The 57,671-nt window shown below is 43.9% G+C and carries 59 protein-coding genes (1 of these 59 only partly in view); 45 read left to right on the forward strand and 14 right to left on the reverse strand.

Annotated features, from left to right (window positions below; genetic code table 11):
* Positions 1–127, reverse strand: the 5' portion of a protein-coding gene (locus AC3Y23_RS07495) for a LysR family transcriptional regulator (protein WP_379197284.1). Its footprint begins 797 nt before the window's first position; the window shows 127 of its 924 coding nt (coding positions 1–127); it begins with the start codon at positions 125–127; the stop codon falls past the left edge of the window.
* 117 nt (positions 128–244) lie between these two features.
* Between AC3Y23_RS07495 and AC3Y23_RS07500 the strand changes: the two genes are divergently transcribed.
* A complete protein-coding gene (locus tag AC3Y23_RS07500) occupies positions 245–868 on the forward strand; it encodes a histidine phosphatase family protein (RefSeq protein WP_379197286.1) in 624 nt (207 codons plus the stop codon).
* 36 nt (positions 869–904) lie between these two features.
* Here the strand turns inward: AC3Y23_RS07500 and AC3Y23_RS07505 are convergent, their stop codons facing one another.
* The 3 genes from AC3Y23_RS07505 to AC3Y23_RS07515 all read right to left on the reverse strand — a co-directional run bounded on the left by AC3Y23_RS07505 (position 905) and on the right by AC3Y23_RS07515 (position 2,752).
* Positions 905–1,882 (reverse strand): phosphotransferase enzyme family protein, encoded by a 978-nt coding sequence (locus tag AC3Y23_RS07505; protein WP_379197288.1) that lies wholly within the window; start codon positions 1,880–1,882, stop codon positions 905–907.
* 215 nt (positions 1,883–2,097) lie between these two features.
* Entirely contained in the window at positions 2,098–2,349 is a 252-nt protein-coding gene (locus AC3Y23_RS07510; RefSeq protein WP_379197290.1) for a hypothetical protein, read from the reverse strand.
* Complete coding sequence (locus tag AC3Y23_RS07515; protein ID WP_379197292.1) at positions 2,336–2,752, reverse strand: hypothetical protein; 417 nt, start codon at positions 2,750–2,752, stop codon at positions 2,336–2,338. The genes AC3Y23_RS07510 and AC3Y23_RS07515 overlap by 14 nt, the downstream gene beginning before the upstream one ends.
* A 242-nt stretch (positions 2,753–2,994) precedes the next feature.
* On the opposite strand from AC3Y23_RS07515, the gene AC3Y23_RS07520 reads away from it, so the two are divergent.
* The 7 genes from AC3Y23_RS07520 to AC3Y23_RS07550 all read left to right on the forward strand — a co-directional run bounded on the left by AC3Y23_RS07520 (position 2,995) and on the right by AC3Y23_RS07550 (position 9,714).
* Positions 2,995–3,123: a YjcZ family sporulation protein gene (locus tag AC3Y23_RS07520; protein ID WP_379197294.1), complete on the forward strand. Its 129-nt coding sequence runs from the start codon at positions 2,995–2,997 to the stop codon at positions 3,121–3,123.
* Between the two features lie 190 nt (positions 3,124–3,313).
* Positions 3,314–3,421 carry a YjcZ family sporulation protein gene (locus tag AC3Y23_RS07525; protein ID WP_379197296.1) on the forward strand — a complete coding sequence of 36 codons (108 nt, stop codon included), beginning with the start codon at positions 3,314–3,316 and terminating at the stop codon, positions 3,419–3,421.
* A 204-nt stretch (positions 3,422–3,625) separates the two neighbouring features.
* Entirely contained in the window at positions 3,626–5,443 is a 1,818-nt protein-coding gene (locus AC3Y23_RS07530) for a sensor histidine kinase (RefSeq protein ID WP_379197298.1), read from the forward strand.
* Positions 5,433–6,518 (forward strand): response regulator transcription factor, encoded by a 1,086-nt coding sequence (locus tag AC3Y23_RS07535; RefSeq protein WP_379198540.1) that lies wholly within the window; start codon positions 5,433–5,435, stop codon positions 6,516–6,518. The genes AC3Y23_RS07530 and AC3Y23_RS07535 overlap by 11 nt, the downstream gene beginning before the upstream one ends.
* Positions 6,519–6,609: 91 nt before the next feature.
* A complete protein-coding gene (locus tag AC3Y23_RS07540) occupies positions 6,610–7,905 on the forward strand; it encodes an ABC transporter substrate-binding protein (RefSeq protein ID WP_379197300.1) in 1,296 nt (431 codons plus the stop codon).
* Between the two features lie 100 nt (positions 7,906–8,005).
* Positions 8,006–8,887, forward strand: coding sequence for a carbohydrate ABC transporter permease (locus tag AC3Y23_RS07545; RefSeq protein WP_379197302.1), 882 nt, complete (start codon positions 8,006–8,008; stop codon positions 8,885–8,887).
* Complete coding sequence (locus tag AC3Y23_RS07550; RefSeq protein WP_379197304.1) at positions 8,887–9,714, forward strand: carbohydrate ABC transporter permease; 828 nt, start codon at positions 8,887–8,889, stop codon at positions 9,712–9,714. Before AC3Y23_RS07545 ends, AC3Y23_RS07550 begins: the two co-directional genes overlap by 1 nt.
* Before the next feature lie 642 nt (positions 9,715–10,356).
* Here AC3Y23_RS07550 and AC3Y23_RS07555 read toward each other — a convergent pair.
* The 4 genes from AC3Y23_RS07555 to AC3Y23_RS07570 form a co-directional block, all read right to left on the reverse strand.
* A complete protein-coding gene (locus AC3Y23_RS07555; RefSeq protein WP_379197306.1) occupies positions 10,357–12,006 on the reverse strand; it encodes a DUF4179 domain-containing protein in 1,650 nt (549 codons plus the stop codon).
* Positions 11,975–12,556: an RNA polymerase sigma factor gene (locus AC3Y23_RS07560; RefSeq protein WP_379197308.1), complete on the reverse strand. Its 582-nt coding sequence runs from the start codon at positions 12,554–12,556 to the stop codon at positions 11,975–11,977. Before AC3Y23_RS07560 ends, AC3Y23_RS07555 begins: the two co-directional genes overlap by 32 nt.
* 488 nt (positions 12,557–13,044) lie before the next feature.
* Positions 13,045–13,467 carry a GNAT family N-acetyltransferase gene (locus AC3Y23_RS07565; RefSeq protein ID WP_379197310.1) on the reverse strand — a complete coding sequence of 141 codons (423 nt, stop codon included), beginning with the start codon at positions 13,465–13,467 and terminating at the stop codon, positions 13,045–13,047.
* Between the two features lie 871 nt (positions 13,468–14,338).
* Positions 14,339–14,917: a hypothetical protein gene (locus tag AC3Y23_RS07570; RefSeq protein ID WP_379197312.1), complete on the reverse strand. Its 579-nt coding sequence runs from the start codon at positions 14,915–14,917 to the stop codon at positions 14,339–14,341.
* An 849-nt stretch (positions 14,918–15,766) separates the two neighbouring features.
* Here AC3Y23_RS07570 and AC3Y23_RS07575 point away from each other — a divergent pair.
* The 24 genes from AC3Y23_RS07575 to AC3Y23_RS07690 all read left to right on the forward strand — a co-directional run bounded on the left by AC3Y23_RS07575 (position 15,767) and on the right by AC3Y23_RS07690 (position 37,152).
* Positions 15,767–16,027 carry a hypothetical protein gene (locus AC3Y23_RS07575; protein ID WP_379197314.1) on the forward strand — a complete coding sequence of 87 codons (261 nt, stop codon included), beginning with the start codon at positions 15,767–15,769 and terminating at the stop codon, positions 16,025–16,027.
* Between the two features lie 123 nt (positions 16,028–16,150).
* Positions 16,151–16,540 (forward strand): hypothetical protein, encoded by a 390-nt coding sequence (locus AC3Y23_RS07580; protein WP_379197316.1) that lies wholly within the window; start codon positions 16,151–16,153, stop codon positions 16,538–16,540.
* Between the two features lie 505 nt (positions 16,541–17,045).
* Positions 17,046–18,416 carry a DUF8370 family protein gene (locus AC3Y23_RS07585; protein WP_379197318.1) on the forward strand — a complete coding sequence of 457 codons (1,371 nt, stop codon included), beginning with the start codon at positions 17,046–17,048 and terminating at the stop codon, positions 18,414–18,416.
* Between the two features lie 22 nt (positions 18,417–18,438).
* A complete protein-coding gene (locus AC3Y23_RS07590; RefSeq protein ID WP_379197320.1) occupies positions 18,439–18,813 on the forward strand; it encodes a hypothetical protein in 375 nt (124 codons plus the stop codon).
* Positions 18,814–18,838: 25 nt separating this feature from the next.
* A complete protein-coding gene (locus AC3Y23_RS07595) occupies positions 18,839–19,204 on the forward strand; it encodes a hypothetical protein (protein ID WP_379197322.1) in 366 nt (121 codons plus the stop codon).
* A 75-nt stretch (positions 19,205–19,279) separates the two neighbouring features.
* Entirely contained in the window at positions 19,280–19,954 is a 675-nt protein-coding gene (locus AC3Y23_RS07600; protein ID WP_379197324.1) for a hypothetical protein, read from the forward strand.
* Positions 19,955–20,371: 417 nt separating this feature from the next.
* Positions 20,372–21,379 carry an ABC transporter substrate-binding protein gene (locus tag AC3Y23_RS07605; protein WP_379197326.1) on the forward strand — a complete coding sequence of 336 codons (1,008 nt, stop codon included), beginning with the start codon at positions 20,372–20,374 and terminating at the stop codon, positions 21,377–21,379.
* Between the two features lie 25 nt (positions 21,380–21,404).
* Entirely contained in the window at positions 21,405–22,328 is a 924-nt protein-coding gene (locus AC3Y23_RS07610) for an ABC transporter substrate-binding protein (protein WP_379197328.1), read from the forward strand.
* Positions 22,325–23,485, forward strand: coding sequence for a phosphotransferase enzyme family protein (locus AC3Y23_RS07615; RefSeq protein WP_379197330.1), 1,161 nt, complete (start codon positions 22,325–22,327; stop codon positions 23,483–23,485). Before AC3Y23_RS07610 ends, AC3Y23_RS07615 begins: the two co-directional genes overlap by 4 nt.
* 534 nt (positions 23,486–24,019) lie before the next feature.
* Positions 24,020–24,772, forward strand: a complete 753-nt coding sequence (locus AC3Y23_RS07620) for an ABC transporter permease (protein ID WP_379197333.1) — start codon at positions 24,020–24,022, stop codon at positions 24,770–24,772.
* Positions 24,773–24,783: 11 nt separating this feature from the next.
* Entirely contained in the window at positions 24,784–25,545 is a 762-nt protein-coding gene (locus tag AC3Y23_RS07625; protein ID WP_379197335.1) for an ABC transporter ATP-binding protein, read from the forward strand.
* Positions 25,546–25,574: 29 nt separating this feature from the next.
* Positions 25,575–26,423: a MerR family transcriptional regulator gene (locus tag AC3Y23_RS07630; protein WP_379197337.1), complete on the forward strand. Its 849-nt coding sequence runs from the start codon at positions 25,575–25,577 to the stop codon at positions 26,421–26,423.
* A complete protein-coding gene (locus AC3Y23_RS07635; protein ID WP_379197339.1) occupies positions 26,416–27,249 on the forward strand; it encodes a sulfurtransferase in 834 nt (277 codons plus the stop codon). The genes AC3Y23_RS07630 and AC3Y23_RS07635 overlap by 8 nt, the downstream gene beginning before the upstream one ends.
* A 195-nt stretch (positions 27,250–27,444) precedes the next feature.
* Entirely contained in the window at positions 27,445–27,522 is a 78-nt protein-coding gene (locus tag AC3Y23_RS07640) for a VOC family protein (protein WP_379198542.1), read from the forward strand.
* Between the two features lie 114 nt (positions 27,523–27,636).
* A complete protein-coding gene (locus AC3Y23_RS07645) occupies positions 27,637–29,913 on the forward strand; it encodes a preprotein translocase subunit SecA (RefSeq protein WP_379197341.1) in 2,277 nt (758 codons plus the stop codon).
* Positions 29,914–30,145: 232 nt separating this feature from the next.
* On the forward strand, positions 30,146–31,006 hold the full coding sequence (locus AC3Y23_RS07650; protein WP_379197343.1) for a CPBP family glutamic-type intramembrane protease: 861 nt from the start codon (positions 30,146–30,148) through the stop codon (positions 31,004–31,006).
* Between the two features lie 199 nt (positions 31,007–31,205).
* Positions 31,206–32,228, forward strand: a complete 1,023-nt coding sequence (locus AC3Y23_RS07655) for an ABC transporter ATP-binding protein (RefSeq protein ID WP_379197345.1) — start codon at positions 31,206–31,208, stop codon at positions 32,226–32,228.
* Entirely contained in the window at positions 32,225–33,034 is an 810-nt protein-coding gene (locus tag AC3Y23_RS07660) for an ABC transporter permease (protein WP_379197347.1), read from the forward strand. The genes AC3Y23_RS07655 and AC3Y23_RS07660 overlap by 4 nt, the downstream gene beginning before the upstream one ends.
* Position 33,035: 1 nt before the next feature.
* The gene (locus tag AC3Y23_RS07665; RefSeq protein WP_379197349.1) at positions 33,036–33,839 is read left to right on the forward strand and encodes an ABC transporter permease; all 804 of its coding nucleotides are present in this window, start codon (positions 33,036–33,038) and stop codon (positions 33,837–33,839) included.
* Positions 33,840–33,941: 102 nt separating this feature from the next.
* A complete protein-coding gene (locus AC3Y23_RS07670) occupies positions 33,942–34,391 on the forward strand; it encodes a GyrI-like domain-containing protein (protein ID WP_379197351.1) in 450 nt (149 codons plus the stop codon).
* A gap of 16 nt (positions 34,392–34,407) precedes the next feature.
* Positions 34,408–34,776 carry a VOC family protein gene (locus AC3Y23_RS07675; protein WP_379197353.1) on the forward strand — a complete coding sequence of 123 codons (369 nt, stop codon included), beginning with the start codon at positions 34,408–34,410 and terminating at the stop codon, positions 34,774–34,776.
* A 480-nt stretch (positions 34,777–35,256) separates the two neighbouring features.
* On the forward strand, positions 35,257–35,451 hold the full coding sequence (locus AC3Y23_RS07680; RefSeq protein WP_379197355.1) for a hypothetical protein: 195 nt from the start codon (positions 35,257–35,259) through the stop codon (positions 35,449–35,451).
* 129 nt (positions 35,452–35,580) lie between these two features.
* Positions 35,581–36,483 carry a metallophosphoesterase gene (locus tag AC3Y23_RS07685; RefSeq protein ID WP_379197357.1) on the forward strand — a complete coding sequence of 301 codons (903 nt, stop codon included), beginning with the start codon at positions 35,581–35,583 and terminating at the stop codon, positions 36,481–36,483.
* A 45-nt stretch (positions 36,484–36,528) separates the two neighbouring features.
* Complete coding sequence (locus AC3Y23_RS07690) at positions 36,529–37,152, forward strand: C39 family peptidase (protein WP_379197359.1); 624 nt, start codon at positions 36,529–36,531, stop codon at positions 37,150–37,152.
* A gap of 97 nt (positions 37,153–37,249) precedes the next feature.
* On the opposite strand, the gene AC3Y23_RS07695 is transcribed toward AC3Y23_RS07690, so the two are convergent.
* Together AC3Y23_RS07695 and AC3Y23_RS07700 are read right to left on the reverse strand one after the other, a co-directional pair.
* On the reverse strand, positions 37,250–37,771 hold the full coding sequence (locus AC3Y23_RS07695; RefSeq protein ID WP_379197361.1) for a dihydrofolate reductase family protein: 522 nt from the start codon (positions 37,769–37,771) through the stop codon (positions 37,250–37,252).
* Positions 37,772–37,864: 93 nt separating this feature from the next.
* Entirely contained in the window at positions 37,865–38,890 is a 1,026-nt protein-coding gene (locus tag AC3Y23_RS07700) for a LacI family DNA-binding transcriptional regulator (protein ID WP_379197363.1), read from the reverse strand.
* A 289-nt stretch (positions 38,891–39,179) separates the two neighbouring features.
* On the opposite strand from AC3Y23_RS07700, the gene AC3Y23_RS07705 reads away from it, so the two are divergent.
* The 9 genes from AC3Y23_RS07705 to AC3Y23_RS07745 all read left to right on the forward strand — a co-directional run bounded on the left by AC3Y23_RS07705 (position 39,180) and on the right by AC3Y23_RS07745 (position 50,497).
* Positions 39,180–40,232: a 2,3-butanediol dehydrogenase gene (locus AC3Y23_RS07705; RefSeq protein ID WP_379197365.1), complete on the forward strand. Its 1,053-nt coding sequence runs from the start codon at positions 39,180–39,182 to the stop codon at positions 40,230–40,232.
* A gap of 270 nt (positions 40,233–40,502) precedes the next feature.
* Positions 40,503–40,976, forward strand: a complete 474-nt coding sequence (locus AC3Y23_RS07710; RefSeq protein WP_379197367.1) for a MarR family transcriptional regulator — start codon at positions 40,503–40,505, stop codon at positions 40,974–40,976.
* Positions 40,977–41,133: 157 nt separating this feature from the next.
* On the forward strand, positions 41,134–42,369 hold the full coding sequence (locus tag AC3Y23_RS07715) for an MFS transporter (protein ID WP_379197369.1): 1,236 nt from the start codon (positions 41,134–41,136) through the stop codon (positions 42,367–42,369).
* A 115-nt stretch (positions 42,370–42,484) separates the two neighbouring features.
* Complete coding sequence (locus tag AC3Y23_RS07720; RefSeq protein ID WP_379197371.1) at positions 42,485–43,018, forward strand: CueP family metal-binding protein; 534 nt, start codon at positions 42,485–42,487, stop codon at positions 43,016–43,018.
* A 274-nt stretch (positions 43,019–43,292) separates the two neighbouring features.
* Positions 43,293–45,518 carry a methyl-accepting chemotaxis protein gene (locus AC3Y23_RS07725; RefSeq protein WP_379197373.1) on the forward strand — a complete coding sequence of 742 codons (2,226 nt, stop codon included), beginning with the start codon at positions 43,293–43,295 and terminating at the stop codon, positions 45,516–45,518.
* Positions 45,519–45,600: 82 nt separating this feature from the next.
* Positions 45,601–46,275: a response regulator transcription factor gene (locus AC3Y23_RS07730; protein WP_379197375.1), complete on the forward strand. Its 675-nt coding sequence runs from the start codon at positions 45,601–45,603 to the stop codon at positions 46,273–46,275.
* Positions 46,272–47,639 carry a sensor histidine kinase gene (locus AC3Y23_RS07735; protein WP_379197377.1) on the forward strand — a complete coding sequence of 456 codons (1,368 nt, stop codon included), beginning with the start codon at positions 46,272–46,274 and terminating at the stop codon, positions 47,637–47,639. Before AC3Y23_RS07730 ends, AC3Y23_RS07735 begins: the two co-directional genes overlap by 4 nt.
* Positions 47,640–47,840: 201 nt before the next feature.
* The gene (locus tag AC3Y23_RS07740; RefSeq protein WP_379197379.1) at positions 47,841–48,797 is read left to right on the forward strand and encodes an alpha/beta fold hydrolase; all 957 of its coding nucleotides are present in this window, start codon (positions 47,841–47,843) and stop codon (positions 48,795–48,797) included.
* A 281-nt stretch (positions 48,798–49,078) separates the two neighbouring features.
* Positions 49,079–50,497, forward strand: coding sequence for a GNAT family N-acetyltransferase (locus AC3Y23_RS07745; RefSeq protein WP_379197381.1), 1,419 nt, complete (start codon positions 49,079–49,081; stop codon positions 50,495–50,497).
* 107 nt (positions 50,498–50,604) lie between these two features.
* On the opposite strand, the gene AC3Y23_RS07750 is transcribed toward AC3Y23_RS07745, so the two are convergent.
* Both AC3Y23_RS07750 and AC3Y23_RS07755 read right to left on the reverse strand, forming a co-directional pair.
* Entirely contained in the window at positions 50,605–50,877 is a 273-nt protein-coding gene (locus tag AC3Y23_RS07750; RefSeq protein WP_379197383.1) for a barstar family protein, read from the reverse strand.
* Entirely contained in the window at positions 50,874–51,455 is a 582-nt protein-coding gene (locus tag AC3Y23_RS07755) for a ribonuclease domain-containing protein (protein ID WP_379197385.1), read from the reverse strand. Before AC3Y23_RS07755 ends, AC3Y23_RS07750 begins: the two co-directional genes overlap by 4 nt.
* Before the next feature lie 206 nt (positions 51,456–51,661).
* Between AC3Y23_RS07755 and AC3Y23_RS07760 the strand changes: the two genes are divergently transcribed.
* A complete protein-coding gene (locus tag AC3Y23_RS07760) occupies positions 51,662–52,258 on the forward strand; it encodes a TetR/AcrR family transcriptional regulator (protein WP_379197387.1) in 597 nt (198 codons plus the stop codon).
* A gap of 183 nt (positions 52,259–52,441) precedes the next feature.
* Positions 52,442–53,263, forward strand: a complete 822-nt coding sequence (locus AC3Y23_RS07765) for an SDR family oxidoreductase (RefSeq protein WP_379197389.1) — start codon at positions 52,442–52,444, stop codon at positions 53,261–53,263.
* Between the two features lie 205 nt (positions 53,264–53,468).
* Here the strand turns inward: AC3Y23_RS07765 and AC3Y23_RS07770 are convergent, their stop codons facing one another.
* Positions 53,469–54,248 carry a glucose 1-dehydrogenase gene (locus tag AC3Y23_RS07770; RefSeq protein ID WP_379197391.1) on the reverse strand — a complete coding sequence of 260 codons (780 nt, stop codon included), beginning with the start codon at positions 54,246–54,248 and terminating at the stop codon, positions 53,469–53,471.
* A gap of 48 nt (positions 54,249–54,296) precedes the next feature.
* The gene (locus AC3Y23_RS07775; protein WP_379197393.1) at positions 54,297–55,547 is read right to left on the reverse strand and encodes an MFS transporter; all 1,251 of its coding nucleotides are present in this window, start codon (positions 55,545–55,547) and stop codon (positions 54,297–54,299) included.
* A gap of 386 nt (positions 55,548–55,933) precedes the next feature.
* Here AC3Y23_RS07775 and rpe point away from each other — a divergent pair, with 386 nt between their 5' ends.
* Entirely contained in the window at positions 55,934–56,608 is a 675-nt protein-coding gene (rpe, locus tag AC3Y23_RS07780) for a ribulose-phosphate 3-epimerase (protein WP_379197395.1), read from the forward strand.
* 16 nt (positions 56,609–56,624) lie between these two features.
* Entirely contained in the window at positions 56,625–57,569 is a 945-nt protein-coding gene (gene rbsK / locus AC3Y23_RS07785; protein WP_379197397.1) for a ribokinase, read from the forward strand.
* Positions 57,570–57,671: the final 102 nt, after the last annotated feature.

The raw sequence follows: 57,671 nt of genomic DNA on the forward strand, positions 1-57,671 counted from the left end.
CCTTCTCGAACTTGTGAATTTGGGCCGAAATAGCAGGCTGACTGATATTCAGCATCTGTGAAGCCCGAGTTACACTGCCTGTAGTGGCTACGGTGTAGAACAGCCTCAAGATATGAAGATTTAACATAGAGTACGCTGCACCTCTTTATAAACTGAAGTTATATATTATAGATATTATATAATTTTAATCTATAGATATACATAGTATACTCCAGTTACATTCACAGCGAAGGAGATATACAACATGATTGAGACTACATTGTATTTGACAAGACACGGTCAGACAGAGTGGAATTTACAGGGACGGATGCAGGGCCATCAGGATTCTCCGCTAACCGCTACAGGAAAGCAGCAGGCCGAATGGCTTCAGGAGCGGCTGGAGAACGTGTCATTCGAGGCGATCTACAGCAGCACTAGTCCAAGAGCGATGAGCACGGCCCATCTTATTCAGGGTGACAAACCTGGGGAATTGCTTACCAAAGCTGAGTTAAGAGAGATAAACATGGGACACTGGGAAGGACAGTTCATTGAAGATATCCGGGAGCAAGACGGTGAACAGTTTCATAATTTCTGGGAAGCTCCCCACCTGTATCAGCCATCCGGCAAAGGAGAGACCTACGATGCACTGCTGGAACGGGTGATTCCTGCTGTGGAGGAGATCATGAGCAAGCATGCCGGAGGTAATGTACTTCTTGTGACGCACCGTATTACCTTGAAGGTTATTATGGGGCACTATCTGGGACGAGAGCTACAGGAGCTAAAAAAGCTGCCCGACATTCTGTCGACCAGCCTTAGCAAAATCGTATGGCGCAATGGTAGCGCACACGTAGAACTCTATGGTGATACCTCGCATTACAAAGAAGAATAGGGAATGGGGATCTGGGGTCTTTTCAAAGCAGAGGAATTATTCCCAGTAAGGTGTCCCGGTAAACAGGAAGGACTCTTCACGGATATAGTGTCTGAATTCTCTTTGTGCCAGCTTGCCAATATGATCGGGGAGCCATTCCATAACGTCAGGCAGTCCAAGCCAGAAATTCATCGTTTCAAGCTGTGTGGCTACGAAGAAGCCTTCCAATAGTGTGATGTGATCCTGAGGCAGTGGAAAGTGCTGCGCATAGGCCGCAATCATTGACTGTCTGAACGCCGGATGAATATAAGAGAACGCCCAGCCGAGATCGCCCAGGAAATATCCAAACCCACATGCTCCGAAGTCGATCGGGCAGGCCTCTCCGTTGTTGAAGATAAAATTACTGGGGATCAGGTCGGCATGAATCACACCCCAGCTGTCCCTATTTCTGTCTAGGCAATCGTTCATCAGGATTGCTTTGTTGCCGGCTTCAATCAATACAGCCGAGTCTGCTGGATCGAGTGTACCATTTGCCGCCAAGGCTTTGATTTTTTCCAGAGCTTGTGAAATACGATTTTGGTCAAAAGATGGACGGGTGAATGAGGCGGGAACGTCCCAGGCTGCCGACTGCTTATGCAGCTTGCCAATCATATCCCCAACCAGCTCAGCATCTTCCACGGTCGGGACAAACGGCTTTTGTTCGCCTTCTACCCAACTGATTAATGTACAACTGACACCATTTACATTGGTTATGAACTGCCCCTGTTTATTTCTGTATGGTTTTGGAGTGATGATATCTGTTCCTTCTGCTAAAGCCTCCAGCCATACCATTTCAGAAGCAATCACAGCCGTATCTGACCAGATGTTCTCCATAGTGGCACTATTAGACTGGTGAAATCGCAGACTATAGTTATTTTTATGAATATCAGTAACCTTATAAATCAAATTTGCACTTTGACCAACAAGCTGTACGGAATCCACCTGAATCTTATATTGCTGTAGTGCTGAAGCGGCTTTACCTAAGATTTGCTCCAAAATCATGCCCCCATCAATAAATTATTATTTGTTCCATTGTATCAAGGCAGGATAGGGGATGTTGAGGGAAAAATTGGTTATAAGTGAATTATGCCAGGTTGAAAAATTGTTTTAATCATTAGCCAGACAATATAAAATTACCGCCTGCTGCAGAAACAATAGATTCTTCTTGAATTCGTATCCGACGAAATAGCTAGAGGAAAGTACATCTTCGCTCAGCTCTTCATTTCTACGGCTTCCAGATCAGTATGAAAAGTATAATTCAGGGAGGCTTCACACAGTTCATTGCCGCCAGTACAAACATGATAGAAAGTAAGATTCATAATCTTGGCTATGGAGGCCCACGATCTGGAGATGTTCGTCGCGGGGCCTACGAAGGTATAGACCAAATCTCGATAATTCTCTCTTAAGTTCTTGATAGAATACAAGTCGGCCAAAATCTCGCAAGGATGGTTATCCGCCGTCATAGCATTGATGACTGGAATTGAGGCGTGTGCCTAGGTATTGAATGACGTCCGATAATGCTTCCGGTCGATCCAGGGTTTCAGGAGGAAAAAGCAGGCTTTGGCCACCGAGCCTATGTATACCTTTTTCAAAGGTAATTCGAGTGCGCAGGCTGGTTTCCGGAAAAAACAAAGCAAAGGTTTTGCCATGCAACGGAAGTCCAGGCTGTTCCAGCCGCAGTTGATCGGTCAATGTAAAAATATCGTTGATTTGCTCTGATGTCAGGCTTTCAAGGTCAAGTAGATGCACCACATGCACCGCCTCTCGGTAATTAATAATCCCTGCTATAGCCATTGCCGCTGAACTCAGGAGCAATATACAAACAGGCAAGCCAAGGGAATAAACCCTGACGGCTAATAAGATCATTCCTGAGTAAAGCGTATGTACCTACGATCGAAGAATCTTTTTGCAGCGTCAAATAAAATCTCGGCAGATTCTGATCACGCTGACAGGAGTGCTTCATGCAATAATAATAAAATGGTTAATTAGTCTCGCTTCTCCATTCATAAACTATTGTACTTCCGCGCATGCCCAAGCAAGAGGCGAATGAACTACATATGTTGTGGTGTATTCAATTATAAGGGTCTATGACGAAGGAGGAAAAAATAATGAGTGACAAAGTCGCAGGAGCAGCGTGGGGCCACCATCATCACCCTCACGTGGGTTTTACATCGACAACTGCTATTCTTGTTCTGTATATCTTGCTGGTCATTATTCTTAGTGCAGGCATTTTCTAAATGATACTTTATTTTGGAAAAGAACGTAAGTATTTCAGTAATGACCTCTGAATGATAGGGGTCATTTTTTTTCATTGATAAGATCCATATATTTAATTTAATTTTTATTTATTTTTTCTCATTCACCCAAGCGGAAAGGTCAGATATGCCATATTCTAAGCTGTACTCACAAATAAAGGAGGAATAACAAATGGGTGAAGTTGCTGGAGTTGGCGGATACGGTGGTTTTACTTCTACAACAGCGATTCTTGTCTTGTTTATCTTGCTGGTCATCATCTCTAAAGCATTCGTTATCTAATTCTTTCTCATCATAAGTTTGCGCTCATGTGAAAAATCGCCAGTATTCATACTGGCGATTTTTGATGTACATATTGTATATACAACTCTTGATGTAATCAAATGCTCCGAAGAAGAAGACGGATTGACAATCTGGCGAAGCTTGATGTAACCTACCTAAACCCATACAGCTAAAGGCTGAGGTGTTGAAGTATCATATGAACTTATGAATAACAGTGGAGACAGAGGGGAAGAGATGCTTTTGAATTGGCCAGGCCGTATCTATCGATGGTTGTCAGAGCCGTTTAAACGAACCATCCGCAGCAAGCTTATCTTGATTATGCTTTGTATTTCTGTCATTCCAATTATTGTGGTGACCCTGCTCGCGACAGATAATACTCGCAAGGTGATGGAGCAAGAAGTTATTCAGTCCAATCTGACACGGATTGCCTGGTCCGGAGAGGCTGTCGACAAAAATTTAACACAAATCAATAATCTAATCTATACCATTTTAATCAGCCCGGCGTTCAATGAATATGTGAATGAAGATGAAGGTAATCTATCGGATAGCTTTATCCTCCAGCGCAACGTGATTAATACGATGACTTCAATTTTTTATTCTGGTTATTACAGTCTGGTGGAGATTCAGCTCTATTTCAAGGATAAGAACAAGCTGTTTACCCTCAACGATATGCGTAACACCATTCAGACTCCGATACCGGAGGCACCAATGTGGCGTGACCTCGTGGATCAAAAAGCGGATTTTATTATCAAGGACAGTCCAGGTTCTGAGTCTGATTTTCGCCTAATCCGCAGCATTAATCGGTTCGAGAATAAAGAGAAGATCGGCAGCATTCAGTTTGATGCAAAGTGGAGAATGATGGACAACGCCCTGGAACTGCTGAACTCCGAGCAGGAATCGGGTGTGTATATTGTCGGTGCCGGTGACAAAGTGATGTACCAGTTAAAAGAAGGCACTCCGCCAGCAATGAAGGGAATCGACCCGTCAAAGCAGGAAACAGGTTATGTACGCACATCCGATCATTACGTTTTCTATCACTATCTGGAGCCCTGGGGTCTAACCTTGATTAAGGTGCTTCCGGCGAGTTATGTGAACCATAGCGCTTCAGTTACGCAAAAGTATGGCCTGATTGTCGGCGTGCTGTCTGCATTGTTATCGGCGGTTATTGCCGCATTTGTGGCTTATAGAGTGTCGGGGCCAATCATCCGTCTGGCCAGATCCATGAGCGGGTTGAACTGGCTGAAGGGGGAGGGATTGCCTAACTCCAATCGTGAAGACGAAATCGGGATGCTGGAGAAGAGGTTCAAGACCATGTCCAGCCGAATCCGTGAGCATATTCACAATGAATACATCATTAATCTAGAGAAGCAGACAGCCCAATTGAAAGCGCTACAAGCACAGATCAATCCGCATTTTCTGCAAAATACACTGCAACTGATCGGGAGTATGGCTTACTCCAAAAAACCAAGCGATATCTACAGCGTCATTCAATCGCTCAGCGATATGTTCCGTTATACGATCCGTGATCCGGGAGAGCTGACTACTCTTGGCAAGGAAATCAAGCATTTGAACAACTATATGCATATTCAACAGCAGCGCTATGCCGATAAGCTGAATTATGAAGTGGAGATTCCACCCATGTGGCAGGATATCCTGGTTCCGAAGCTGACGCTTCATCCCTTGGTGGAGAATGCGTTCATGCATGGTTTTGATCGTAAAAAAGGGGCATGGAATTTGAGCCTTCGCCTGCATCCATACAAAAACGGCCTTCTGCTTCAGGTCGAGGATAACGGAATGGGCATCCCGCCAGCCCGATTGGAAGAGGTTCGTGCCCGCTTGGCCGAGCCGCTTGATCCTTACTGGACCAGCGGGAATTCGATAGGGCTGTATAATGTGAGTGCCCGGATTAAGCTTTATTTTGGCGAAAATTACGGACTGATGATTGATAATCACCCTGCTGGCGGTGCCCGGGTGAGCATGTATATTCCTATAGTGAAGGTTGGTGATCAGCATGAATATTAACGCTATGATCGTGGATGACGAGCAATGGAATCGAGAAATTATTAAAACCTTTGGAAACTGGGAACAGTATGGTATACACCTTGCAGCAGAAGCAGAGGATGGGGATGAAGCGATCAAGGCAATAGAGGCGGGTGATATTCATATCGTCATCACAGACATGAACATGCCGGGTGTGGATGGGGTTGGATTGTTGCAATATTTGAATGACCATCATCCAGAGATTCGGATTATTGTGATCAGTGGATATGAAGATTTCATGTACACACGGCAAGCTATCCGCTGCAGGGCGGACGAATATTTATTGAAGCCTGTCGATCCCCAGGAGCTGAATCAGGTGCTGCTGCAGTGCCGGCAAAAGGCAGAAGAAACGTTGCTTAAGAAGTCTGGTGATGGCATGGGTCTAAGATTGGATCTGCTTCAGGCCATACTAACCTTTAAGCCAGCATTGGCTGCTCATTATAATGACTTGAATGCGGATAGCTTGCAGGACAGTCTGAGTGAGTTGCAGGACAAGCTGATCCTGCTTGGGGTCACCCCTTCAACGCTCCCGCGAATTGGAGAAGAACTGGTGCTGCTGCTCCGGGACTTGATGCACAGTAATTCTCAAGATATTCCGAGTGAATACGCAGAAGAGAACTTGACTCACCTCTCAACAGTGGATGAACTGATGGAGCAGATCTCGGGAATGTATATGTCTGCGTTGAAACAGCTTGTACAGCATAGAAAAAACAAGAACCGATTGAATTTGGAAGAAATTAAGCGTTTTGTAGATCAGAATTTTACAGAGAATATAAAACTGGAAGCCCTGGCGAAATCCTTTTTTGTCAGCAAGGAGTATTTGAGTAAGGTGTTTAAGCAGGAATTTGGGCTAAATCTGACGGATTATATGACCAAATTACGAATGGAGCGAGCGCGGCATCTGCTGCTTCATGACCATCTCTCCATCAAGTCTGTGGCTGAGATGTGCGGCTATGAGGAGCTGGGGTATTTTTACAGAGTCTTCAAGAAGCAATTTGGCGTGGCGCCCGGTGAAATGCGAAAAGGAGAAGGTGAGGTTCAAAATAGTACAAGCTAAGAGACTAATTTTGTCTAATTAACCGCTTTCATTTTGGATGTACAATGAAAGCGTAAACAAGAACAAGACAACATTTGAGGGGGTTTACAGAATGAAGAAGTCATGGAAAGTAACGGCAAGCGCAATGATGACAGTATTGCTTCTAGCTGGTTGTGGTTCTAACAGTGGTGCGAACAGCGGAAGTGGTAATGCCGAAACTAGTGGAAAAGGCTCGGAAAAGACAGTGACGCTTAAAATGTTCATCGGATTACCGCGCTTTAAGGATCAGTTTGATCAATACATCGATAAATTTGTTGCCAAAGAAAAAGCAGAGAAAAACATAGATGTGAAAGTCCAGTTGGAAATGCCTAACTCGGACAACGCATCCCAGATCCTTAAAACAAGACTTGCATCCAACGACGCGCCGGACATTTTCTCCATTCACGCGATCAACGAAATTCCATCGTTCTACAAAGCAGGATATCTTGAAGACCTCACCAGCCAGCCATTTGTAGGCAAACTGCTGGAAAGCGTGAAACCTTCGGTAACCATCGATAACAAAGTCGTAGCAGTTCCGCTGGAGAGCGTATCTTGGGGTTACTTGTACAACAAGAAAATTTTCTCTGACCTTAAGCTAACACCACCAAATACACTGTCTGAAATGAAGACGCTTGTAGAGACACTGAAGAAAAACAACATTACACCGTTTGAACTTGCTTATAAAGAATCATGGATTCCACAGTTGTTCCTGCCATTGTCTGTAGGGGCACAAATTGAAACAGGAAATAAAGATTTCATCGAACGGATGAACAAAGATCAAGGTTCCTTCTCAGAAATGAAATCCATGTTCGATATCATTGACCTGGTTAACGCAAACGGCACGAACAAGGCGCTTGAAGTCGGCGGTGACGACGGCGCGGCTGCCTTTGCTAACGGCAAAGCGGCAATGTGGGTACAAGGTCCTTGGTATGCTGAAACCATTCAAAAAGCTAACCCGGACATCGACTTTGGCGTAGCACCACTGCCACTCAGCGACAACCCTGCTCAGACATTGATTAACCTCGGTGCTTCTACTTCCCTGGTTGCATCGCCAACAAGCAAGAACAAAGATGTTGCTCTGGATTTCCTCAACTTCGTACTGGATGACAAAGAGTCCAGCGGTTTCTACGAAAGCATGAAGTTTAACCCTGTAGCAAGTATTCATAACTATAAGAGCTACCCATGGGTTGACGACGCTACTGTGTATGTAAAAGAAGGAAAAGCTTACCGCGATCCATCCATCCCGCAAGCTGTAAAAGATGAAGTGGGTAAGGGACTGCAAAGCTACTTCTCGAAACAATTGTCGCAGGATGATGTGATTAAGGCGCTCGACAAAGCTTGGAAAGATTACAACAAAGTAAATAAATAAATTAGAGTAAATAATAATGGATAGGGAGGGCAGAAAGGCCGTTTCACCCGAAATTGCCTTTCTCCCTCTGGATTTTAAATCTAAAGAGGTGAGTGCCATCATGTTAAAGAAATCCCGCAACCTGCGCTCGATGTTATACTTCGTGGGCCCAGCCTTACTGTTCTACACTTTGTTTATGCTCATTCCAACGATTGGCGGGATGTTCTACAGTATTACAGACTGGAACGGGCTGAACCGCAATTATAGTTTTGTCGGCCTTGCCAACTTTGTGGAAGCATTGACCGATGACCCGGATTTTATCAATGCCTTGCTGTTTACCCTTAAGTACGTTGTAGTAATGGTAGTTCTGCAAAATGTGCTGGCTTTGCTGCTAGCTGTGTTTATTGAATCACGGACACGCTTCAAAGGTTTCTTCCGAACCATCTTTTTCATGCCAAACATGATCAGTTTGATCATTAGTGCATTCATGTGGACGTTCGTCTTCACCCAAGTGCTCCCACAACTTGCTGAAAAAACAGCCTTGCTGTTCCTGGATCAATCCTGGATCGGCGATCCTAAATATTCCTTCTTCTCGATTGTCATTGTGTCATTATGGAATGGTGTAGGATACATGATGATCATTTACTTAGCCGGCCTGCAAGGTGTTCCACAAAGCTTGAAGGAAGCGGCAGTTATTGACGGTGCCAATCCGGTGCAAACCTTTAGACATATTACACTGCCAATGATTTCTCATGCGATTACAATCTGTTTCTTCCTCACCCTAAACGGTGCGTTTAAAGTATTTGAAGTAGTATTTGGTTTGACAGGCGGCGGCCCTGGTCGCAGCACACAGGTTATTACGATGAATATCTATGAAGAAGCGTTCTCCAATAACTTCCGTTATGGATATGCGAGCGCCAAATCAGTCATCCTGTTCATCATTATCCTGCTTGTTACCCTGATCCAAATTCGCGTAACGAAAAGAAATGAGGTGGAGGCATAATGAAAAGCAGCAAACTGTCCTCTACAATCATCCTGATTGTCCTGATCATCGGAGCTGCGCTAGCGTTTTTCCCGATCTATATGGCGATCATCAACTCCTTCAAGACACAAGGAGAGATCTTTAAAAACATTCTGTCCTTGCCTACCCAGCTTCATTTTGAGAACTACAGTCAGGCCTTCGCGAAGATTCACCTGTTCAATAGCGTTAAGAACTCTGTCATCGTCTCGGTTGTAGGCATCGGAGGTATCCTGTTGTTCGCTTCCATGGCCGGCTACAAGCTGTCCAGAACACCAGGCAAACTGAGCAGTGCGTTGTTCTTCCTGTTCATCGCTTCGATGCTGGTGCCATTCCATTCCATCATGATCTCGTTGTCACGTGTTACCAGAACTTTGGATGTACAAGGCAGCGTGATTGGTCTGGGCCTGATCTATATCGGACTAGGTGTGAATATGGCCGTGTTCCTCTATCATGGATTTGTAAAAGGGATTCCTAAGGAGCTTGAAGAATCGGCTCACATGGACGGATGTGGTGAGTTCCAGACCTTCTTCCGAATCATTCTGCCGCTGCTGCTTCCGATCACTGTTACGATTGGTATTCTTGACTTCCTGTGGATCTGGAACGACTTCCTGCTTCCGCTGCTGATGCTGACAGACGTGAACAAGTACACCCTGATCTTGTCCACGAACATGCTGTTCGGTGAATACAACAAAGAATGGTCGCTGATTCTGGCCGCTCTGGTGCTGACCGCAATCCCGGTTGTCATCATCTACGCTTTCTTCCAACGCTTCATTATGGAAGGAATCACAGAAGGTGCGGTTAAGGGCTAAGTCAAAACGCAACTGAAATGACCACTGCAAAGTGGTAACTATACTTAATGGAAACAAGCCGGCAATCCTCGAAGAAGAGGTTGCCGGCTTGTTTTATTTTTGAATAAGGTATCATTAATTGAACAATTTACAGAAGTGGATAGTCGCTTGGTTCAGCCCCGGTTTGCTTCCATCCGCGCGGATACGTAAATAAGCGCATTTTTGTACCTTAATTCGGCGACAACGAAGGAGAAATGGTAATTAAGAGCATTTTTGCATGTTAATTCTTTGGGGAGGCCGTCTTTTTAAGGATATATAGGAAAATAAGGTATAATAATGCTCTTAATTCCCTTTTTTACGCTAAAATAATCAATTTAAGGTACAAAATGCCTTTATTTATGCACTGAGCACATTTTGAAATAATATGAAAAAGAAGCTTTTCACACAGTAAAAGTTACAAGCAGGAAAACTATGGGATAGTAACTTTAGCAGTACAGGGAATGAAGTGAAAGCTTGGGTGTTCAGATTGACTAAACTTGTACTCGGTTAATCCCAGAAAGGGTTGCGATTTCTTGACATGAACTTTTCACTGTCCAATATATTATCAAGAAACAAAAACAGACCGCAGTTTCTAAGTGAAAGAGCAACGGTCTGTTATCTTAGTTAATGGTCAGAAGCATTCTGTGGAACAGGAATGGATTTCAGCGCTTCGTTACGTTCGATTTTAGGCAGATCAAAGCTCCAATTCACATCGGTATATCGTTTGTCCGTAACGGTGCGTACAAGTGTAAGCTCCTCTGGCAAGGTAGTGAGTCCTTTGGCGATAAGATAATTAGAGTTATCGTCACTACTCTCTCTACTAATGACGGACTTCTCTCCACGACTAAATGCGCCCCTGAAGATAGTTGGATATTCCGCTCCGTTTTGATCATAAGTGACCCACTGGTCGGCCAAGAACTGATTGGTGAAGCTGCCACTGACCGTCATCCACCCGGAAATACCGGGTTCATCTTTTATTTCAGTTATTTTCATGTAATGGATTTCCAAATGATCGCCTTGTTTATCGAAAATGGCTGGCTGCTGCTTAAGCTCCTCTGGTCGGAACGTCAATCGATCATTGGATTTTACGGGAAGCGTATAGCCATCCAGCACAAAACGAATGTTCATGCTGTCATACGGAAGGTAAGAGAAATAGTAGGTCCAATGCAGTGCAGCGGCATTTTCTTCCTCTTTCAATGTGTAGCCTAAGAATCTCTCTCCACTTCCTACATCCCTGAAACCGTCAATTTGAGACAACATCTGTCCGTTTTTATCTTCCAAATGGAACCTCAGCTTGAGCTTATTCCTCAGCTCCATTGGAGCGAGGGCAGCCGTAGCATCAGAGAGCGAGGTCGTGAACTTTAGCTGTACACCTGCAGGCGTGTGGACGAGCTGATTCATCTTCACATGAAGTCCTTCCGGGGTGGTGTAGGACTCGTTAAGGTCTGATGTCACGACCAGGCTATTGGCTTTTGTCATATCAGCGGTGTAGCTGAAGCTCCAGTTCCCCTTAAGTGATTTATCGCGGCTTCTTTGAGACTTGAGTTCGTTCACATCGCTCTGAATGAGTACTTTGTCTTGGGGCTGCTTATCTGGGAAAATGTAGGTTAGTTTAATATACTTCTGTATGGAATTGTCCGAACCATTGCGGGTTTCCAAGGGGCTGCTTCCCCTGAGCTGTCCAATTTCTTCACCTTGCTGATCCATGATATGCAATTGCGTGAAATCAAAACGATCCAGCGCCTGTTCTGCAGGCTGCCCGTTCTGGTCAATAATCTGAATAAACAAAACCATTCGGGTAGGATCTGCCACAATATCACGTAGCATAAGGGTATAGCCTTTGTCAGTTGCCTGAACATCGGCCTGTTGTACCACCCCGAGCGCATGAGCCTCCATCAGACCGGCATCGATATCCTGTGTATCACCACCAAACATCAAGCTGGGCAGTGGTGCTGAGTAAGTGTAAGTCTGAATGATTTGTGGAGAATTTCGTACATAAGCAGAGTAAGATGCATTGAGTAAAATGGCTGTAGCGACCGTTCCAATGGCGACAGCACTGCCCCATTGTAGCCGTTTAATGACTCTGTTTCTGCGCATACCGGATAATTTTCTTAGGTTGATTCCGTTTGGTGCGTCCATCTCTGTATGACGTACTTGTTCCATGACCTGCTCTGTGAAAAAATCAGGAAGCGTTGCCGGGATCACCTGCATTTGGTGTGATATCATCTCATCTGCATCACGATCATCGCGTTTGATAAAGCTCCATTTGCTCACTGGAATCCTCCTTTGCTTGTGACCATTGTTTCTTCAACTTCTGCCGGGAACGATGGAGACGATTCTTGACCTGATGCATGGACAGTCCTGTAATCTCGCAAATTTCCTCGTAGGTTAACTCATTGGCATAACGCAACAGCAGGACGATGCGATATCGCTCTGGCAGCTTAACTAATCTTTTCTGCCATTCTAGTTCCTCTTCCTTACGCATGTACTGCTCCTCCGGTGTAAGAGGCGGACTTGTCTCTGCCAGCAAGGGGAGGGCTGCAAGGCTGACTTTTTTACGTCGTTTCAAATCTCTTAAACGATTGATGGCAATGGCGTATAACCAGGCGGCAAAGCTGCTCTGGCTGTTGTGATCCGGGAGCTTCTGGTACGCTTTAATAAAAGATTCCTGTGCCAGATCCTGTGCATCCTGGGCATTCGCGCCCATGCCAAGCAGCAGGCGGTATAAACCGGACTTGTATTTGTCCACCAGTAGCGCAAAGGCTTCCACATTTCCTCCCAGTATCTCCCGTATCACCAGCTTGTCGTCTATCTCTTCATTCACTTGGATGCCTCCAGACAAAATCGATTTATATATAAGACGTTGCAGACCTGGAAACTTCTCACTTTATGGGAAATAATAAAAGCCTGCGACACGCGCAGACCAAGAGAGGGAAGAGTATTCAAAGTATTCACTTGAAAAATCTCTTTATGTATATTTCTTTCGGCTCAAAACCAAAACCAGCGGTTGACGCTCACGCATGGGGCTAACGGACCGTATGGTCGTTATTTGCACATGAATCTGCTTCTGCGACATGAAGTGGACTCAGGTGACGTTATTTCCACCTAAATGGTGGGTTTTGAGCACAATTTCTGATCATAGCGTCACTGGAGTCCGTTATCTTCCTGAATGGTTAAAATGATACGCGATAAAGCCCCTGTAGTCCGTTACTTGGCAATGCACGAAGCAAGCACTGATTTGGAGGGGAGATCCGTTTCTTTCTATATAAAAGTATAAATTCAGGTCTGTATAGCACTACACCTTAAGCCTGCTCACTGCTGTCTGCCTTGAGCTGGTCTTCTCATGAATCTGTCGTTTTCGATCTCGAATCCGTACTGGTTATACAGCCCGTGAGCGTCTTTGGTAGCAAGGACTCCGGACATCCATTCAAAATCAGGTGAATTCGTGATGACTTCGATCAGTTTTTTCGAGAAGCCTTGCCCGCGGTAATCTTCCAGCACAAACACATCACACAAATAGTAGGTTGTGGCGCCATCCGTGATCAGCCTTGCGAAAGCAATCATTTTGTCCTCATCATACACACCGTAGCAGAAAGAGTTCTGAATTGATTTCTTGATCTTCTCGGGAGATCGTTTATTGCCCCAGTAGCTGGTAGTCACAAAATCGATCACTGTGGGGACGTGAATTCGCTGTTGATCATCGCTAATCACATACTCTTTAAATGGATACTCCATAACGCACCTCCGGCACTCTATCTGCAGTTCTTTTTGTATTATTACGGCATCTGTTTTGAAAATCAATATCTGATTGAGAAGGATAATATAGTTATTCTCTTTTTCCTTTACGGTGAAGATTACCAAGGTAGTCGGAAACAAGACGATATCGATTCTTCAGCCGTTCGCCGGAGGAATCTACGCTTGGGGAAATAAAGGCGGCAGAGGCGGAGAGATTCCTTAGTTTAAAGCTCCAGAGGCGATCCAGAAAGTGCTCATTGACGGTCCTGAATTTGGAACGGATTTATCGCTTGAATTACTGCCTTAACATGCTGGATTCTACATCTTTATAAGCAATTGGGGATGGGACGACGGTAATGCGAATGTTGTGTAAGACAGCGAGCTGTTGAAATCTCTCCCTGCGGTGAAGAATAACCAAGTATATTTAACTAGTGAAAAGGGTTCCTATTACAATGATCCGATCTCATTGGAAACACAGATGGATTTGATTGTTAAGAGCTTTTGGGGAAAATAAGGGAGGGGCGGTAGTTTTACCGTTCTTCAATTGAAAGGTTAGATAAAATAGCCAACTTGAGCAGGTAGCTGTTTTTGTATGCTTGGAAAGAGTATGGATTTCCTGGTGTCAAAGCTCTATCGTTTATTTACTCTTGTTCAGTTTTTAAAATGATCACTTTAAAAGTTGTATTGTTTGATATTTCTTCAAGACTCATTACAGAATATAAGGTTCTACCCAATCGCGTTAAAATTACCTTATTTGGGATTGTTTCATCCCATGAGTTTATTGTTTTAATTTCTCCTTCCGAGGTTTTTGTAAATCACCGCCAGGTGCAAAGCCATTCTCATCGGGATCTGGGCTCAGTATTTGAACCAGTCAATGTTGATATAACCCGTTTATTTCTTGTAGTACTTTAGCTATTTCTTTAGAATAATAAGTTCGCTCCATATTACTTAAGTTTTCTTCCTTGGAATATAGAATAGAAAGTAAACAAATTTGCCGATATGTGAGTTGTTTAGCAAGTTTAATATAAAAGTTTAAATCGGATATGGAGTGGCTATCAAAAGTAGCATTTGCATATATGTACCCTAAATGTTTTATTTTCTTATCTTCATGTTCGAATCTACTTTTGATTAATATGCCCTCAAGTGTCTCTTCAGATGAAGAACAATAATTCTCATTATTTGCAAAGAAGTAGTCATCCGTCCTTAAATGTTCGCTATTATCTAGTCGATTCTTAATCTTCTCCGCAGCAAGAAGAAAAACGGCGCCTACCTTCTCCTTCACTTTGGTAGATAACACTCTATCGGAATAGTCTGCTAAAAAAATTTCCGAAACAGTTCCTGAAATTTCTCCTAATAGTGTTATGAAATTTCCGCCAGATATTGATTGGACTAAAGATTTTGTAGCAGTGCCGGCCAACTGCACAGCGGATTTCAAAATTGTATTGTTCATTTCAAACCCTTATTTTTTAAATTATGTTTGGTTATCAAGTATCGACTTGTAAGAGAACAAGAACATAGTTCGAATGGAATCCGCGCTGGGCGTGGTTATTTTATCGGTATAAGTTCTTGTCCTTTTCTCAGAACAAGAACTTGTACCGATTGCCGATTATGGACAAGAAGATGGTCCGATTACCGATTCAATGTTAGTCTAAGTTATCGACCAGCTCAAAGGCACCTTAATTCCCTTCCAGTATTTAAAACACATTTTCTAGAAACAGGGAAAGCATGTGCAAATTATTCAATGGAAACTTACTCTGTAGAGGATATTTAATATAATATTAGTTTAGTTAATTCGATCCTAATCTTAGTTATGCCACATAATTCGACAAAATAAATTGTATTTAGTTGTTATAATAAATCTATATAGCGATAAAAACTTTTACAAACTTGGATAATGTGGTCGATTAAATAAATGTGAATTGTATATTCGCTTAATTACCTCGGACAACTATTAAATCAACAAAATTACTACTATCAAGAACTAGCACTATTAGAATCTTACTTTTACGCCACGAGTTAATTGAAGAGAATGAACAGGTTATTACGAGTTGATATTTGAGGATTATCTCTTTTGGTATTTCTTGTGTGGTAGCGGTACTTCTAGTACCAATTTTAGAATCAGTGCAACCATAGCATTGGCAAGGACGATGCTTTTGAATACTCGTTTACAACTTTGTGGTATTACAGAAATAAACAGCTGTACATTTTTTTGGAATGATTTGGCCAAAATTTTCAATAATTATGGACCCAGCTTACAAGAGAAAGCTGGGTTTGAAACTCAAATTATTACATCTATGGAATGATAAATTGTGAAGTTTGTCACCAGAAGATCACTAGAAATGACGAGTATTACATCGTAACAGTCGATGATAGTGATTTGCAAGAAGTAGTAATTAAGATTACAACAGATATTGGTGGTTGTGAACATTGCGAAGGAGATGAAAGAGCGTATCTAGTATATAAATTTAATAAAGAATTAGATCCAGATGAAATGGATATGGTTGTATCTGGAGAATTATTGAGTAGTTATTTAAGTGATCATGGTGTAACAGACAAATAAATTGCGCTTTTTGCCGGTTATGCTAATTGTCCTCGTTGCAGAAGTGGAAGAAATGACAATCCACACGATGATTTTAGTGAGCAAGGGCTTGATGAAAATTCGGAAATCTATATACTGCGTGATATGATCACTTTTTGGGAGGGTAATTTCTATGATGAAGCAGTCTTATATCAATACTGTAACTTCACAAGAAGCTACAGTATTGATGTGGATCATGTGGATTTAACAAGTTTAAGTGAATTCCTAATTAAACATCCTAATATGGGCACGAAGCATCCTGTTGGTGATATGCTTATTCAAGCAATTGAGCGCCATAAACAAGAAGAGCAAGGAACAAGGCTAAAACCTACAGCAGATACAGGGATGCTGCTATATCGCGGACGAAATCGTAAAGAGGAATCTAAGGATAAATATCCTTTTGCAAAAATGTGGGCACCGCCTAAAGGACATGCCAATTATGGACGGTACAATGCAATTGGTGTGCCGGTATCATATCTTTTACCGATGACCTAGGGGCTGTTCCCTATGAAATCCATACCACAGATGACGAAGTAATCGATATAGTAACCTTCGAGATAAAAAAAATCTTGCTTTTTGATATTGGAGTTTTCGATGAGAGATTTGAAGGTTTCTTTGAAGATAGTGGAGCAGATTCCGGTTGTTAAAGCATCCGATATTTACTACCCAACTTTATTGGTGCATGCTACAGTCTAATCGAATATGATGGAGTATTGTATACCGGCGTACGAGGATCTGATAAATATTTTAACTATGCGCTTTCACTTATGAAGAGAAATATGAAGTAGGTATCACCCAAGAAATTAAAACATATAAACAGACGGTCCTAAGGGTGATCAATGTTCTTGAATCTCTGCCTGAACAAAAAGACCAAGACGTTGTGGAACCACAAGATTCGGAACTACCTTTCTGACGATCATTCAAGGTAACTACGCTTGGGTTTAACGAGAATCGACAGAGAACTAATAATGCATACTTGGTTGTGATGGAGGAACTAATCATGTTAATAAGGCCGAGACTAAATGATTTTCATAACCTTGCATTTACGCAGGAGGAAGTGGACTTTGCAATTCCTTTTCTTAATGAAGACATTCCATTATATTTAGACCCGTTTTTGTTATGGAAATCACCATCAATGCAAGATAACTCTTTACATACGGCCATTTCGAATTCATTTAACCATTTAGGACATCTAATTAAGAAAGGTGATGAAAAAGATGCCATTGCTATATTAATGAGATCATCTGAATGTGCTGAAGTTGGGCTGGGTTCCTCCTCCAACAGAATTGGGGTGAGAATTGGCGAAAAAACAGCAACTTCAATATTAAATCTTTTCTCAACTGTACCTCAAATCTCAGAAAATGGATTTACTCATTTTGAAGAAATACAACTTTACATCGATCAAATTTCTAAGGATCGAGTTAGTGATATTGCGTGCAACTTTTTAAAGTCGTTCTTAATTGATTTTACAATCCAACAAAGTGAAAGGCATCAGATACCTATAGAAAAGGTGAGGATTTATGATTTGTATGACTACAAGACAAATCAGTTTGTTGAAGAAACTACGTATTTGCCTATAAACCCCGAAACAAAGAAACCGATACTATTTGTTCCAAAGCGTTGGCTAAGGTATATCCCTTGGATTAATTATGAAGACTACTTTAATGGTTATTTTGTTAAAGAAATTTTACAGGGAAAAGATAACAAACCTTCGAGAGTTGAGATTCTAGAATATAATCGAAAAAACTATGATGTAGTTCAGAGCTACCTCAAGCAGAAAGAAAAAACCTCAGACGATTGTAAAAATGACCCCTTGTTTAAGCAAATACCCGTAGTTTCGGCTAAGAGAAAATTAGATTCTATTATCAAATTACCATCTGGAAAAACAGATAATGCTGACAAAAAATATGAGGATTCTGTCTGTCAGCTTATGGCATCGGTACTTTACCCCCACTTGGATTTTGCTGAAACACAAAGCAGAACGGACTCAGGAACTCAAATTAGAGATTTGATTTTTTACAATAATCGCTCTTACGATTTTTTAAAAGATATTTATGATGATTATCAAACTAGACAAATTGTAATGGAATTAAAGAATGTCGCAAAGGTAGAAAGAGAACATGTCAATCAACTTAATCGTTATTTATCTGAATCGTTCGGTAGATTTGGTGTTCTTATTACAAGAAATCCTTTGCCAAAGCCAATTTTCAAAAACACCATTGATCTGTGGTCCGGTCAAAGAAAATGTATTATCGCACTAACGGATGAGGATTTAAAATTGATGATATCGGTGTATGAAAGTAAACAGCGTCATCCGGTCGAAGTAATTAAAAAGAAATACTTAGAGTTTAGGCGCAGTTGTCCATCCTAATATTACTAAGGAGAATGAGAACATGAATATAGATGTTAGCTTTTTTGAAAAAACACAAGCTCAACTTCAAGGTTTATTTGATGAAATTGGAATCCTATCTAAGAAAAAACCTGATGACGCTATCAACAGGTTTAAGCTTAAAATCATTAATCCAATTTTGTCGCAAGCAAATGAGTTGTTGGACGAAGATTATAAACCGTTTTCCGATTTCGAGATATTTGATGATGAAAGCCTTCCTACTAATAGTGATATTTTATTAATTTTGTCGCAATATATAAATTGTTTAGAAAAACTCAGAGCTGATAATATTGTTCAAAGCAATTTACGATGGTTTTGGAAAAAGAATGGGGTTAGAACAGATATACCTACGGCTCCGCCAAAGAAAATATCTTGGTAACTTTTAACGAGGAGAATTAATTCACATGTCATATAAAAATAGCAAGGCTAACTTACCTACTACCGAATTTGTAGCTAAATTTGAAATGTTTGCACCTATGTTAGATTCAGCTTTATTAGAAATGCGTGAGTTCTCAAAGAAGAAACAAGACGGTGTTTTGAATCCATTGAAGGTAAAAGTAATTAATCGACTATTAGTGGACATCAAAGAGTTATTGAGCTCAGATATAAGTACAACCTACCTTGATTTGTTGGATGATGAATTATTGCCACAAAATAGTGATGCTGTTCTAATTCTTGGTCAATTTAAAGCAGCTATGGAACAATTTAAGACGAAAAACTTTGGCTATCATAATGGCACATATCGTTGGCGTACTGCTGAAAACCCATGACCCATGTCAAAGCTATAAGAACTTATACCTGGGACGTGAAATCATTAGATAGAGAAGGGAATATGAATCTCTAGAATGAAAACTAGAAATCCAAGTGCTGTTAAGTTTGAAGAGATAGATACTGCGAGTCGTTATATAAGAAAAAAATATCATGTTGGTTCAATGGGAATAGGCTTTTTTAAACTTGATGAAATAAATAAATTGAAAGATAGAATGGTTGACGATCACTCAGAATCAGAGATAGTTACTATTAAAACTAGCATCGATGCTCAGTTTGAACATTATAAACAGCTTACTTCAATAATAGCTATCTTGGCCTTAATATTTACAATGATTTTCACAACTATAAATGCTCAGATTAGTTATACGATGAAGCCAATTGATTGGATTTACAATCTTAATCAAGCCGTAAATACTGAATCATTAAAAGGCTTGAAATTGGATGAGATAACGACTAAATTAACTGAACAGACTAACCAAATGACTACAGAATACTTAGGTGTTATTAAAGCGGCATCACAAGCACTACAAATGAATATTTTTACGATAGGAATATTCCTTTTTGTATTAATTTATATTTATTTTGGTAGATTTCGTTGGATAGTCTTAGTGAAGAATGTTACTGAAGAGGCTCTAAAGGAGAAAAAACGACAAGCTGAAGAAATAACAAAGATCCAAATAAAAAGAGAAGTAAGCAAAAAATTGAGGATTGAAGTAAGAAATCAACGATTAGCTAGAAAAATCAAATAATTGACAAACAAAGAAGAACATTCGAAAAGAAAAGCTATTGGCCCCAAATGAAAGTTTCCGATAGAAGACGTAAAAGTCGCAGGAGTTGTTCGCTTACTTATTGTCTAAAAGGAGAAGATAGATCAACCACAAAGAAAGTTATGATGGTTGAAAAGGCTGTTCCGAGCGGAAGCAAACAATAGCTTTATCAGAGGTTGTAGATTTACTCATATCATCACCTCAGGAATTTCCCTGAATTATACATTATGAGCTATAATTTAGTCATCGGTAAAAGAAAATAAAATGAAATGCTAAAGAAGTTTAGAAAACACTTGACCCTCCAGTTACATGGAGGGTTATTATTTTGTCTATAACATTGTAAATACATCGGAATAGAATTTATTTACTTGAGAGAGTTTTGGAGAGGGATGATATGATATGAAATCACGTTTATTCACTGTATTAGGGATTACAGCTTTGTCGGCTATGCTCCTGTCCGGATGTGCAGGTAGTGGGAAAGAGCAAGCGCAAGGTACGAACTTGGAACCTACCAGCGTTATTCTGGACTGGACGCCCAATACGAATCATACCGGTCTATATGTTGCTTTAGAGAAGGGCTATTACAAGGATGAAGGATTGGATGTACAAATTGTGCAGCCGTCAGAAGGAACGACATCGACTTTGATCGCCGCTGGAAAAGGGGACTTTGGCGTCAGCTACCAGGAGGATGTAACTTATGCGCTAACCGGCAAGGAACCGCTGCCGATCAAGGCGGTCGCTACAATCATCCAGCATAATACTTCAGGGTTTGCTGCACCCAAAAGCAAGAACATTCAAAGTGTGAAGGACTTTGAGGGTAAGGTATATGGCGGCTGGGGTTCTCCTTCGGAGGAAGCGATCCTGCAAGCGGTTATGGAAAAGAACGGAGGCGACTTCAACAAGCTGAAGCGAGTAGATATCGGTAATGATGATTTCTTCGCCGCTACCCAGAAAAACGTTGATTTTGCCTGGATTTTTGAAGGCTGGACCGGCATACAAGCTAAGCTTAAGGGTATTGAACTGAACTATATTCCAGCACGGGAACTTGACCCGGCTTTGGATTACTACACACCGATTCTGATTACTGGAACCAAGACGATTGCAGAGAATCCCGATAAAGTACGCAAGTTCCTCAAGGCAACCGAAGAGGGCTACCAATACGCCATTGATCACCCGGAGGAAAGTGCGGAACTATTGTTGAAGCATGCACCGGAGATTGATAAAACGCTCGCCGTGGAAAGTCAGAAGTTTTTGGCGACACAATATATTGCCGATGCACCGGCATGGGGGCAGATGAAGACCGAGGTATGGAGCGGTTATGCGAAATTCCTCAAGGATAAAGGGCTAATTCCAACGGATTTGAAACCGGAAGAGGCTTTTACAAATGAATTCCTCCCGAAAAAATAAACCTAACGAAAAGGATGTTATCTCGATGAAACACTTGAAGGTTATGCTTGAATATTTCTACCCTTGGACCAATTCAGCCGGATTCTATTATGCGCGTGAGCAGGGCTGGTATAAAGATGCGGGACTTGATGTAGAGTTTACGGTGTACGATCCACAAAGGGGCGACACATTAGCCTATCTAGCCAGAGGGGAAGCGGATTTCGGCATTTTCCCTAGTAATCGGTTATTGGTACAAAGAGAGAAGCAGCCAGTGGTCGTGGGCGTAGCAGCCATTAACCACAGGGGAATGGAAACCGTGCAGACTGTGAGAAGTACCGGGATTCGTCGCCCGGCTGACCTCAGCGGTAAGCGGGTGGCTTTGAATCCGACTCCACGGGGTATGGCCATGATCCGGCAACTGGTTAGCGCGGATGGCGGGGACCCGGATGGGATTATCGTTGTAGACAGTGGTACAAGAGAGTTGACCCCGGATGATATTGCCGCAGGTGTGGCGGATGCAACCTTCGGAAGCTATTGGGCCTGGGAAATTCTCATGGACACTGCGGTTCCTGAAGAAGAGAGAATCGTATGGCCTGTGGATGAGATTGGTGCGCCGCCCTATCATAGCTATCTTATAGGGACACAAGAAGAAAAAACTATTCAAGATCCTGAGACTGTTCGCGCGTTTTTGGCGGCTACGGAGAGAGGTTACCAGGCCTTGGCCGCTGATCCGCTACTGGCTGCACCAATTTATGAACGGATTATTCCATTTTTCCCTTCCCAGCTTGTGGAGCGCTCATTGCCACTAATAGCCAGCACCTGGCTGCATAACGGAATCTGGGGTGTACAGCGTACGGAATTGATCGAACCTTATTCCGAGTGGCTTGTAGACCATGGTATTTTGCAGGATCGGAATGGCTGGAAGACTGCTTATAGCAATGCCTTTTTGCCTAAGGGGAATGAACGATGAGCCCAGAAACTAACAGTCCGGATCTACTGTCACATGGCATGGGAACGACCCTTGTTCGGCCGGATTGGGCACCAATTACGCTTGAGGAAGTCAATCAGCTATTTAGCTATTATCCTGATTTAGAAGAAGCTTCGGAACTGGCTTGGCATAGCCCTAGGCCATTCTCCAGTGCAACGATTGTGAACACCGCTACGGAGCGCCTGTTCGTTAAGCGACATCATCATACAGTGCGTGATGTACCAGGGCTGCTGGAGGAGCATCGTTTTATCCGCCACTTACGAACCCAGGGAATTCCGGTGAGCAATATTGTTGCCGGGAGAGATGATTTGACGGCCTTTGCGCTTGAAGAATGGACGTATGAGGTGCACCGCTTGGCACAAGGGGAGGATTTGTACCGGGATGCTGTTTCGTGGAGTCCTTTTCTGACATCCGGTCACGCCTATGCGGCTGGCGAAGCGCTGGCTCGTCTGCATCATGCGGCGGAGAGCTTTGAAGCCCCGGCAAGACCTGTCCGTGCCTTGGTATCAAGCTTCTCGATCTTTGCTTCAGCCGACCCGCGTAAGGAAATGGCGGCCTATATTGCGCCACGCGAAGCCTTGGGCAAGTATCTAGAGAGCCGATCTTGGGAGCAGGATTTGGAAACGGTCTTTATGCCTTTCTACGCTAAGCTTGCGCCTTTACTCGACGTGTTGAAGCCACTCTGGACACATAATGACTGGCATGCCTCTAATTTACTGTGGAGTGATAGAGATGAACTGTCGCATGTTGAAACAATTCTGGATTTCGGTCTCGCAGACCGTACGAGTGCTATTTATGATCTGGCTACGGCAATTGAACGCAATATCATAGAATGGCTGGCCTTAGATGATCAAAAACAGGACGACATTGTGCATTACGCTCAACTTGAGGCCTTGTTGTTAGGATACGAGTCGATTCGACCCTTGAACAGTAAGGAGACAGCTGCACTTGTGGCGATCCTTCCCCTGGTCCATGCAGAATTTGCACTGAGCGAGATGGATTACTTTATGGGGATTGTTAAGTCCAAGTCCAACACGGATTTGGCCTACGACAGCTTCTGGCTTGGTCATGCCAAGTGGTTTCAAGGACAGCAGGGTCAAGACTTACTGACCTATCTGGAACAGAGGGCTACTGAGTGACCAGGCGGTACTATATATAGAAGGATAGAAGTGAAATTAGTGGCATTTTTGTACCTTAAATTCTCTGCAACTAGGGGTTATTGGAGATTAAGTGCAAAAATGCTGTTAGTTGAGGAGAAGGTCCCTCTTGCTCACTGTTAAGATGACTGGTGAAGGGGAATATACCGATTCTAGTGAGATGCTGGTTTTGAACAGCCATCGATTATAGGTCTTGTTGTCGAGAGTCTATGTTCCGGTGAAAGCTTTGCGCCTACAAAGCTCAAACTTCCCGTTCGCTCAGCTTCGCTTTTTGTTACAGTGGCCGAAAGTCCAAACATTCCACTGTAGTGACGATCAAGTCTTACGTTTGTATCTTAAGTTCGTCTTATACAGTTAAAGATTAACATTGACAGATTGTTATGAGGTTGTTAATTTATAATAAACCCATAGGATTTATATGAAATATAAAAAAGCGATGAAGGACCATACTTCCCATGATCCCGGGATATGGTCTCTTTATTAATCGCGGGAGACAATTGCAAAGGCGTGACTACCATGGACAAACTTAAAAAGATAGATGAACGGATCTATCCGATAGCTACACTTCTCATTGCCGTCATTGTGTGGCAGCTAATCGTGACGTTGAACCACGTACCACTTTATATTTTGCCTTCGCCGGTGGCTACGATCAGTGCTTTGATTAGTGACTTCGGCACCATTGCGGGTCATGTCGGCACGACGTTGTATGAATCTGTCCTCGGCTTTGCATTATCGATTGCATTAGCTTTCGTTCTCGGTATATTGATGGACAGCTTTGTCGTTATCAAGAAGTCGCTATATCCTATCTTGATCGTCTCACAGACCATTCCGACCATTGCGCTTACACCGCTACTAATCGTCTGGTTTGGTTTTGGCATTTTGCCGAAAATCCTCATTATTGTGATGGTCTGCTTTTTCCCGATATGTATTAGTCTGGTGGACGGGTTTGAGAAGGTGGACAAAGACTACTTGAAGCTTTTCCACTCCTATAAAGCATCCAAGCTGCAAACATTCATCCATTTGAAGCTGCCGTATGCCATGGTGAATTTTTTCTCCGGACTCAAAATTGCGGCAACGTATATGATTATGGCGGCGATTATCGGGGAATGGCAAGGCGGAACCAAGGGAATCGGGGTATATATGGTTCGGACCAAGAATGCTTATGCGCTGGATAAAGTGTTTGCCTCGATTTTGGTCATCGTGATCATCAGTGTAGGCTTTATTTACCTTATCAATTATATATCCAAAAAAACGACTCATTGGAAATAGTGGAGGTTACGATGCAAGATAAAGCACTGTTGGAGAAGACTGTCCCTAGTTCCGGCGAGAACAACGCCTTGATTACACTTGATGGTATCAGCAAATCGTATGGTTCTGCGGAGATCTTGAAAGATGTTTCTCTGCATATCCGAAAAGGTGAATTCGTATCCATCCTGGGTCCGAGCGGTTCTGGAAAAAGCACCCTGTTTAACATCATTACCGGCCTATTGCCGGCAGATAGGGGCACGTTGGACGTTCATGGGGAGATCGGCTATATGCAGCAGAAGGATCTGCTTTTGCCGTGGAAGACGGTTCTGGACAATATTGTTTTGCCGCTGGATTTGAAAGGTTCTAACAAGGAAGCTTCACGATCAAAGGCGGTATCATTGATGGACCGGATCGGGTTAAAAGGCTATGAGCAGCGCTATCCTAGTGAGCTGTCCGGGGGTATGAAGCAGCGCGCCAGCTTTCTTCGTACGTTCCTGGCCTCTGGAGAGATTATGCTGCTGGATGAGCCCTTTGGTGCGCTGGATTCCATTACGAAAGGCAGCATGCAAGCCTGGTTGCTGGAGGTCCAAGAAGCTTTTGACGTGACCATCCTATTCATTACCCATGACATCGAAGAAGCAATCTTTCTGTCTGACCGGATCTATGTGCTGTCTTCGAGACCAGGAGTAGTGAAGGAAGAGCTTACCGTTGGTTTTGACCAGAAGAATAAGAGAGAGCGGCTCGTAAATCCTGAGTTATTAGTATTGAAGGAAACCATTAAAGGTCTTTTGTAATAGCAAGGCACTGAAAAGGGGGAGACGAATTGGAATGGTACACCATTGGAGAAGTGGCAAAGACATGCAATGTTCCGATTCGGACACTTCGTTATTATGACGACATCGGCTTGCTGACACCTGACCGCATCGCTCCTGAAAGCAACTATCGGTATTATTCTGTGGAAAGTATGCGAAAGATTCCGCTGATTAAATATTACAAACAACTAGGCTTTAAGCTTGATGATATTCGTCAGATGCTGGAGCGTTCTAACTTTGAAGTGCTGGAAGACTATATGAATAAAGAACTGTTGATCGTTGAGCAGCAGATGGCGGAGCTGCAGAAGAAACATTTTGCCATTCAGGAATGGCAGCGGCTGCTGAAGCAAGGGGAGACGTTGCTGGCGAAACCACGGAAGGAGAAGGATATCGAGATTGCACCTTTTCCACAATACCGTACGATGAAGTTCCGTTATGAGATTCAGGACCCTCAAGCCGCTAATATCGAAGTACTTTATAGCAACGTGCTCGTCGCGCTCTGCAACCGGCATAATGTATTTGCATATGGTCCGTTTATGCTGTTCTTCGAAGATTTTGGCCAGCGCATCAATCATACCTTCACATCCGTAGATTGCTACACGGCAGTGATTGAGGATGAAGCAAATGCTGAGCTGACTACAGAGGTGGGAGGGTTTCAGGCCTTAAGTGTAGTTCACAAAGGAGATTATAGTACCCTCTCTGAGACGTACCAAAAGGTACAGCATTGGGCTGAAGAGCAAGACATTCCGCTACAGGGGGCTTCCTACGAAAGATACATTATCGATCCATGGAGCACCGCGGTCAGCGATAACTATGTAACCGAACTGATTTTGCCTATTGGAGGAACTGATTATGTCTAATTTGATTCATTCAACAGAAGCTGTATTGCGGCTGAATGATCCTAACACAGTATTTGCGGACGTTCGTTTTATATTAGGCGAACCATTAGCGGGCAACGCGGCTTATTTGCAGGGTCATATTCCCGGTGCTGTTTTTTTTGACCTGAATACCGATCTCTCGGGCCCAAAAGAGATTCATGGAGGCGGTCACCCATTACCCGATCCTGCTGTGTTCGCGGAGAAGCTGGGACAAGCCGGGATTGATGAGGGGAAGGAAGTCATTGTGTATGACGATCAGGGAGGCAGTATTGCGTCACGGCTGTGGTGGATGCTGAAGCATGCCGGCCATGAAAATGTGAAGCTGCTGTCAGATGGTTTTTCCGGCTGGAGTCAAGCAGGTTATCCAGTAACGGATGAGCCTTCGCAGCCTGTGCATACAACATTCTCCCCCCGGATTAACGACAGTCTACAGGCTACGATCACTGAGGTTAAAGCTGGTATCGGTCAGGAAAATAAAGTATTAATCGATTCACGGATACATGATCGCTATACGGGTGAGGATACATCGAAATATCAGAAGGCAGGTCATATTCCTGGTGCTATTAATCATTACTGGGAAGATGGTTCTCCCAGCGGCGTATTCCTTGATGGCATTCAGCAGCGGGAACGCTTTAAGGCCATTCCGGTCGATCGGGAAATTATCGTGTACTGTGGCGCTGGAGTCACGGCTTGTCCCAACGTGCTGGCCTTAACGGAAGCAGGATATAACAATGTGAAGCTGTATGTGGGAAGCTGGAGCGATTGGGTTAGCTATGACGAGAACCCGGTGGCTACTGGAGAAGAGTAAGTGCTGAGAGCCGCGGCGGACGCGGGTTGGAGGGATGCGACAGGTTGCCAGCAGGCAGGCTGTCACATCCCTTTTTGTGCTTTTCGTTCAACTTTGGAAGCGATTCGCTTGGCTTTCCTCGGTTGTTCCCGGTATCCCCCAGTTTGGCGGCAACAGATAGGTTCATATATAATAATTACATGATATGGAAGTACAATTAGAAGATCGGTTGAGTGGTACAAGAATGCATTGGGTTTTCAGGTTATTTGGGAAGAGGAGCACTCTTTTCCCTAATTGCATTTAATAGAATTTTTTGGTAGATTGAACAAAATGACAGAGACTCCGACAGATCAGCGCAATTATTGTTGGGCACTAAGCATTTTTCTAGCGAGGGGAGATCAAATTCCTATGAATATCGCCGTCAAGTTGATGCAAAAATTCAAAGACCACGATAACCAGAATAAGCTGAAAGCCTATCAGGACAAAACGGAGCTCATCAGGAAACGAAATTTGGTAGCATGGGATGATGGGCAGCTGCAAGCGGAATCCCTCCGACTGCAACAAGAAGCAAAATCGGGCACTCCTTTGGATGAGCTGCTTGTCGATGCGTATGCATTAGTCTGCGAGACAGCGAAGAGAAAGCTCGGATTACAGCCTTACGACGTCCAGATCATGGCTGCTATCGCTCTCCACGAGAGATTTTTGATCGAGCAGCATACCGGTGAGGGAAAAACGCTCTCTGCTGTTATGCCTGCTTATCTAAATGCGCTGACTGGCAAAGGCGTTCATGTGCTGACTTTTAACGATTATTTGGCAAATCGAGATGCGGAGTGGATGGGCCCGATCTATCGTTTCCTCGGGTTAACGGTAAACTCGGTTCAAGCGGGCATGAGCCTGTTCGAGAAACGGGAAGCGTACGCCAAGGATATAACTTATGTTACGGCTAAAGAAGCGGGCTTCGATTATTTGCGCGACACGATCGCACTAACCGAAGCAGATACCGTGCATCGCCCTTTCCACTACGTCATCGTCGACGAAGCCGATTCACTCCTTCTCGACGAAGCACGGGTGCCGCTAGTCATCAGCGGCGAGTTGGGTTCTTCCAAGAGCGACGGTATTCTTTTTGCAGAAGTGGCTCGGCAGCTACAGCCAGTGGAGCATTATGACTTCGACGAGTTCCAGCGGAACGTTTACTTGAATGAAGCAGGTGCTGCGAAAGCGGAATCGCTGCTGGGATGCGGTAGTTTGTACGATATCCATAATACTCATTTGTTAACATCATTAAATTGTGCGCTGCATGTGGAATCGTTATTAAAAAAAGACGTCGATTATATCGTCCGGGACGGTAAAATCGAGCTGATCGAAGAATATACCGGCCGCGTGGCCGAGAACAGGTATTTGCCGGACGGTCTGCAAGCCGCGCTTGCGGCTAAAGAAGCGCTGCAGTGGAAAGCCGGTGGGAAAATTCTCGGGACGATCACCCTGCAACACTTCATTAGCCTGTATCCGAGGATTTGCGGAATGACGGCTACAGCGCATGCTTCCGCAATGGAATTCGAAGCTATCTATGTGCTGCAGGTCGTGCAAATCCCCCCGAACCGGCCAAACATACGGATCGACCATCCGCACCGAATTTATACCCATAAAGAAGCCAAACTTAAGGCGCTTGTACAAGAAATCTCGTCCGTCCATACGACGGGACGTCCAATTCTCATTGGTACGTCAAGCGTCGAGGAGTCTGACATGCTTGCGGAGGCGCTAGCGGTTGCCGACGTACCTTGCCATGTTTTGAATGCGAAAAACGACGTAGAAGAAGCCGAGATCATCGCCAAAGCGGGAGAAATCGGCGCCGTGACGGTGTCTACGAATATGGCGGGACGCGGCGTCGACATTCGGCTCGGCGGCGGCAACCCCGCGCAAGCAGAAGTTGTCGCCAAGTTGGGTGGGTTGTACGTAATGGGTACACATGTAAACGAAAGCGTGCGGATCGACGACCAGCTTCGCGGTCGTGCTGGCCGCCAAGGCGACCCGGGGTCTTCCATATTTTTCGTAAGCTTGGAGGACGAGATGCTGCTTCGGTTCGGTATCCATAAATCGATTCGCGCTCCTAGGCAGGAGGAGGCTCTCGAAGAGCCGGTGCTCCGCAGCAAAATCGCGCATATTCAGCGCGTTATTATGGGCCAAAACTTCGATATCCATCAGGAACTGAACTGTTATTCGGATATGGTGGAGGATCAGAGGCGAATTCTATATGAGGAGCGGCTCGAAATTTTGAAACGCGAGAAGCCGATGAGCCCTTCGGAGCAGCGGGTACGGCTTTTTTATATCGACGAGTTCTGGGCCGACCATCTGGCTTACGTTTCTTATCTTCGCGAAGGCATTCACTTGGAGAGCCTTGCCAGCCGCAATCCGATCGACGAATTTCATACGCAAATCACCCAAGCATACGAGGAAATTCCGGATAAAATCAACAGTGCGTCGGCGAATATGCTTGTAAGGCTCGGAGGTTCGAATGATCCGGCGCTGTGGGAACAGTTCGGTCTGAAGAGCCCTACTTCCACTCGGACTTATATTATCAATGATCAATATATCCAGAATAAGCGCAGCTCATGGACCGGAACGACCGTATTTTCTTATTGGCTTCGCACGATTGCGAGGCCGATATTCAGGCTATCAAAATATTGATGCAGCGTACTGTTCAAGGATAACCGTGTTCTACTGCGCGAAATAACAGCTGCTCTGAACTATTGCTCCAAAGGCAGTTTAGTTGCCTATAAATGCCTGTACTTAAGTCTTATAGCTACTAGGCTTAAGTCTGGGAAAAAGACTAGGCTTGAGTTTATTCTGATAAAGGCCTCTTCATTGATATACTTCTAAATGTTATTAATACATACTAATCAATGAAGGGACTACAACCATGAGAACTGACTTCACCAATCCTCCAGCCACAGGGGCAATAGGAGAACAGGAACGCATTCGTCGTGCGAGACGGGGGCTCCTCGTATTCTTTGCAGGATTGATCCCGCTGTCCATCCTCGGATATGTATTGGCACTACAATCAGAGCTTTTTGTTTTACTATTAATGTGGGCACCAGGGCTTGCATCTATTATTGCCCGTTTAGTGCTTCGTGAAGGAATAGCAGATATTTCTCTTAAAATTGGATTCAAGAAGCTTTTAAAGACGTTGCCTATGGTGTTATTGTTTCCTGTAATTATTGGTTTCTTAGGTTACGGTATCGCTTGGACAACAGGACTTGTTCAGTTTGTTGCACCAGACGGTACTAAAGGTTCACCAGAAGTTGCATTTCTAGTTGCAGTGCTAATGCAAATGACCGTTGGAACACTAATTGGTTTAATTACTAGTTCGGGAGAAGAGCTTGGCTGGAGAGGGTATATGACTACACGACTCGTCGATGCCCGGATTCCACGTCCTTTGCTGGTCGGCGGAATCATCTGGGGTGTATGGCATCTTCCAATTATTATACTTGGTAATTATAATTCAGGTTCTAACCTTGCAGTTTCGATCCTTCTCTTTATGGTCTCTGTGAGCTCATTTGCTTATATTCTTGGACGTCTACGCTTAACAAGCGGAAGCCTATGGCCTGCAGTTCTTTTACATGCTTCATGGAATGCAATCATTCAGGATGCCTTTGATGCATACACTGGTGGTACAAATGCGATGTTATGGACAGGAGAGTCTGGAATCCTAGTTGCGTTATTCTTACTGTTAGCAGCCTGGATGATGTCGAGAAGACCGATTCGTGTGCACCAATTATAAGCAACAGTCATTATGATTTGAGTACATCGCCACTAAGGTTACTTACCTGGGGCGATGTATTTTTATATCCAACCATATCTGAACTTATATCAGGTTATCAATTTGAGTAATACCACACTGGAAAAGATTACATTACCCTCTATACATTTCTTTTTCTACCTTTTATGATGGGAAAAGACTGTATGAAGGAGGGTCGGCCATGCCACTGATTCAAGTCGAGCATCTGCGTAAAGAATTCAAAAGACAGAAGCGCAAGGACGGATTCTGGCCATTGATGAAAAGCCTTGTGTACCGGGAATATGAACAGAAGGTTGCGGTGGAGGACATTTCGTTTACGATCGATCAGGGTGAGATTGTCGGTTATATCGGGCCTAACGGAGCTGGGAAATCGACAACGATCAAAATGATGGTAGGCATCCTCGTCCCGACCAGCGGTGATGTACGTGTGAATGGACTCGTGCCATTTCAGAACCGCATCGAAAATGCTCGGAGAATTGGTGCCGTATTCGGCCAGAAAAGCCAGCTATGGTGGGATACCCCGGTGATCGAATCACTCCGGCTGACGAAGTATATGTATGAAATTCCTGAGGATCGTTTTCTGCAGAATATGGCGCTGTTCAGTGATATTTTAGGACTGGATGAATTTAAAAATGTTGCCGTACGCTCGTTAAGTCTCGGCCAGCGGATGCGTGCAGATCTGTGTGCGGCGCTGCTGCATGATCCGCAGATTGTTTATCTCGACGAACCCACGATCGGACTCGATGTTGTTGTAAAAGAACGCATTCGCGAGTTCATCCGCCAAATTAATCGAGAGCGAGGTACCACAGTCATCTTGACGACCCATGACATGGCCGACATTGAGAAGCTGTGCAGTCGCGTGATGGTCGTCGATCACGGTCGACTGATGTATGACGGCAATCTGCATACGCTCAAGAACGATTACGGCAATATGGAGAGCATGGAGCTGGATACAGAAGAGGATTTTGTCATGGATGATGCGCTCTTACGAATGGGGATTTCGTTCAATCGGACAGAAGAAGCCAGAACCCAGCTACTCTACGATAAGAATAAAATCAACTCGTCTGCGGTTATCAAGTGGATTATGGATCACTATTCCGTTCGTGATTTCAAGGTCAAGGAGACAGAGATCGAAGAAATTATCCGGAATTTGTACTCCGGCTTTAGTCAGGAAGAGCACAAGCGGCAGGAAGTGAGCGTATGAGAATCGCGCTTTATCGGGAAATGACGCTGAACGCCTTCCGATCACTGCTTGCTTTTCGTGCTGAGGTTTTGCTCTATCTGTTCGGTCAGCTATTCAAGGTCCTCGTGCAGATCTATATTTGGTACGCTTTGTTTGAAGATAATAATCTTTTAAGCTCACAAGCCGGTACGGTTAGTTTACAGGAAATGATTACATATGTTGTGATCAGCTCGGTAATCTCGGTGTTCGCTACGAATGACGTGATTTTCAGCGTAAGCTCCAAAGTATCCTCAGGAGAAATCGCCATGGATCTCATAAAGCCGATGAGCTTTCGCTCCGTCATTTTCTGTCAGACTTTAGGCGCGAACATGTACCGTATATTATTCGAATTAATTCCGTTAGTACTCGTCAGCATGTCCTTCTTCCACGTACAGCTCCCCTCGCTGGCTAACGGCCTCATCTTTCTTATTCTTGTCTTCAATGGCTTAATTCTTAATTTCCTGATTACGTATACGATCGGTCTGATCGCCTTCTGGTACATTCTCGTCTGGCAAGTAAATACGGTGTTGAATGGACTGGTCCGGCTATTTTCGGGCGCATTTATTCCCATTTGGTTTTTCTCCGATTCGCTGATACAGATCTCCTACGTCCTGCCGTTTCGTCTTATCTATTATGAACCAATCTCCGTTTACTTGGGGAAAGTAACAGGCTGGTACGATCTGCTTGCCATCGTTCTCCAGCAATTAGCGTGGATGGCCGGTTTTTTATTGCTGCAAAAATGGATGTGGTCGCGAGCCGTTCACAAGCTTGTCGTCCAGGGAGGCTAAGATGAGATACCTTAAACTCTACGCGCGTTTTATCCCTATTTACTTCAAAAGCAAAACAGAGCACGGCTTCGGATTTTATATGGACTTTATCGGATTTGCCCTTACGCATGTGGTTAGCTATACCGTGATTTGGGCACTGATGAGCCGGTTTCAGAGTATCAATGGCTGGAATATGTATGAGGTCATGCTGCTGTATACCCTCAATATGCTCACCTATGCGGTGGCAGCTATCTTTTTCTTTTTTCAAATGAATGATGTTGAAGAGGATGTGCATAAAGGCTCTTTCGATAGCCTGCTCGTCAAACCGATCAATCCTTTTATTCATATGATCATTCGCAGCTTTGGTCATTTCTTTCTTGGCGACATTGCCATCGCGGTGATTATGCTGGGCGTTTGCTTCAGCCAGCTGGATTTACATCTTGCGTGGAGCGATTATATCAGCTTTGTTGTTGTGCTGCTGGGAGCGGTGCTGGTTCAAGCTTCTTTTATTATCATCACCGGTTCCATGTGCTTCTGGCTTGTTCGCGCAAGGTCGGTGAAGAATATTGTGATTTTTGGCATCCGCGGCTTCGCCGATTATCCGATTTCAATCTATAGTAAAATATTGCGGATCGTCCTGACGTTCGTCATCCCTTACGGTTTTGTCAATTTCTATCCATCATATGTCATTCTGGATAAGCAAGAAGGGGTGCTGTTCGCATCATGGCTGCCTTATATGACTCCGCTTATCGGTCTTCTCCTATTCTTCATCGCTTATCGGGTATGGAATGCGGGACTGAACCAATATCAGGGTACGGGGAGTTAAGCGTTAAAATATCGGCGACCGATCTGCAATGAGTCCACCAACAAGTTGCACATAGCTCACATGGATCTAGGCAGACTATTATAAGTACGAGGAGTGAGGTTCATGCAGAACAATCAAGTAGAGATTGTAACGCTTGAAGAGAAGCATTTTGTTGGAGTAGCGGTGACCAATGTTTTTCAAAGGTTTGATGACAATAGCATGAAAGAAGCCAATCAAGTATTTCTCGATAGAAAGAGCGAGATTATAGGGGTTATAAATGAGCACGAATATGTATGTCCGCATTTTGCCAGCGATGTACTCTTTACATACATCTACTGTATGGAAGTAACGAGAATTGAGAAGGTTCCCAGAGGCATGATCGGATTCAGTGTGCCCAGTCAACGGTATGCCAAGGTAAGATCATTAGATCAAGATCCGTATGCGCTAATCAAATCTTTCTTGGAAGAAAATAGTCTGCATAATAATCCAAGGTCGCTTGCACTTGAAGTATTCAAATTTGGAGAAGAACAACACTTTAATAACGCTAGTATTTTTGTGCCTATATTCAGTTAAGAGAGGAGAATGCAACATGTTAACGTCATTAGAGCATGTTCAGATTCCAGTTCACCAGTTGGAGCGGGCCATCTCATGGTACACTGAGCAGTTAGGATTTCAATTGAGCAGCCGGGACGGGGACCGCATTGCGTTTCTTACCTTGCCCGAAGGGCCTCTCTTAATGCTGTGGCAAACGCAGGACGATTCAACATTTGCGCACTATACAGTGGACGGAACGGATTTCCCAGTGTTGTTATATCGAACAACGAGGATTCATGAGCTGCATGATAACTTGGTAGAACTCAACACTCGCATTCAGCTATATCAAAACGATGGATTATTCTGGGTCCTCAAATTTTACGATCCAGAAGGCAATCTATGGGGTGCCATACAGTATAATTAATAGATTATTAAGGCGGATGGTGTTTGCAAGACACTTCATACACAAAAGTGATTCACTGCATACACAAAATCAACAAAGCGCCACTCCTTCAGAGGAGTGGTGCTTAGACTGTCGACAAACACCATTTTCTACGATTGCTGATGATAGCCTTATAAATCAGGCTCGACTTCATCATCAGCGCTTACCAAAATCACTGTTTCAGAAGGTTGAAACTTATGTATGGGGGCTAACGGACCCTATCGTCGTTATTTGCACATCAAGTCGCTTCTGGAACCTGTAACGGACTCAGGTGCCGCTATTTCCTCCCAAACCGTGGATTTTACATAGGATTTCTGCTTATAACGCCTCTGGAGTCCGTTATTTTCTGGAACGGTCAGGTGTTAGGGAATAGCGTCTCTGAAGTCCGTTAAGTTGTTAGGAAATAACGCCTCACGAGGCTTGTTAGTTGTTATGAAGCACGTAGCTGGGGACCGTTGCCAGATGGAACAAGAAGCAAGTACTGATTTCGAGATAGGTTCATTAATCAAGGGGTTAAGTATGGATTTCGCACAACAACTACTTTCTCAACTATTTTCTAAACTATTTCCTCAGCAGTCTGGCGCCACCCCTATAGGTGTGGCGTTATTTGAGTTGTTCGATTATTTTCACAGCCAAGTGTCTATCATTCATAAATAGTAGCGGTGGGTGACATAGATTTACATAATGTTACATTTGTAATACGATATAGTAATGTTCAGTCTGGTAACTCTTGTTCTGTCCATAGAGGGGAGCCGATAGAGTTCTTTTGCATGGGGAGGTTAGTTAATGAAACGGTGGGCCAAGCGTGGAGTGTTGGCGCTGCTCTTGTTGTTATCCTTAGGTTCGGCTTATCTTTACGGTCAAAATAACTGGATACAAACAACAACATACACTGTCACTTCTGAGAAAATTCCAGCCGAATTCGAAGGATTCCGTATTATCCAGCTGTCTGATTTGCACAGTAAAATGTTTGGGGAAAATCAGTCAGTGCTCTCTAAAGAAGTGACTAGCCTTGCGCCCGATGCAATTATTACTACTGGAGATATGATTAATGGTACCGACAGGCAAGGGGAGGCTTTTCTCCAATTTGTGCGTCAGATTCGGGATGTACCAATCTATTATGTCTCCGGCAACCATGAACAAATCGCTGCCAGCAAGGCGCACAATATTGGTCTCTCTTGGTACCAAAATTATTTGGACGAGCTTCGTTCCCTCGGAGTAAATATTGTAGATGATGCAGATGTAGAGATCAAGCGGGGGGATAGCAGCATTCAGCTTGCAGGGCTGATCTTACCTATGCGGTTGTATAAGCGCTATGATACTGCCACTTATGTAGGAGAAAAACCATACGGAGCGGATCGCATCGAAGAGAGTGTGGGACCTGTCAGCAAAAGCCTGTTTCAAATCCTTATTACCCATAATCCGATGTATGCTGACGTCTACGCAGATTGGGGTGCCGACCTTGTGCTTACAGGCCATGTCCATGGCGGTATTATACGTATTCCATTCGTAGGTGGTCTGTTGTCGCCAGAACGTGACTTTTTTCCAAAATACGATGCTGGTATGTTTAAAATCGGCGATGACAATCAGACGCAAATGCTCGTAAACCGTGGTCTGGGCAGTGCCGAATTTAGCTGGCGGGTTAACAATCGCCCGGAGATCTCAGTAGTGAAACTGCGTACTGAGTAGGCTGGAGCACTTATTAAATTTCAGATATTTTGGAGGGTTTATCTATTGAAAGCAAATGAGCGAAAAGAGATATTAACAGTTTCATATCCTATTCCTTTTTACACGCAGCTAGTTGATTTTAATGATAGTAGTTTGCAGGGATTTAAGAATAAACAGGATGCTGAGCACTGGCAAGTACGTGGTTGCGGGATTGCATCTATCAAAATGATTATCGACGGATTCCAGAGCTATCGCGGCAATAAACTAAGTGAGACCTATGGCGAATTCGTATATAGGGGATTAGAAATCGGAGCCCATTGTGAGCGAGGATGGATACATAAAGGGTTAGTTGAGCTTGCAAAAAAATATAATGTATCAGGTCAGACTTTTAGACAAAGTAATGTAAATGATGTGTTTTTTGAAATAGAAAAGAATAGACCGTGTATTACATCCGTAACTGCCGGTTTTCATGGCGGCAAAATGGACAGTAACGGCGAGATCATCCAAGCGGGCGGGCATTTGATCGTTGTGATCGGAGCGGTGAGAGAAAATGGAGAGTTGCAAGGTTTTATAGTAAATCATCCATCATCTAGTACAGAGCTAAATTGGGAAAATCATTTTATACCCATTGAAGATTTTAAAAGATCGTTTTCTGGTGCCTTTATGTCATTTTGGATAAATGAACAATAAGATATTTCAGTTGGTAGAGATAGTAAGTCACGGATATGTGATTAAGCAGCAAGAACCGCCTAACCCGAATAAGGGAGAGGCGGTTTTTTCGCATCCGCTATTTTACAACATAATGAAGCTCAACGAATTGCCCTGATGGCTTCGCTTCTTTAAGCGTGAGTTTTATTTCCGGGTTGTCACCTTTGAACAGTGGAATGCCATTGCCGAGTACAATTGGAGTGATTGTGACTATGAATTCATCCACGAGCTTTTCTTTCATAAGCACATCGAGTATATCAGCTCCGCCAACGATCCAAATCTTGGCACCATCCTGTTCTTTTAGCTTGTGCACGAAGCCAGCCACATCTTCATGAACGAAGGTGACATGCGGGCTTGGCGGTTGCTCGGAACGGGAGAATACGTAACACTGTTTATCCGGATAGGGGAATTCGTCCGCTAACTCAAAGGTTTGATCATAAGTTTTTTTACCAATCAGGACGGTATCAATGGTTTGATAAAATTCACTGTAGCCATTGTCGCCTTCTCCCTCGACGTCATTAAGCCAATCCACTCCGCCATCCTCTTTCGCAATGTAACCGTCCAGTGAGGCTGCGATGTATAGTACAACTGGTCGTGTCATAAATTTTATTTCTCCCTTCAGACATTAGATTCATCTTCATCATAGCAGTGAAATACGTCATCTTCTGTCATATTAAAAAAGAGTGAAGGGAGATTACTTGGAAGTATAGTAATTCGCTGTTACGCTGGACTCCCTAACAATGAGTCGTGGTTCAAATTCAACTCGCTCATAATCTGTCACGCTTGTTGATTGAATTCGCTTGAGCAGCAGCTCTGCTGCGAGCCGACCGACTTCACTCCCCATAATGGAAACGGATGTGATTTGCGGTGTGGTCACGGTCGCCCACAGGTTATTATCGATGCCGGCAATGGCCACATCCTCAGGTACGCGAACACCCAGCTCTTTGAACCGATTAACAATTCCGATGGCAATCATGTCATTGACAGCATAAATCGCATCCGGCATGTGCTTAAGGCTGTAGAAGTAATTCGCTGCCATTCTTCCTGTTTCAAATGAAAAATCCTCACCAAAATAGACAAGAGAAGCATCTAACTGCGACAAAGACTGTTCATAGGCAAAATAACGCTCTTCTATTTTGTCCTTTGGAGCGCCGGCATAGGCAATCCTCGTTCTCCCGATTCCCTTCAAATGCTCCATGACCAGCCGACCTTCCTGACGGGATAAACCGACGACATCAGCCTTCAAGTCCGCGCTGAGTTTTTTACTATAATTGATCACGGAGATCGGTAGATTGGCATGGTTGATTAGGCTCTCCAGCTGTTTGGGATAAGCCAGGGGCATAATCACTAATCCATCTACATGAAGCTTCTTGATCTCACGTAGCGTCTCCAGTTCCAGCCTTGCATTACCAAGGGTGTTAATCTGCACCACCCGATAGCCATGCTGTTTGGCAGCTTGTTCTACGGACCATGCTATATCCGGGATGATCGCGTTGCGGATATCCGGAACAGCCAATGCGATCTGAGAGGTCTGACGAATTTTGAGGCTTTGGGCTGAGGTGTTCGGACTAAACCCCATCTCTTTAATGACCTCAAGGATTCGCTCCTTCGTCGCTGCGCTGATTCCTTCCTGATTGTTAAGTGCACGGGAGACGGTAGCAATGCCTACGCCTGCTTTCTTGGCAACATCCGCAATCGTCACCTTTTTGGGATCGGTCATATTTATTCCTTTCAATCCGGAATCGTTTCCGAATCTATGTTGTTTATTTCATCTCTTATTTTTATTATAGCATAGTCGGCATTGCTGAGGATTATGACTTGTACAAAGTGGATTTTGATTATTATATACAGAAAAAATATAAATCCCACACTTAAATTACGCTTTTTATTCCAATTCACATTTGACACTTTGAACAAATTGTGACATGATATTACTCGGAAACGTTTCCGGTTTTGTTTTGGATTTTACTTAACTCATTCATTAATCAAGTGTATAGGAGATGACTCACATGCAAGCGCTCAGATGGCATGGTGTGAAGGACTTACGCGTAGAAACGATTCGTGAGCCCGAAGTTCAGAAAGGTCAAGTTAAAATCAAAGTGGAAGCCTGCGGCATTTGCGGAAGTGATTTGCATGAATATGCGGCAGGGCCGATCTTCATCCCGGAAGGAGCACCTCATCCATTAACGAATGAACAGGCTCCAATCGTCATGGGTCACGAATTTTCCGGTCAGATTGTTGAAGTTGGAGAAGGGGTATCGTCCTTACAGATCGGTGATCGGGTAGTGGTTGAGCCCATCTTTGCGTGCGGTAAATGTGCTGCCTGCAAACAGGGTAAATACAATCTGTGTGAAAAAATGGGATTCCTCGGTCTGGCCGGTGGTGGTGGCGGCTTCTCTGAGTACGTGGCTGTTGATGTGAATATGGTGCACAAGATTCCAAGTAACCTGTCCTATGAACAGGGCGCATTAGTTGAACCTTCCGCTGTTGCGCTGTATGCGGTTCGTTCCAGTCAATTCAAAGTCGGAGATCGTGCAGCCGTATTCGGTACAGGACCTATCGGACTGCTTGTTATAGAGGCACTTAAAGCATCAGGCGCTTCCGAGATTTATGCTGTTGAGTTATCGGAAGAACGTCGGAACAAGGCAGAGGAGCTTGGTGCTATAGGCATCAATCCTGCTGAGAAGGATGCTGTTCAGGAAATTATCAAGCTGACTAACGGTGGAGTAGACGTGGCTTATGAGGTTACAGGGGTTCCGGTTGTCCTGACACAAGCGATTCAATCTACCGGTATCGGTGGACAAATTATGATTGTCAGTATCTTTGAACGCGAAGCATCCATTCATCCGAATCAGATTGTCCTGCAGGAGAGAAATATTGCGGGCATTATCGGATACCGGGATGTATTCCCGGCGGTGATCAGTTTGATGGGGCAAGGCTATTTCCCAGCGGAAAAGCTAGTTACGAAGCGCATTTCTCTGGGTGATATCGTGGAGGAAGGTTTTGAGACCTTGCTGAAAGAGAAGAACCAGGTTAAAATCATGGTTTCTCCGAGACCCTAGCAAGTAATTAAGAACCGAAAATGAAAAACTAACCTATAGCAAAACGCCGCCTTAGTGAGACTAAAGGCGGCGTTTTTGCGTGGATAGCTCGTACTTCGGGTCAGGCTGATCCGAAGTTTTTTATTGGATGTGCACATACAGCATAGCTCTTTGAATATTCCTATGGCCGCTAAATCAGTAGGATATCAGGACTCACTTTTTACATAAATAGAAACAAAAATTTAATGTGATATAATATTGATAATGCAACAACGGGTGGGAGGACAGGCCATGAACAAAGAAGAACAGCTCATGCTGGGTTTTAGGGACTTATATAACAAGATGGTATGGCTTAACAAAGATAAGATGGAGGAGAGTCTTAAGGGTCTTAAGTCCTCTGAAGTACATTGCATCGAATACATTGAGAAAAATGCAGATTCCAACGTGACCAAGCTTGCGGAATCCTTTTATATGACTCGTGGCGCCATAAGTAAAATTACTCAGAAGCTCCTGAAAAAAGGTCTTATCGAGAGCTACCAGAAGTCGGATAACAAGAAAGAAATTTATTTTAGGCTTACTGAGCAGGGGAGGGTAATTTATAACATCCATGAAGATCTGCACAAAGAATTCCGGGAGCGGGATGAAGCCGTATTTGAGCAGGTAACGGAAGAGCAATTTGATAGTATGCTTAGCTTCGTGAAAAAGTACAGCAGTCATTTGGATGCGGAAATTAAGAAACAGGGTATAGAGATGAAGTCGGAATAAAGTTTGAATAATAAAGGTGAAAACACAGGCAGTCGTGCTCTTTTAAGAGTAGGCTGCTTTTTTTATTGATGTTATTTTGTTGACGAGGAAACAAAAGTGATATACTATGAGTTTGTTTCCGAGGAATCAATTTATCGCTTTTGAGGAGAGAAGTATAATGTCGAACGTTAGATCACACAATGAACAGAACGCAGAGCAAACCGTAGATAAACACGCTTTAATATTCGGTCTAATCTCTGTGTTCCTTTGCGGAGTAGGCTTTAGTATCATAACACCTGTCGTCCCATTCTTAGTGCAGCCTTATGTAAGTAATCCAGGAGAGCAAGCAGTAATAGTTACGCTGTTGACCTCTGCTTATGCCTTCTGCGTATTTTTTGCAGCCCCCGTGCTTGGAGCTTTGAGTGACAGATATGGCCGTCGTCCATTGCTCTTGCTATGTCTTTTGGGTTCAGCAATCGGGTACGTAATTTTTGGCATTGGGGGAGCGCTATGGGTGCTATTTGTTGGGCGCATAATTGAAGGTATAACAGGCGGGAGCATAAGCACGATCTTCGCCTACTTTGCAGATATCATTCCTCCGCAGCAGAGAACCAAATACTTTGGATGGGTGAGTGCGGTAGTAGGTGTGGGTACTGTTATTGGCCCAACGCTAGGTGGATTTCTTGCCAAGTTTGGTTATTCTGTACCGATGCATTTTGGAGCAGTAATAACGCTATTGAATGTTGCTTATGGATTCTTTTTTATGCCTGAGAGCCTTGATAAGAATAATAGACTGAAAAAGATTACCGTTGTACGACTGAATCCATTTGCTCAGCTTGCAAACCTACTTTCTATGAAGAACTTAAGCAGACTCCTTATCTCAGCGTTCTTACTTTGGCTGCCTAACGGATCCTTACAGGCTGTTTTCTCGCAATTTTCAATGGATACTTTTAGTTGGAAGCCTGCAATAATCGGGCTTATGTTTTCAATCATGGGCGTTCAAGATATCGTTTCACAAGGTCTCATTATGCCTAAGCTATTGAAAAAATTTAATGATAAGCAGATAGCCATACTTGGCATGGTGTCGGAGATTATAGGATACGGTCTTATTGCATCATCTGCTTTGGTCTCATATTATCCCCTTTTTATCGTTGGAATGTTTATATTCGGGTTTGGTGATTCGATCTATGGGCCTTCTTTCAACGGGATGCTCTCCAAGTCTGTCGATTCTAGTGAACAAGGAAGGGTGCAAGGGGGGAGCCAATCTATTCAGGCTTTAGCAAGAATGATTGGACCTATTATTGGAGGTCAGCTTTATGTATTCCTTGGTCATGCCGCACCCGCTTTTATGGGGATGATCCTTATAGCAGCGGCAATACCGGTACTGTATAAGAGAGCGCAAGTGAATATATAAACTATCAAAGAAACTCAGATAAATATGATAATACCGTGTCTAAAAGACTTTCTCCTGTCTATGATCACTGAATCTCGATTATAATGGTAAAAACAGACAAGGGGATGAATGCAAAATGAGATGGAAAACATTGGCGGCCGCTGGTGTAGTTGTTATCGCGTTAGGAACCTACCTACTTGTGAACAATAATGGAAACAAAGGTAATAATGAGCCTGTGAATATTAAGCAAATGGTGCAGGATTTCAGTACACGTAAGGCGACAGCGACGTCGGCTTCAATCACTTCCAAGCAACTGATCGTAACAGGCGAAAATGCCAAGGAAGTAGCCTACGATCTGCCAGACAATGAATTCTTTCTGTCGATTGCACCGTACATCGATCAAACGCATCCTTGTGCGATCCATAGCTTGACTGGCTGCCAAGGTGAATTGGCGAATCAAGAGTTCAGTGTGACCATCAACGACTCGGAAGGGAAATCAGTGATGGACAAGGTTGTCATGAAATCCCAGGCTAACGGATTTATAGATCTGTGGCTGCCGCGTGATGATAAATACCAAATTACTGTGGAACGTGAGGGGAAAACCGCAAAGTCGGAAATTTCTACCTATGAGAACGACAATACTTGTGTTACAACGCTGCAACTTAGTTAGAAGCGACATGAATTTTGCCATAGCGGGATAGGTTATAATTTAATTTAGGACACATTGCAAACTGCAGTGTGTCTGTTTTTTTATACATATAGTTAAAAATATACTAAATTCACGTATGAATTATTACGCGAGTATGTTACTATTGGCTACATGAACGCATTAATACATTAAAGGGGACGATTTACGCTTCCTTATTCTTTATTTTTTATAAAAATGAAGAATTAAAGTGATGAAAACTTACATTGGGAGCGGTGATTGTAGAGGAGGGGATGTCATGTTTAGTTGGCTGGGATGGAAAACAGGCTTACCGCTATGGTGGTCAAATCGGCTGAACCGGAACCTGGAGTCTGATATTGCCGATATCTTTGAAGGAATTGCTGAAACAAGGCAAGAGATATTACATAATTGGGCGGAGTTATATTGGGGTTACTTAAGCAGGTTGCATGAGCAATTACGAATGCTTCAAGGCGAGTCCCGTTTTCCAGAGGGGCATGACTATTCGACATGGGAATCCTTATTTATGGCTACACGTGGCAGAGCGGCAGACTTTTCGGAGATTTTTGTACTGAGCCAAGAGGGGGACGTAATCTCGACCACCTTTCCTGCACATCGTGGAATGCGGTATGGCGAAGAGAGTGTAATTCGCAAGGGGTTACAGTATGCCTCAGAGGGTGCGGAGGGACAAAAATGCTTGTTCGGGCCTTACGCTGATCCAGTGACTCTGCAAGCTGGGCCGAGCACTTCATCGTTCTTTGATGAGATGACGTTATTATTTATTTTGCCGATTGTCAGACAAGGGAGAATTGAGAGCTTCTTGTGTGGACGTGTGCCCAATGATGTGATTGGGGATCTAATTCAGCGGGAATCGGGGCATATCTATCCTGATTCAGGCGACCATTATCTTTTTATGGCTGAGCCCCGCTTACAAACTGAGATTAAACCAGGTACTGCGTTATCCCGCAGCCGATTTGAGGATCGTACCTTCACACATGGCGAGAATCTGAAGGATGGTGTGACGACCCGCTGGGGTACAGTCAAGGTGGACAAGCATACGGAGTTGGAGCTGATGTTCACCGATCCTGCTTCAGGCGAGCTTCATCCCGGTGTGGCGAATACGATTGATAGCGGCAGCAATTTATTTGTTTCTTTTCCCGGATATTCGGATTACCGCCACATTCCTGTGATTGGAAAAGGGGTAACGCTTCAGCTGCCCCATTGCCCTGATGTATGGGGGATGATGTGCGAGGCTGACTTTGAAGAGGTCTATCGAACTCGCAGTCTTGGCTGGAATGTCACTAAGCGGATGCTGCCTCTGTTGCTCGCTATGACTGTTCTGATTGCAGGGATTGCTGGATTTTTGACAGGGGGTACAGAGGTTGGCGCGGTGGGCAGTGCTTTAATAATTGGTGCAGCAGTACTGATATATGGGCTGATAGGCTGGCAGATTATCCTCCGAACAAGCCTTCTTCCAGAAACGGGACGTATACGGCAGTTAAATCGCTTCTTACGTCACAGCACCGAGGGCAGCAGCGATCTGACGCAAAGAATCCCGCTTCAGGATTTTGGAAGAGATGAGCTGTTAGATACGGCCAAATGGATTAACAGTATGATTGACTCGCAGGAAGGGATTCTGTTGAAGGTCAAGCATGCGGCGGATGATGTGATGGTGAGCCAGCGGCAGCTGAGCACTTCAACTGTGGAGACAGAGCAATCGACTGAACGTGTAAATGAGCGGATTGAAATTATGGTGGAGAGTATCCTGCGTCAGCTGCAAGATCTTGATGCTGTAAGTGATGCCGTTGCGGACATGCGCGTGACCCTGCATGAGCTTGAACAACAAGCTGCGGATCAGATCTCAGTTGCCCGACAAGAGGTGGAGAACATTGGAGACAAGATGGCCGACATCACTCAGCAGGTATCAGCGACACATGAGACCATGGACTCTTTTGTAGGCACAACGCGCAGTATTGAGGATGTTCTGCAGATTATTGAGCGTATATCTTCACAGACGAATCTGCTCGCATTGAATGCTTCGATTGAAGCGGCAAGAGTAGGGGAGCATGGAAGAGGCTTTGCGGTTGTGGCTGCGGAAATTCGTAAGCTGGCAGAGACAACCGGTCAATCTGTAGCGGAGATCCAGGGGACCATCGGTCAGATTTATGCCGGTTCTGAGCGTGCGCAGCAATCCATGGCCGAGGTTACACAGGTTGTGAAGGAGGGCAGTGTCAGGGTTGCGGCAGCAACCGAACTGCTAATTCAGGCTAACGATCGGGAGGCTAGCAAATCTGAGGTCGTTGAACGGGTAGTGCGGTTGATGGCGGAGATCACGGCAGTTAGCATGGATAACCGGAATATTTCCGCCGAGGTCGAACAGAAGCTGGCAGCGCTCAGGAATGACTACGTACAAGTACAGCAAAGCGCTCAATATGTAGAGGTTATAGGTGAATTTTTGCAACAACTAATGGGGCAGTTCAGGTTAAAGGAAGTCAGAAGAAATTAGTAGATACAAGGGTTGTAATTTAGGCAATGTCACTGATTTATAGTATAGTGGTTAGAATGGACAACAAGAAAAGAGGGAACGAATGCCTACTATACTAGTTGCTGACGATGATGCGAACATTCGCGAACTTGTCTGTTTATTTCTTCGTAATGACGGATTTGAAACAGTCGAAGCGGCGGACGGCAAGGAAGCACTGAGCGTCTATGCCGCGGTGCCGGTCGATCTTGTCGTGCTTGATATTATGATGCCGGTTATGGATGGTTGGGCGTTATGCAAGGAGTTGCGAAGAGCCAATCCTGACCTTCCGCTACTTATGCTGACTGCGCGAGGCGAGACATGGGAGAAAGTGAAAGGATTTGAGCTAGGGACAGATGATTATTTGACAAAACCCTTCGATCCGCTAGAGCTGACGGTTCGGGTCAGGGCATTGCTGAAACGTTACCGGATTGGTTCCACGCAGACGATTCAGTTCGGTGACGTCACTCTGGACCGGCAGACTTATAAGGTGATGAAAGGGTCAGAGACGCTTGCATTGCCACTCAAGGAGTTCGAATTGCTGTACAAGCTGGCTGGAACACCCGGACAAGTCTATACGCGCGAACAGTTAATCGACCAGATTTGGGGTCTTGATTACGCAGGCGATGATCGAACGATAGATGTACATATTAAGCGCCTGCGTGAACGGTTCGGAGCCTCACCTGATTTTCGGATTGAGACGGTACGGGGCCTTGGTTACCGCCTTGAGGTATATGAATGATCAGATCTATCTATACACGTGTTGTCCTGACATTTCTAGTCTCTGTGGTTGGAGGCTCACTCATTGCTTTGTTGGTGGCAACCTGGGTATTTAAAGGTCAAGTGAACGAAAACGCGCAGATCCCTTTGCGTAACTTTTCGCAGGACATCGTTCGGCTTTACAATACGTTTCCGTCATATGAAGCCGACACATTCGTAAGTGGAATGAAGCAACTCAATTCCTATCATATTCAAATTTACGATGACATAGGTCAGTTCAGATCTTACGGAGCGCGAGAAGGACACAATCCTGTCCATGTGACAAGGGAACAAGTGAAAAAAGTGCTTAACGGAGAAGTGGTGCAACTTCATTTTTTTGGCGATACCACTAATCTTTTAGGAATGCCATTGAAAACAGAAATGGGAACGAAAGCGATGTTTGTGGAGATGCTCACTCCTCCATCAATTTCTTTTAACAGGAAACTGATATTGAATTTGTTGACCTATGCTTTGATCGCAGGTAGCCTACTGATTCTGGTTGCTGCCATGTTCCTGGTCAGACCGATCAAGAGGCTGACCAAAGCGACCAGGCGTGTAGCAATTGGGGATTTCAATGTTAAGCTGAAAATTAATCAGACCGATGAGTTGGGTACTTTGGCTCGCAGCTTTGAAGATATGATGCACGATCTACAGCAGCTTGAGCAGATGCGCAGAGAGTTCGTATCGAACGTCTCGCACGAGGTACAATCGCCGCTCACCTCAATATCCGGTTATGCTATTGCACTGAAGAACGTAGACCTTGCCGATCACGAGCGAAGACGTTATCTCGATATTATTATCGCTGAGGCTGCCCGAATGTCCAAAATGAGCGATAGCCTGCTAAAGCTGAGTGTGCTTGAATCACAGTCACAGCAACTGCGGCTGTCCTCGTTCAGCCTGGATGAACAAATCAGACGCGTCATCGTGGCGATCCAGCCCCAATGGTTGTCTCGTAATATCACTTTCGATCTTCAATTGAAGGCAGTGAACGTGTCGGCTGACTATGATCTATTAAATCAGGTATGGACGAATATACTCGGCAATGGCATCAAATTTTCCAAGGACAACGGCGTTATTCATGTCAGTGCCCTTTCAGATACCAAAGGCGTAACCGTCCGGATCTCAGACCAGGGCATCGGAATTTCCTTGGAAGATCAGCAGCGTATATTCGAGCGCTTCTTCAAGGCGGATCGTTCCCACAGCCGTAAATATGATGGTAGCGGTATGGGACTTGCCATCGTTAAACAGATCGTAACGCTTCATCAAGGTGACATCACAGTGGAGAGTGAGCCTGACCGAGGAACGACCTTCATTGTTACTTTGCCGATCACGACGCCAGAAGATTAGTCAGATTCTTAGGGTATCCAACACAAAGTCTAAATGGTGGTCCCTAGATCTCTCATGCTACGGCATTATGTGCAAGCTTGCTTGCAGATGAAGCTGTAGCATTTTTTTGTGCTTGTTCATACTCCGTTCATATTGGCGTCACGGGGAGTACATTTTTGTCATATAAGCTTTGTTTAGAGTGAAACTAGGGGAGGCAATAAAATGAAGATGGGCCCAAAGATGAAAAAAGCGCTCAATATTTTATTAAAAACAGTAGGCGGTATAGTGATAGCAATTGTGCTATTTCTAGTTGTTACATCTACAGTTAACGTTATTAGCACAAAGTCGGAGGCCGCAAAAATACAATCCTATGGTCAGTTAGTACCAGTAGACGGGAAAAAGATGAATGTAATGATTCAAGGAGATGGCGAGGAAACGGTTGTACTACTACCGGGTTATGGAACAGCATCACCAGCGCTTGATTTCAAGCTGCTGATCGATGAATTATCCCCATACTACAGAGTTGTAGCGGTTGAGCCTTTCGGTTATGGATTAAGTGATCGGACTGAAAAAGAGCGAACCACCGAAAATATTATTAGCGAAGTTCATGAAGCCTTGCAACAGCTTAATATTGACCACTATGTACTAGGAGGCCATTCTATTGCAGGTATTTACGGGATAGCTTATGTGAACAAATATCCAAACGAAGTAACCGGATTTGTCGGGGTCGATACCAGTGTTCCAACACAAGCTGGAATGGATGCTAAATTGCCAATTAAAGAATTCGCATTTCTTGAAAAAGCAGGTCTGGTAAGATTGATTAAGAAAGTAAGTGGTGATCCATATGCTGGCTTAGCATTTGATGAGCAAACCAAAGAACAAATGAGATTGATTTCGAATAAAAACTCGAATAATTCCACCAACTTAAACGAAATGCAGCATATTGCTTCTAATTTTGTAGATGCTCGAGGTTTAACATTCCCTAAAGAGCTGCCCCTAATCTTCTTTATCGATGCGAATAATACCGCTAACCAAGGCTGGCAACAGCTGCATGAAGATCAAGTCAAAGATTCTGTACATGGAAAAGTAGTATCATTGCCTGGCAGTCATTACTTGCACCATACGAAATATAAGGAAATCGCCGAAGGCTTTAGGGAATTCATGGAACAAGCGAAATAAACAGAATGAATAGAATATTCATCTTGTCAAAAGGGTTCGTGTCCGCACGAACTTTTTTTGGCATAGAATTAGTTTATTAATACTATACCTTGATAGGGTGATGGGTAATGTTCCACCATATTATATGGGGGATTTGCTACATAATGCTTGTCAACAGTCCCTACTAGAACTAGAAGGAGTGATGGTGTTGTGAAAACAATTAATCCAACAATAGAGCCTATGAGAGGTTGTTATTGGTAAAAATGAGAACCTCTCGTTAGGCAACGGGAGGCAGATATTATATGATGTTACTAAAAAATATGGTTCGGGGATCAGAGAATGATTCCGTGGCCAAACAATTGATTCAGCGCTGGGAACATGACAGGGATACGCTGAATTTTTGGAGAGCTAGCAGCAATTTTATCTACGAGTTTAAAAGAAACGATATTCCGTATTTTCTTCGTTTCGTCCATGAAGAAGACAACAATATCGATAATATTCAAGCTGAGCTTGACTTCATGAATTACCTCCGAGCAGAAGGCTATTCGACGGTTGCTCCAGTCCTTTCTACAAACGGTCACAGCATCGAAACGCTAACCGTAGCTGGCGAGGGAAGATACTTTGGCGTAGTGTTCGAACAAGCGCGTGGGGATCATCTTCCGCTTGAGCAAATGACGTATCAGCAGATCGAAGATTGGGGCAGATCGCTAGCTACATTACATATTTTATCGAAGTCCTATTCTTCTGAAGGGGTAGCCCGAGGAAGCTGGGAGGATGCACTGACGTTCGTCTCTTCCGTATTAGAACTTGATCCCGGGGAGCGGGAAGCCCGGCAAGAGCTTGAAAATTTGCGTCATCATCTATTGGAGCTTCCGACCGATGCAGAACATATGGGATTAATCCATTATGACTTTGAGACTGACAATCTCTTCTACGAGGCCGGGGAATCACGGTACTGTGTCATCGACTTCGATGATGCAATGGTGCACTGGTACGCAATGGATATTGTATCGGCCATTTCAGATCTACTGGATCAAGGAGATGAGGATAGTCAGCGGAAAATAGAGCATTTTCTAATCGGCTATCGTTCCATCAAGCATTTGGAGGAGACTTTCGTACAATACTTTCCGATCTTCCAAAGGTTTGCTGACCTTTATAAGTATGCTAGGCTCCTTCGCACTATAGAAGGGCTGGATATTCATTCCTCACCGGAATGGGCTGTAAGTCTCAGGGAGAAACTGGTGGGGGTCTGTCGTGGAATGCGCGAACGTTTTAGTCAACGTGAGGTGAGGCTCCGTCCGATAGATCAAAGTAATTGGTATGCTTGCACGCAGCTTGAGGTAACAGCAGAACAGAAGGAAGTGTTTCCAGTTCCGGCGATCTACTGGCTTGCAGAATCAGCCTATTGTGGCTTTACACCGCTGGCTATTTACGCTGGCGAACAATTAGTGGGATTGACAGTCTATGCGGTTGATCCCGAGGATGGAGCCTATTGGATTATGGCCTATATGATCCATCATAAGTTTCAACAGCGAGGATTGGGGTTGGCTGGAATGAAGTCACTCCTACGAACGATCCAAGAAAAGCATGCTTGCGATAAAATAATGTTGGGTCATCGAATGGAGAATGAGGTAGCCTCACGCATGTATGCTTCACTGGGCTTTGCAGAAATAAGCCGTAACGAAGATGAGGTCATACGTGAATTGCAATTTATGGGCTGACAGTCGATAGACTATTGATAGCCTGGGGTACTGTATACAAAAGAATCCACCGTCTAATGAGGGACTCATTAAGCGTTGGATTCTTTATTTTTTGCACAGAATAATCCTTACTGTTCAGTCACATAGTCAAAGCTTATCTCATCATACTGATCGTCAGCATCCTCCAAAACCTCAATCACCGCGGAATAGCGTTCCCCGCTCTTGGAATCTGCAACCCATATGATCTTCAGGGGTAAAGGCAGATGTCCGGTTACACAATCCCATAACGCATCCAAATTACGACCGTACCATTCAGGCAGACCAAGGCTTTGCTGTAGCCAATCATGGATGTCCTCGTAACGATCTCCCTCTGACTGTCTCAGTTCCACAACGTTGCTCATTCGGAGACACTGCCTTCCTTGGTAATATCCGTAAACGACTTATAATGATCGGTAGTCATGTAGATCAACCCGTCATTTGAATAGAGAATACGATCCGCGCCACGGGAGCCCTTCTTATAGTTAATATCCGCTTCATACCAAATCCGGTTCTTTGCCTTGGGTAAGAGTCCTTCCCGGTTGCCAAAACGGTCCCCGCCGATGCTTTTGCCTGGTGCGACCTTGTTTAGATTCCCTTTGGAAGCAACCCAGCCGAGCCCTTCGGCTTCCTTCTTCGTAATGAAATTATCCGGAAGGGTATGGTGCTGTCGAATATAATCCGAAACCTCTTTGAATCCTGTAAGCGGAGCCTGGGACTTGTCCGGTGCCTTGGGAGCGTTGGAGGCTTTCGGGGAAAGGGTGGATTTCGGCTGTGCCGTTTGGCTGGTGGACGTTGGAGTTGGCTCATGGAATTCCGAAGAGTTGTTGTTGCTGTTGATGATCTCTCCGCAGCCAGTCAGGGCAATGACCAGAATTACCGCCATCACGGCGAGCCAGGAACGCGACCAACGGCTCAGCTGTTGCATCAATACTTCAAACATGGTGTTACCTCACTTCTGTTTATCTTTTTGTCCAAGTGTACCAAATTCAGCGGGAATAAGACAGTGCAACGAACGCTGGTGATCTGAAAGTGGGTCGTTACCCTAACAGGACTTTCGTTGACATCGGCATACTGATACGTTAAAATTAGAATGATCATTCTGATTTGGTGATGACTGTTCAATTTTCAATGGGGGATACACATAGCATGTTTGAGAAATATAAGAAATCTAAAAAAGCTGTACTGGAAACCACACTTCGGCTTCTTAGCCAGCATGATCTTCAAGCGACCTCGATGTCTTTGATCTCCAGTGAATCCGGAGTTTCGATGGGCAGTATTTACAATAGCTTTTCGGGAAAAGAAGAGATTATTAATGAGCTGTATACCAGTATCGTGAAGTATCAGACGGAATATGTGCTTCAAGGCTTCAATGACAGCACAGATATTTTCGAACGTTTCCAAAAAGCTTGGCAGCGGGTTGTTCAGTCTAGTGTCGACAATCCCGAGGCATTTCAGTTCATGGAGCAGTATTCGCTGTCGTCGTACATTTATGATGAATCCAAGAAGTTTGCTTATGAGGAAAACTGGTGCGGTCCGCTGGCTGTAATGTATGCCGAAGCTATGGAACAACAAATCTTCAAGCAGAGCGATCCTCGATTGATGGTGCAAATGCATTGGGGAACGTTTGTGTTTCTGGTTAAAGGGCATTTGCAAGGCAACCTGAAGCTTAATCCTGAAGTCATGAAGATGGCGATTTCATCGAGTTGGAACTCTATAAGTACAGTGAAGGCTTTCTTGCCGTAGATTACGGCAGTTTTTTAGAGAAAATAGAATGAACGTTCACTACAATAAAGAGATTATTTCGATTGTTAATTTTGGACAGAATATCTAATGAACCCCTGCTTGACAAGGAACAGAGAAGATCATAATATCTAGAGTGAACGTTCATTCTATTTTTTATATCAAACCATTGAAGGAGAGATTCAAATGTCAAAAACTATTTTTATCACCGGAACTAGCAGTGGTTTGGGTAAATTAACAGCAATTCATTTCGCGAAATTGGGCTGGAATGTGGCAGCAACGATGCGTTCTCCAGAGAAAGAGACTGAGCTTACAGGATACAGTAACATCAAAATATTCAAGCTGGATGTAACAGATGTGGAGCAGGTGCGTAAGGCGGTTCAAGAGGCAACTGAGGTTTTTGGTAAAATTGATGTCGTTGTTAATAACGCAGGAATGGGGGCTTATGGTGCGTTGGAGCTTGCCGATGAAGAAACTATCGACTGGCAATTCGCTGTGAATGTCCGAGGACCGATTAATGTTATTCGCGGATTCCTGCCGCATTTTCGGGAAAATGGGGGCGGTAAGTTTATTAACATCAGTTCGCTCATGGGCTTGACTACGGCTGTACCAATCGGATCACTGTATAACATGTCCAAATTTGCACTCGAAGGGCTGACAGAAGGACTGTACTATGAATTGAAGCCGCTCAATATTGGACTGCACTTGATCGAACAAGGCGGTTCGGCCGGAAACAATTTCTTGAACAACATCATTTGGAGCAGAAGTGAAGAGATTCGAGCTTATGATGATGTAATCGCTACGGTAAAACAAAGCTTCGAGCGCTCAGCAGAAAGTCCAGCCGATGATCCGCAAGAAATCGTAAATGCGATTGCCAAGCTGGCAACCGGTGAAAGCAACCAGTTCCGCACACTTGTCGGAAAAGCGACCGAAGATTTGGTAGCCCTCAGAGAGTCTGTGCCGATCGAGCAGTATCTGGAAACGATAGCCGCCAACTATAATTTGTAATTAATTGTAAGAACAATACTCCATCATTTAGCAGGGGATCTGGTGGTGTATTTCATAACAACTCTGAACGGATAAATAAAGAACCATCGCCCAAGCCAAAACAGGCTTGAGGCGATGGTTCTTACTTCATACGCTATATGTTACATGCTACATGTTATATCATGTAAGCTCTTGAATCCCGGATAAACAGTTCGTTGTGTACATATTACAGCGCTGTGTAGCCGCCATCAATCGTAAATACGCTTCCGGTGACAAAGGAGGAGGCTTCAGAAGCCAAATAAACAGCGATACCTCCCAATTCTTCAGGTAAACCAGGACGTTTCATTGGTGTGAGCTCCGCCCATTTTTTCACCATATCGCCATTCTCTTCAAAATAAGGACGGGTCAGCTCTGTCACCATATAACCAGGAGCAATGGTGTTTACGCGAATACCATGCTCGGCCCATTCCACTGCAAGGCTTTTGGTGAACATAATTACCGCGCCTTTGGAAGTATTGTAAGCAGCCTGCGGTTGAGGCCAGTTAACAATTAATCCTGACATCGAAGAAGTATTGATGATCGTTCCCCGTTTTTGCTCACGCATAACATGACCAACGGCATTGCTTACCAAGAACATGCTGTTGATATTGACATCCATAATTTTCTGCCAGGCACTATACTTCATTTCTTCAATTTTAATATGCTGTCCAATGCCGGCGTTATTGAAGAGAATGTCGATCCGGCCGAACTTGTCCTTAACAACTTCTACCATTGCATTAACTTCGTCAGCGTTGGTCACATCCACCTTTACAGCCAAGGCTTGTACACCGGCCTGTGCTTCAATCTCTTTGGCAGTAATCATTGCTGCTTCGAGGTTAAGGTCAGCGATGACAACATTAGCACCTGCTTCGGCTACTGCCGTAGCAATGGCTTTTCCTAAGCCAATAGCTCCTCCTGTTACAATAGCAACCTGATCATTTAATTTAAATTTATCCATAATACTCATATGAATTCCCTCCATGATTTGTCCCTTATATAAGGGAGTGTAATTGAATTAAATCGCTTCAGCCTCGCGTTCTACTTTTAAGAAGAATGCCAATACAGCACCTAATAGATAAAGGCCGGCCAAGCTCCAGATGAAGCCGAGGATTCCAAAGATCGAGAAAAGGGTACCGGCCAGCACAGGGCCGATGAATTGGCTTAATCCGGCAGACAGGTTATGAATGGACATTGCTGCACCTTTGTTTTTGGGGTCAAGAGCAGGGAAGATAGCCGACATCGGAACAAATCCGGCTAATCCGATACCCAGAAAACCTGATACACACATCATTAACCAGAAATTCGGACCAAACCAGATAGGAACATAATAGAACAGTAGGCACGCCACTGCACACCACACACACCCAGCCCACATAACGACTTTATTCCAGGCAATTTTGTTAGCAACCAACCCCCAAATCAAATTAAAAATAATATTGACAGCATACATAGCTCCCCAAATTCGTAGCCATTCAGAGGTAGTGAATCCAACTTGACTGCTAGTAAGGAAGATTGGCATAGCCACAACGAATCCATATACGACAAGCTGGTTGATAATGCGTATAACGAAAGCAATTGCGATTTTGGAATTTGTGAACAGAATAGTTATTCCCTTTTTCATGGTTTCAGCTACATTGTTTCCATCGGCCTTTTCTCTATCAAATCCGCCTTTAGTAAAGAAGACACCAATGGCTCCGCCAATGACAATAAGAATAGTAGATAACCAAAGGGTTCCTGTGAAGCCGATATGAGGAATTGTGAAGCTAGGTAGATAGGTGCCAATTACACCAAGCCCTAATGAATGGGCAAACCAGAACAAGCCCATCGCACCCGGCAGATTTTTATTCGGAGTTGTATAGGCAATCCACACCACAAACGAATAAGCGAACAGAGGGTAACCAAACCCGCGTAAACCGTACATAATCAGCATCATCGTATAATTTTCAGGTAGGATCCCGAAGGTAATAAATCCAATATGGAATACCACCCAGATCGCTACGCCTGTCAACATAACTATCCGTGGTCCCCAAATTTCAGCAAACAAGGCTGCGAGCCATGAGGAGGCTGCTACAGCTACTCCGTAAAGGGTGAAAAGCAACGCGGATTGACTGCTGCTAAACCCCATATCAACAATTTGTTTGGACAAAAACGCCTGCTCGATTCCATCTCCTGTCATGAAGATGGCCAGAGCGATTAAGCCCCAGAATAATAAGCTTGGCATTCCAAGCACTGATCTTTTAGGTGAACCATTCTCTGCTTTTGTCATGAAGTCCTCTCCTAGATCATATTCAAATGTATAAAATTTAAATCTAGCAAAATAACAACTTGAAATACGAACGTAACCGGTTACGAAGATATGATTGAATCACTACTATCGTCTCACATTCGTATGTTTAAGATGAATTTTGTTTCTGTATCGTAGCACACCTTTTTTTATTGCGCAACCGGTTACAAGCTGTTTTTTTGTTGATTAACTAGAGAAAATCAGCTTATTTCATCAAAAAAACCTTCTTGTTACGCGCATGACTATTAATGTTTGACAAATAAAAATAGAGGGTGATATAGTTACGTAACCGGTTACGAAATATTGAATACTCTGCTTTAAGTAAGCTACTAGAGTACATTTACTATTTTACAGGAGGAAAATTTATTATGGCTTTAATTGGTCCATCACTAATGTGTGCAGATATGGGGATATTACAAGAAACAGTCATAAGGCTTGATCAAGCGGGTGTAGATTTCTTTCACCTGGATGTAATGGATGGGAGCTTTGTACCGAACTTTACGTTAGGACCCGACATGATAAAAAGCATACGACCGCATACAAGCAAACCATTCGATGTCCACTTGATGATTAAACAGCCTGAGCACTATTTAAATCTATTCATTGATGCGGGTGCTGATATGATCTCTGTGCATGCGGAAGCAACGGAGCATCTACAAAGAACTTTGCAAACGATTCGTAATCAGGGGATAAAAGCTGGCGTTGCTTTGAATCCGTCCACTCCGATCAACGAACTTCAATATATATTGGATGTCACGGATTACATTACGATCATGACGGTTAATCCCGGATTCGCCGGTCAAAAATTCATTCCTTCCATGTATAAAAAGATTGCTGATATCAAAGAAATGATTGATCGTGAAGGCTACAATGTGCAAATTCAAGTGGATGGTAATATTGGCTACGAGACGATCCCAGGTGTATTAGATAACGGGGCAGACATGCTCGTGTGCGGCACATCATGTTTGTTCAAGCCGGATATTACCTTTGAAGAAGCGGTAGCAACACTAAGAGCGTTTAACAAAAATTACATTAAATCATAAAGCTGGAGTGGAAGTAATGGGAGAAATAACTGTAGTTGGGAGTCTAAATGTAGATATCGTTGCTTTTACGAAGGATTACCCCAAGCATGGAGAAACCCACTTTGGTGAGCGGATGTTGACATTGCCTGGCGGCAAAGGGGCTAACCAGGCTGTTACAAGTGCTCGCTTGGGAAAAGCAGTGCAGATGATTGGCTCGATTGGCACCGATTTTTATGGGGATAGCATGGTTAAAGCGATGCAGGACAATGGAGTCGATACTTCATATATCAGACGGGCAGAGGAGCATTCGACTGGATGTGCAATTATTACAGTTGATCATACAGCGGAGAACACAATGCTTGTAATCAAAGGCGCCAATGATTGCTTGTCTGCCAAAGATATTCAAGATGCATTCGCTAATATAGAAAATAGCAAGATTTTGCTGGTCCAGATGGAGATTCCTGAAGAAGCAATCATTGAAGCGATGGTTCAGGCAAAAAAGAAAGAGATGTTTGTGATTCTTGATCCCGCACCGGCGGATGGTATTGTGAAGCATGCTCTGCCATATGCGGATTTAATCGTTCCTAATCAACAGGAAACGAAGGAACTCACCGGAATAGATGTTACAGATATAGACTCTGCGATACAGGCTGGTGAATACTTTGATCGCTTAGGGGTGAAGAACTCTATTATTAAAATGGGCGATAAAGGATCATTGGTGTACAAGCAGGGCAAGGTGGAATATGTCGAGGCAATTAAAGTTAAAGCGATCGATACGGTTGGTGCAGGGGATTCCTATGCAGGAGCTATCGGCTTTGCGCTCGCGGATGGAACAAATCTTGTTGCAGCAGCACAATTTGCAAGCATCGTCGCGGCAATCAAAGTCTCTAAACGAGGTGCCCAGGCAGGCATTCCTACACTTGATGAGGTTAATCAGTTTTGTTTAGAGAAGGATATTTCCTATTACTTATTGGATGCTTAATGAGGATTGAAGCGGAATTCCACAGCATAATCGTTCTTATTTGAAACAAGAGCCGTCTCATTGTAGTTAAAACTACTTGTGAGACGGCTCTTTTGTTTGGTG

This window comes from Paenibacillus sp. MAHUQ-45 (genome assembly GCF_058133325.1).

Coding starts and splice junctions, on each gene's coding strand:
- AC3Y23_RS07705 (WP_379197365.1), top strand. CDS start 39,180: ATGCAAGCGCTCAGATGGCATGGTGTGAAGGACTTACGCGTAGAAACG.
- AC3Y23_RS07715 (WP_379197369.1), top strand. CDS start 41,134: ATGTCGAACGTTAGATCACACAATGAACAGAACGCAGAGCAAACCGTA.
- AC3Y23_RS07545 (WP_379197302.1), top strand. CDS start 8,006: ATGTTAAAGAAATCCCGCAACCTGCGCTCGATGTTATACTTCGTGGGC.
- AC3Y23_RS07530 (WP_379197298.1), top strand. CDS start 3,626: ATGAATAACAGTGGAGACAGAGGGGAAGAGATGCTTTTGAATTGGCCA.
- AC3Y23_RS07725 (WP_379197373.1), top strand. CDS start 43,293: ATGTTTAGTTGGCTGGGATGGAAAACAGGCTTACCGCTATGGTGGTCA.
- AC3Y23_RS07710 (WP_379197367.1), top strand. CDS start 40,503: ATGAACAAAGAAGAACAGCTCATGCTGGGTTTTAGGGACTTATATAAC.
- AC3Y23_RS07620 (WP_379197333.1), top strand. CDS start 24,020: ATGGACAAACTTAAAAAGATAGATGAACGGATCTATCCGATAGCTACA.
- AC3Y23_RS07775 (WP_379197393.1), bottom strand. CDS start 55,547: ATGACAAAAGCAGAGAATGGTTCACCTAAAAGATCAGTGCTTGGAATG.
- AC3Y23_RS07570 (WP_379197312.1), bottom strand. CDS start 14,917: ATGAACAATACAATTTTGAAATCCGCTGTGCAGTTGGCCGGCACTGCT.
- AC3Y23_RS07520 (WP_379197294.1), top strand. CDS start 2,995: ATGAGTGACAAAGTCGCAGGAGCAGCGTGGGGCCACCATCATCACCCT.
- AC3Y23_RS07605 (WP_379197326.1), top strand. CDS start 20,372: ATGAAATCACGTTTATTCACTGTATTAGGGATTACAGCTTTGTCGGCT.
- AC3Y23_RS07585 (WP_379197318.1), top strand. CDS start 17,046: ATGTTAATAAGGCCGAGACTAAATGATTTTCATAACCTTGCATTTACG.
- AC3Y23_RS07550 (WP_379197304.1), top strand. CDS start 8,887: ATGAAAAGCAGCAAACTGTCCTCTACAATCATCCTGATTGTCCTGATC.
- AC3Y23_RS07685 (WP_379197357.1), top strand. CDS start 35,581: ATGAAACGGTGGGCCAAGCGTGGAGTGTTGGCGCTGCTCTTGTTGTTA.
- AC3Y23_RS07770 (WP_379197391.1), bottom strand. CDS start 54,248: ATGAGTATTATGGATAAATTTAAATTAAATGATCAGGTTGCTATTGTA.
- AC3Y23_RS07740 (WP_379197379.1), top strand. CDS start 47,841: ATGAAGATGGGCCCAAAGATGAAAAAAGCGCTCAATATTTTATTAAAA.
- AC3Y23_RS07510 (WP_379197290.1), bottom strand. CDS start 2,349: ATGACGGCGGATAACCATCCTTGCGAGATTTTGGCCGACTTGTATTCT.
- AC3Y23_RS07760 (WP_379197387.1), top strand. CDS start 51,662: ATGTTTGAGAAATATAAGAAATCTAAAAAAGCTGTACTGGAAACCACA.
- AC3Y23_RS07580 (WP_379197316.1), top strand. CDS start 16,151: ATGATCACTTTTTGGGAGGGTAATTTCTATGATGAAGCAGTCTTATAT.
- AC3Y23_RS07645 (WP_379197341.1), top strand. CDS start 27,637: ATGAATATCGCCGTCAAGTTGATGCAAAAATTCAAAGACCACGATAAC.
- AC3Y23_RS07540 (WP_379197300.1), top strand. CDS start 6,610: ATGAAGAAGTCATGGAAAGTAACGGCAAGCGCAATGATGACAGTATTG.
- AC3Y23_RS07665 (WP_379197349.1), top strand. CDS start 33,036: ATGAGATACCTTAAACTCTACGCGCGTTTTATCCCTATTTACTTCAAA.
- AC3Y23_RS07590 (WP_379197320.1), top strand. CDS start 18,439: ATGAATATAGATGTTAGCTTTTTTGAAAAAACACAAGCTCAACTTCAA.
- AC3Y23_RS07735 (WP_379197377.1), top strand. CDS start 46,272: ATGATCAGATCTATCTATACACGTGTTGTCCTGACATTTCTAGTCTCT.
- AC3Y23_RS07600 (WP_379197324.1), top strand. CDS start 19,280: ATGAAAACTAGAAATCCAAGTGCTGTTAAGTTTGAAGAGATAGATACT.
- AC3Y23_RS07720 (WP_379197371.1), top strand. CDS start 42,485: ATGAGATGGAAAACATTGGCGGCCGCTGGTGTAGTTGTTATCGCGTTA.
- AC3Y23_RS07535 (WP_379198540.1), top strand. CDS start 5,433: ATGAATATTAACGCTATGATCGTGGATGACGAGCAATGGAATCGAGAA.
- AC3Y23_RS07675 (WP_379197353.1), top strand. CDS start 34,408: ATGTTAACGTCATTAGAGCATGTTCAGATTCCAGTTCACCAGTTGGAG.
- AC3Y23_RS07670 (WP_379197351.1), top strand. CDS start 33,942: ATGCAGAACAATCAAGTAGAGATTGTAACGCTTGAAGAGAAGCATTTT.
- rpe (WP_379197395.1), top strand. CDS start 55,934: ATGGCTTTAATTGGTCCATCACTAATGTGTGCAGATATGGGGATATTA.
- AC3Y23_RS07625 (WP_379197335.1), top strand. CDS start 24,784: ATGCAAGATAAAGCACTGTTGGAGAAGACTGTCCCTAGTTCCGGCGAG.
- AC3Y23_RS07515 (WP_379197292.1), bottom strand. CDS start 2,752: ATGATCTTATTAGCCGTCAGGGTTTATTCCCTTGGCTTGCCTGTTTGT.
- AC3Y23_RS07615 (WP_379197330.1), top strand. CDS start 22,325: ATGAGCCCAGAAACTAACAGTCCGGATCTACTGTCACATGGCATGGGA.
- AC3Y23_RS07745 (WP_379197381.1), top strand. CDS start 49,079: ATGATGTTACTAAAAAATATGGTTCGGGGATCAGAGAATGATTCCGTG.
- AC3Y23_RS07695 (WP_379197361.1), bottom strand. CDS start 37,771: ATGACACGACCAGTTGTACTATACATCGCAGCCTCACTGGACGGTTAC.
- AC3Y23_RS07680 (WP_379197355.1), top strand. CDS start 35,257: ATGGAACAAGAAGCAAGTACTGATTTCGAGATAGGTTCATTAATCAAG.
- AC3Y23_RS07525 (WP_379197296.1), top strand. CDS start 3,314: ATGGGTGAAGTTGCTGGAGTTGGCGGATACGGTGGTTTTACTTCTACA.
- AC3Y23_RS07635 (WP_379197339.1), top strand. CDS start 26,416: ATGTCTAATTTGATTCATTCAACAGAAGCTGTATTGCGGCTGAATGAT.
- AC3Y23_RS07565 (WP_379197310.1), bottom strand. CDS start 13,467: ATGGAGTATCCATTTAAAGAGTATGTGATTAGCGATGATCAACAGCGA.
- AC3Y23_RS07750 (WP_379197383.1), bottom strand. CDS start 50,877: ATGAGCAACGTTGTGGAACTGAGACAGTCAGAGGGAGATCGTTACGAG.
- AC3Y23_RS07575 (WP_379197314.1), top strand. CDS start 15,767: ATGATAAATTGTGAAGTTTGTCACCAGAAGATCACTAGAAATGACGAG.
- AC3Y23_RS07755 (WP_379197385.1), bottom strand. CDS start 51,455: ATGTTTGAAGTATTGATGCAACAGCTGAGCCGTTGGTCGCGTTCCTGG.
- AC3Y23_RS07730 (WP_379197375.1), top strand. CDS start 45,601: ATGCCTACTATACTAGTTGCTGACGATGATGCGAACATTCGCGAACTT.
- AC3Y23_RS07660 (WP_379197347.1), top strand. CDS start 32,225: ATGAGAATCGCGCTTTATCGGGAAATGACGCTGAACGCCTTCCGATCA.
- AC3Y23_RS07700 (WP_379197363.1), bottom strand. CDS start 38,890: ATGACCGATCCCAAAAAGGTGACGATTGCGGATGTTGCCAAGAAAGCA.
- AC3Y23_RS07610 (WP_379197328.1), top strand. CDS start 21,405: ATGAAACACTTGAAGGTTATGCTTGAATATTTCTACCCTTGGACCAAT.
- AC3Y23_RS07595 (WP_379197322.1), top strand. CDS start 18,839: ATGTCATATAAAAATAGCAAGGCTAACTTACCTACTACCGAATTTGTA.
- AC3Y23_RS07650 (WP_379197343.1), top strand. CDS start 30,146: ATGAGAACTGACTTCACCAATCCTCCAGCCACAGGGGCAATAGGAGAA.
- AC3Y23_RS07500 (WP_379197286.1), top strand. CDS start 245: ATGATTGAGACTACATTGTATTTGACAAGACACGGTCAGACAGAGTGG.
- AC3Y23_RS07655 (WP_379197345.1), top strand. CDS start 31,206: ATGCCACTGATTCAAGTCGAGCATCTGCGTAAAGAATTCAAAAGACAG.
- AC3Y23_RS07765 (WP_379197389.1), top strand. CDS start 52,442: ATGTCAAAAACTATTTTTATCACCGGAACTAGCAGTGGTTTGGGTAAA.
- rbsK (WP_379197397.1), top strand. CDS start 56,625: ATGGGAGAAATAACTGTAGTTGGGAGTCTAAATGTAGATATCGTTGCT.